This is a genomic window from Pantoea sp. GM_Pan_4 (genome assembly GCF_026541005.1).
Classification (GTDB): domain Bacteria; phylum Pseudomonadota; class Gammaproteobacteria; order Enterobacterales; family Enterobacteriaceae; genus Pantoea; species Pantoea dispersa.
This window is the reverse complement of the sequence record NZ_JALNUZ010000018.1, coordinates 1-57671: the sequence shown is the minus strand read 5'-3', so window position 1 is coordinate 57671 and position 57671 is coordinate 1. Positions and strand designations below refer to the sequence as shown.

The following is a 57671-nucleotide window of genomic DNA, read 5'->3' as shown; positions in this document are numbered from 1 at the left end:
TCGGTCAGCTGACGCTGGAAGTTATGGCGGTGGCACGCCGCCGTCACTGCGCCACTATCGGCATGGGCGTTGATCCGACATTCCATCGGCGCGGCGTGGGTAAAGCGCTGATGGCGGCGATGGTGGATCTGTGCGACAACTGGCTGCAGGTCACGCGGATTGAACTGACGGTGTTTGCGGATAACCACCAGGCCATGGGTTTGTATCAGCAGTTTGGTTTTGAGATTGAAGGTACCGCCAGAGGTTTCGCGGTCCGCGACGGCCAGATTATCGATACGCACTACATGGCGCGTCTGAAAGGGAATGCGCGATGAATCGCGCCGCTACCGGCCGGTGCACGGTGAGGTAGCGGCGCAATTTATTGCGCGACGTTAATACCCGGCACTCAAATCATCCACCGAGCGCGGGTCGGATGCGCCGTAACGCATGCCGTCCGGGCCAATCATAATGCTCTGCGTGCTGCCCATCGCCGGCAGCACTTTGACATGCTGACCTTTAGCTTCCAGCAGACGCAGCGTATCCGGGCTGAAGCCCTTCTCGACGCGCAGCTGATCCGGCAGCCACTGATGGTGGAAGCGCGGCGCATTGGTGGCTTCCGCCACGTTCATGCCGAAATCGATACTGTTCACCACCATTTGCAGCACGGTAGTGATAATCCGACTGCCGCCCGGGCTGCCGGTCACCAGCCAGGTTTTACCGTCTTTCGCCACAATGGTTGGCGACATCGATGACAGCGGACGTTTGGCCGGCTGGATCGCGTTCGCCTCACCGCCCACCAGGCCATAGACGTTTGGCGTGCCCGGCTTGGCAGAGAAATCATCCATTTCATTGTTCATCAGAATGCCGCTGTTACCGGCCACCACGCCGCTGCCAAAGTAGGTATTCAGCGTATAGGTCACCGCCACCGCGTTGCCGTCTTTATCCACCACCGAGAAGTGGGTGGTTTGATTGCTCTCGTACGGTGCCAGCTTGCCGGGCTTGATGTCGGCTGAGGGGCGCGCCTTGTTGACATCAATCTGCTGGGCCAGCGTTTTGGCGTAGGCTTTGCTGGTCAGCGCCTGCTGCGGCACTTTAACGAAGTCGGGATCGCCGAGATACTCGGAGCGGTCGGCGTAGGCATATTTTTCCGCTTCGGCCATAACCTGCATCGCGTCCGCGCTGCCGAAGCCCCATTTCGCCAGATCGAAGTTTTCCAGGATATTGAGGATCTGCACGATATGAATGCCGCCGGACGACGGTGGCGGCATGGAGAACACCTCGTAGCCACGGTAGCTGCCGCTTACCGGCTTGCGTTCCACTGCGCGGTAGGCCGCCAGATCCGCCTTGCCAATCAGTCCGCCGTGCTGCGCCATTTCGGCAGCGATCTCATCGGCAATTTTGCCTTTGTAGAACGCATCCGGCCCCTGCTGGGCAATCAGCTGCAGGCTGTGCGCGAGGTTTTTCTGCACCAGGCGATCGCCCTTCTGGTAAGGCTGACCGTCGGCTTTGTAGAAAATGGCGCGACTGTTGTCGTGGTTGATCAGGTTCTCTTTACCGTAGGTAGCGAGATCGTCAGCCAGCGCATCGTTAACGATGATGCCGTCGCGCGCCAGCTTGATCGCCGGCGCCAGCAGCGTGCTGAGCGGCAGCGTGCCATACTTTTGCGCCGCCAGGGCAAAACCGGCTACGGTTCCCGGCGTGCCGGAAGCCAGATGAGAAGTGAGTGATAACTTACTATCCGCATTACCCTGCTTATCCAGGAACATATCGCGCGAGGCACGCGCCGGCGCCATCTCGCGGAAATCGATGGCGGTGGTGCGGCCGGCAGCGGTGCGCAGCAGCATAAAGCCGCCGCCGCCCAGGTTGCCCGCCTGCGGGTGGGTGACCGCCAGCGCAAAGCCCACCGCAAACGCTGCATCTACCGCGTTACCCCCCTGTTTGAGGATATCGACGCCCACCCGGGTTGCCATGGCGTCCACTGATGCAACCATCCCGTGCTGCGCTTTCACCGGATGAAAGGTGTCGCTGTCGACGCCATATGACACCGGCGGTGCGCTGGCTGGCGCCGCCTGCGCCCCCTGCACCACGGTAAAACTCATTAACAGCGCCCAGCCGAACTGGCGCACACCGTTATGTATCCTCATCCCGCCACCATCCTTTCAGTTGTTTACATTTGTTATTGATTGCTGCAAGTGTTTGCAAATACTGTAAAAAAGATAGCAGTTAAGCCAAATTAGGTGCACTCCTGGTTTTGGGGTTTGTGATATCGCATAAACTTATGGTTGCGGCGGTTGCTGCCGGGTGGCGAGCAACCTCACACAGCAGGCCGCACTGATGGAGGAACACCATGAAAAAATGGCTGATTGTTATCGCGGCACTGATGCCGCTGAGCGGCATGGCGAACATGCTGAACAACACTAACCAACCGAATCAACCCGGCTATAACCCAAGCCAGCAGCGGATGCAGACGCGCATGCAGATCCAGCAGCAGCAACAGCAGCAGCAGTTGCGTCAGGATCAGCAGCAGCAAAATCAGGAGATGCAGCGTAAGCTGCAGGAGCGGCGCGATAGCGCCCGGCAGCGCGTGATTCAGTCGCAGCCGGGCCAGCAGAACAGCAATACACAAACGCAGTACGGCAATTAACGGAAGTCCGGGCCGATAGCATCAATGCGATCGGTACAGATGGCATCCACGCCCCAGCTCAGCAGCTCGCGCGCCCGCGCGGGCTGATTCACGGTATACACCAGAATACGCAGACCGGCGGCTTTAAGCGCGGCGGTGCGTCCGGCGTCCAGCAAGCGATGATTTAAATGGATTGAGACACAGTCGAGCGCGGCGGTCAGCGCCTGCCAGTCGTCGTGCCACTCATCCAGCAGCAGGCCGCGCGGCAGCTCCGGCGCGGCCTGCATTGCCGCTTCCAGCGCCGCGTACGAGAACGAGGACAGCAGCGGTGCCGTTTGTCCCTGCCACAGCGTTCGTGCGGCCAGCGCCACATCACGTCCGGTTTCCACCTCGGTACCGCTGCTGGGTTTGATCTCAATGTTGGCCATCATCTGATGCTGGCGGCAGCGCGCCGCCACCTCGCTCAGCAATGCCAGCGGTTCACCGTCAAATTCACGGCTAAACCAGCTGCCGGCATCCAGCTGCGCCAGCTGCTGCCACGGCAGATCGCCCGCCACGCCCCAGCCGTTGCTGGTGCGGTCCAGCGTGTCATCGTGCAGCAGGAAAATCTGCTTATCCTGTGACAGTTTGGCGTCGAATTCGATCATGGTATGACCGTAGTGCGCGCCGACATCAATCGCCGCCAGGGTGTTTTCCGGGGCCAGCTTGCCGCCGCCGCGATGCGCAACAATGTGCGGATAGGGCCAGTTTTTTACACTCATTCCAGACGCTTTCCATGGGTAGAATCGAAGAAGTGTAACGCATCTGGCGGCAGTTGTAGCCACAGGCTGCTGCCAGCCTGCGGCCGCTCGCTATGCGGCAAACGCACCACCAGCCGCGTGTTGCCAATGTGGCCATGCGCAAGATTGTCCGCGCCGAGGATCTCCAGCGTATCCACCACCAGCGGCACACCGCCGGCCTCACGACTGCTGAGCTGAATATGCTCGGGACGAATGCCGAGCGTCAGCGGACGGTTGGCCCATCGTGCTTTGCCGGCGCCGAGCGGCAGGCTGTTGAGCGCGTCGAGCGTAAAGCGCGAGCCATCGCTGTTGATCTGACCGGGTAGCAGGTTCATCGCCGGCGCGCCGATGAACGACGCAACAAACTGACTGGCCGGACGCTCATACACCTCCACCGGCGTGCCCACCTGCTCCACCACGCCTTTATTCATCACCATCACGCGCTGCGCCAGCGTCATGGCTTCAACCTGATCGTGCGTGACGTACAGGCTGGTGGTTTTCAGCCGGCGGTGCAGTTGCTGCAGCTCCAGACGCATCTGCACGCGCAGGCGCGCATCCAGGTTCGACAGCGGCTCATCAAACAGAAACACCGCCGGTTCCCGCACGATGGCGCGGCCCATGGCCACGCGCTGACGCTGGCCGCCGGAGAGCTCGCGCGGACGGCGCTGCAACAGGTGATCAAGCTCCAGACTGCGCGCCGCATCCATCACCCGCTGGGTAATCTGTTCCTTGCCCATGCCGCGGATCTTCAGGCCGTAAGCCATGTTCTCTCCCACCGTCATGTGCGGGTAGAGCGCGTAATTCTGGAATACCATGGCGATGCCGCGATCTTTCGGCTCCATGTCGGTGACGCGCCGATCATCGATGTAGATATCGCCCGAGGTGACGCGCTCCAGCCCGGCCACCATGCGCAGCAGCGTCGATTTCCCGCAGCCGGATGGGCCGACCATCACCATAAACTCACCGTCGTTGATGGTGATGTTCAGCGGCTGAATGATTTGGTTTTTGCCGTCGTACGATTTCGTCACGGTCTGAAGGGTTACAGCTGCCATTTATTTCTCACTCTCCACCAGGCCACGCACAAAAGCGCGCTGCATCACAAGCACCACCACCACCGGTGGGATCAGGGTTAATAACATCGCCGCCATCACTTCGTTCCACTGCGTCGGACCGCCGCTGGTGTTGATCATACTTTTCACCCCCGCCACGGCAGTGCTCAGGCCGGCATCGTTGATGATCAGCAGCGGCCACAGATACTGGTTCCAGCCGTAAATAAAGGTGATGACAAACAGCGCGGCGAGATTGGTTTTTGACAGCGGCAGCACGATATCCCAGAAAAAACGCATCGGACTGGCGCCGTCAATGCGCGCCGCTTCAATCAGCTCATCCGGCAGCGACATAAAAAACTGGCGGAACAGGAACGTGGCGGTCGCGGAGGCCATCAGCGGCAATGTCAGACCGCTGTAACTGTCCAGCATGTGCAGCGTGGAGATCACCTCCACCGTCGGGAAAATACGCACTTCTACCGGCAGCATCAGGGTGATAAAGATCAGCCAGAAAAACAGCGTGCGCAGCGGAAAGCGAAACCACACCAGCGCAAACGCCGACAGCATCGACACCGTGATTTTGCCCACGGTGATGCCCAGCGCCATGATCAGGCTGTTCAGCATCATCAGGCCAAACGCCGCGCTGCCGTTGACGCCATCGCGCCAGATGTGGGTGATGTTGTCGATGAGATGCGGGCCCGGCACCAGCGTCATCGGCACCTGATACACCGCGTTGTTATCCAGCGTCGCGGCGACAAACGCCACGTACAGCGGGAACAGAATGGTCAGCACCCCCAGCGCCAGCAGCGTGTGGGCGAAGATATCCAGCCCGCGTCGGTTTTCAATCATTGGTATTGCACCTTACGCTCGACAAAGCGGAATTGCAGAATGGTCAGGCCGATAACCAGCAACATCAGCACCACCGACTGCGCGGCGGACGACGAGAGATCGAGTCCGGTGAAGCCTTCGCGGTAGATTTTGTAGATCAGCGTGGTGGTGGCCTGTACCGGCCCGCCGCCGGTGGCGGCATCGATCACCGGGAAGGTGTCGAAAAAGGCGTAAACCAGATTCACCACCAGCAGGAAAAAGCTGACCGGCGTAATCAGCGGCAGCGACAGATTAAAGAAACGGCGCACCGGTCCGGCACCGTCAATCGCCGCGGCTTCCACCAGCGATTTAGGAATGGACTGCAGCGCGGCAAAGAAAAACAGGAAGTTGTAGCTCATTTGCTGCCAGATCGACGCAAGTACAATCAGGAACATCGCCTGACCGCTGTTCTGCGCATAGTTCCAGTTGTAGCCAAGCTGGTTCAGCAGATGGCTGAACAGCCCCAGCCCCGGATTGAACAGGAACATCCACAGCACCGCCGCAACCACCGGCGCTACCGCATAGGGCAGCAGCAGCAGCGTCTGATAGAGCTTTTTCAGCCGGATAACGTAATCCACCAGCGCCGCCAGCAGCAGCGAGAATGTCATGCCGCATACCGTGACCAGCGCGCTAAACACGAGGGTGGTCCAGAACGAATCAAGGTAGTAGTCGTCACTGAACAGACGGCGGAAGTTATCAAGGCCAACAAAGGTGCTGGAGATGCCAAACGGATCGATGCTTTGCAGCGAGTACCACAGCGCCTCTCCGGCGGGCCAGAGAAAAAAGATCGCGGTGATCGCCAGCTGCGGGGCCACCAGCAGATACGGCAACAAACGGGCGCGGAAAACCGGACGTGATGATGAGGACATAGCAGGCTCGTCAGAAAGAGACAGCGGGACGGACTTACCGTCCATCCCGCCATTACGGAGTTACTTCACTTGCTGTTCAAAGCGACGCAGCAGTTCGTTGCCGCGTTTCACCGCGTTGTCCAGCGCTGCCTGTGGCGACTGTTTGCCGGTCCACACGCCTTCCAGCTCTTCGTCGACGATGGTACGAATCTGCGGCATGTTGCCCAGACGCATCCCTTTGGTGAACGGCAGCGGATCTTTATTCAGCATCTGCCGCGTGGCGATGTCGGCGCCCGGGTTTTTGTCATAAAAGCCCTGCTGTTTGGTCAGCTCATAAGCCGCGGTGGTGATCGGCAGATAACCGGTTTTCTGGTGCCATTCTGCCGCAATATCCGGCTGGGCGAGGAACTTCATGAACTCCGCCGCGCCTTTGTACGTCGCTGCATCTTTGCCTTTCATCACCCACAGGCTGGCGCCACCGATAATGGCGTTCTGCGGTGCGTTCGGCACGGTGTCATCGTACGGCATCATGCCCACGCCAAAGTTGAATTTGGCGTAATGCTTAATGTCGGCCAGCGAACCGGATGAGGCGGTGGTGATACCGCAGTCGCCGTTGTAGAACTTGGACGTCGACTCATCTTTACGGCCAAAGTAGGTGAAATCACCTTTCTTATTCATCTCTTCCAGCAGCTGGATGTGGCGCACCTGCACGGGTTTGTTGAACTCCAGCACCGCGTCGGTACCGTCAAAGCCGTTGTTTTTGGTGGCAACCGGCAGGCCATGCCAGGCGCTGAAGTTTTCAATCTGAATCCAGCCCTGCCAGCCGCTGGCATAGCCGCAGCTCATGCCGGCTTTACGCAGCGCGGCGGCATCCTGCGCCAGCGCCTGCCAGGTTTTCGGTGGCTGATCCGGGTTAAGACCGGCTTTTTTGAACGCGTCTTTGTTGTAGTACAGCACCGGCGTGGAGCTGTTAAACGGCTGTGAGATCAGCTGGCCGTTGCTGTCGCTGTAGTAACCGGCAACGGCAGGGACAAACTGTTTCGGGTCCATCGGCACGCCGGCGTTTTTAAACACTTCATGCACCGGCACGATGGCTTTCGAGGCCATCATGGTGGCGGTGCCCACTTCGTAAACCTGCAGAATGGCCGGCGCCTTACCGCTGCGCACCGCAGCGATACCCGCGGCCAGGCTCTGCTCGTAGTTGCCTTTGTAGGTCGGAACGATTTTGTAATCCGGGTGAGCCTGGTTAAAACGCTGTGCCAGAGAATCGACTTCTTTGCCTAACTCGCCTTCCATTGAGTGCCAGAAAGGGATTTCGGTAGCAGCCAGCGCATTACCGCTGATCGCCAGACCGAGCAGCAGACTCATCAGGCGGGGACGAAGCGTAAAAGCGGACATAAGGGTTTCCTGTGCTTGTGGCGCGCGCGATATCACGCATTTTTTGTTCGCGAAGTAACATGACACGAGGAAATGACGGAAAAATAACAGGATTATGACGGGAGTGTGACAGGGTTAGTGCGCGCTGATGCCCTCACCCCGGCCCTCTCCCACAGGGAGAGGGAGATGAAAGGCCGTGCGTGCTGATGCCCTCACCCCGGCCCTCTCCCACAGGGAGAGGGGGATAAAAGGCGGTGCGCTGATGCCTTCTTCTGCAGGGCGAGAGAAGTCCGGGAGGATGCCAGGATAGCAACCTGGCCTGAAAAAAGCTGCCGTACGGTTCCCTCTCCCGCGTGCGGGAGAGGGTTAGGGTGAGGGCAAATTACCGCACCAACGTCATGACCAAAGCCCGGTCAGGCGCCTAAATACGCGCTTCTCACCGCTTCATTGGATAACAACGCTTCACCGCTATCCTCCAGCACCACGTGACCGTTCTCCAGCACGTAACCGCGATCGGCCAGCTTCAGCGCCTGGTTGGCGTTCTGCTCGACGAGGAAGATGGTCATGCCCTCTTTACGCAGCTGTTCGATGGTGTCGAAAATCTGCTGGATAATGATCGGCGCCAGACCCAGCGACGGCTCGTCCAGCAGCAGCAGGCGCGGCTGGCTCATGAGCGCGCGGCCAATCGCCAGCATCTGCTGCTCACCGCCGGACATGGTGCCGGCGCGCTGCACTTTGCGCTCCGCCAGCCGGGGGAACAGCTGATAAACGCGCTCAATGCGCTCCTGATACTGCTGACGCGTCGCGAAAAAGCCGCCCATCGCCAGGTTCTCTTCCACCGTCATGCGCGAAAATACGCGCCGGCCTTCCGGTACGATGGCAATCGCTTCACGCATGATTTTTGCCGTCTGCCAGTCGGTAATGGTTTTACCATCAAAGGTGATGGTGCCGCTGGTGGCGCGCGGTTCGCCACACAGCGTACCGAGCAGCGTGGTTTTACCCGCGCCGTTCGCGCCAATCAGCGTCACGATTTCGCCCTGACTGATGTGCAGATTAATGTTATGCAGTGCCTGGATCGGGCCATAGTGCGCGCTGACGCCCTGCAAAGTTAAAATCGGGTTCGCCATGTTACGCCTCACCTAAATAAGCACGGATCACATCCGGGTTGTTACGCACTTCTTCCGGCGTACCGTTGGCCAGCGGCGTTCCCTGATTCACCACATAAATGCGATCAGAAATGCCCATCACCAGCTTCATATCGTGTTCAATCAGCAGCACCGTCACCTTGTGTTCGCCGCGCAGTTCAGCGATCAGCTCATCCAGCTCGTGCGTTTCGCGCGGGTTGAGGCCGGCGGCCGGTTCGTCGAGCATCAGGATTTCCGGACGCGTCACCATGCAGCGGGCGATCTCCAGCCGGCGCTGCTGGCCGTAAGCCAGATTGCCGGCCTGGCGGTTAGCCAGCTCCAGCAGGCCAATGCGCTCCAGCCAGCTGGCCGCGCGGTCCAGCGCTTCGCTCTCGCCGCGCCGGAACGCCGGGGTTTTAAACAGCCCGGAGAACACGCCGCTTTTCAGATGCTGATGCTGCGCCACCAGCAGGTTTTCAATCACCGTCATCTCACGGAACAGGCGCACGTGCTGGAAAGTTCGCACCACGCCCATGCGCGCGATCTTCTGCCCCGGCAGGCCCTGCAATGGCTGATCGCGCAGTTTGATGGTGCCGCCCGTTGGCTTATAGAAACCGGTCAGGCAGTTGAATACCGTGGTTTTCCCCGCCCCGTTCGGGCCAATCAGCGAGACGATCTCCTGCGGATGCAGTTCCAGCGCCACGTTGTTGACGGCCAGCAGGCCGCCGAAGCGCATCATCAGGCCTTCAACGGCTAATAAAGGCTGACTCATGCCTGCTCTCCTTGTTTTGCCTGTTTCAGCTTCAGGTGCGGACGCTTCATCGGCAGCAGCCCCTGCGGACGCCAGATCATCATCAGCACCATCAACCCACCGAGCACCAGCATGCTGTACTCGTTCAAATCACGCATCAGCTCGCGCGACACCACCAGCAGAATCGCGGCCAGGATTACCGCCAGCTGCGAACCCATGCCGCCCAGCACCACAATCGCCAGCACAAACGCGGACTCGACAAAGGTGAAAGATTCCGGGCTGACAAAGCCCTGACGCGCGGCAAACAGCGTACCGGCGAAACCGGCGAACACCGCGCTGATGGTAAAGGCCGTCAGCTTGATGCGCGTCGGACTGAGACCGAGCGAACGGCAGGCGATCTCATCTTCACGCAGCGCTTCCCACGCGCGCCCCAGCGGCATGCGCAGCAGACGATTGATGACGAACAGCGTCAGCACCACCAGCAGCAGCGCCACCAGATAAAGGAAAATTACGCGATGATTGGGATCGTACGCCAGGCCCGTCAGCTCGTGGAAGGTGGTCCAGCCGCCTTCACTGACGCGCCGGCCAAATTCAATACCAAACAGGCTCGGCTTGGGGATCTGCGCGATTCCATTGGGACCGCCAGTGATTGATGTGCTGTTCAGCAGCAGAATACGCACGATCTCACCAAAGCCGAGCGTCACAATCGCCAGATAGTCACCGCGCAGCCGCAGCACCGGGAAGCCCAGCAGCAGGCCAAAGGCACCGGCGACAATACCCGCCAGCGGCAGACTCTCCCAGAAGCCAAAGCCGTAATAGTGATTCAGCAGCGCAAAGGTATAAGCACCGATGGCGTAAAAGCCGCCGTAGCCCAGCACCAGCAGGCCGGACAGGCCCACTACCACATTCAGGCCGAGGCCGAGCATCACGTAGATCAGCGTCAGGGTGGCGATATCCACGCTGCCGCGCGACACGAAGAAGGGCCAGGCGACGGCGGCAACAATCACCAGCAGCATCAGCAGTTTTTGCTTTGGTGTCGAACCGTCAAAACCCGGCAGCACCAGCCCTTTGCCACTGCGTTTGAGCTTGCCCTGCAACAGCGGACGCAGCAGCTGGAATACAAACACCACTGCGCAGCCGAGGAAGATCCAGTTCCAGCGCACGGCGCCTGCATTCGCCACCACCAGTTTGGTACCGTCGAGATCGAGGCGCATGCCCATAAAGAAGCTGGCGAGCACCAGCAGCATCACCGTGGAGACCACGGCGTTAACCAGACCGAGGCGTTTCATACTTTCTCCACCTCCGGACGGCCCAGGATACCGGTTGGCATCACCAGCAGCACCACGATCAGCAGCGCGAATGACACCACGTCTTTATATTCGGTCGACAGATAGGCTGACGTCAGCGCTTCCGCAATGCCCAGCACCAGGCCGCCAATCATTGCGCCCGGAATGCTGCCGATGCCGCCCAGTACCGCCGCGGTAAAGGCTTTCATGCCGGCCATAAAGCCGATGAACGGGTTAATGGAGCCGTAAAACTGCCCCAGCAGCACGCCAGCCACGGCCGCCATCGCCGCGCCGATCACAAAGGTCAGCGAGATGACGCGGTCGGTGTTGATGCCCAGCAGGCTGGCCATTTTCAGGTCTTCAGCGCAGGCACGGCAGGCGCGGCCCATGCGCGAATAACGAATGAACAGGGTCAGCGCCAGCATCGCGAGGAAGGTGACGACCCAGATAACCAGCTGCATGGTGGTGAGCGTGGCGGCAAAGCCGTTGCTCTCACCCAGCGTCCACTGGCCGGTGATCAGGCTGGGCAGCGCCAGATCGCGCGAGCCCTGCGTCAGGCTGACGTAGTTCTGCAGAAAGATCGACATACCAATCGCCGAGATCAGCGCGATCAGGCGTTTGGAGGAGCGCACTGGCTTATACGCCACGCGCTCAATGCTCCAGCCGTAGGCGCTGGAGATAATCACCGCCATCACGAACCCGGCGGCAATCATCAGCCACGAGGTGTCGATACCCATCATCATCAGGGCGGCAATCACGATAAAGGAGACATAACTGCCGATCATGTACACCTCGCCGTGGGCGAAGTTGATCATGCCGATGATGCCATAAACCATGGTGTAACCGATGGCGATCAGCGCGTAGGTGCTCCCGAGGGTGACCCCGTTGAACATCTGCTGAATGAAATAGAGAAACTGCTCGGACATAGTGAGGACCTGCATGTAAACGGGAAATCCCCGGTGCGTTCGGCACCGGGTTAGGGTGAGAGCACCGCGTCGCAGCGCCTCATTCAGCGCGCGTGCGCGGTGCCGCACCCTGCCCTCGCCCATCAGGAGAGGGACAATTCAGGAGCGTGCTTACTTAACTGCGGTAGAAGAACCGTCTTTGTGCCATTTGAAGACGCCAAATTCGAAGCCCTTCAGATCGCCCTTCTGGTCCCAGCTCAGGTTACCCATCACGGTGGGCACCGGCGCACCCTCTTTCAGGTTTTTAGCAATCGCATCAGGCTCATCGCTTTTGCTGCGCTCAATGCCCGCCACCAGTGACTGAATAGCCGCATAGGTGGTCCAGACGAACGGGCCGGTTGGATCTTTGCGGTTTGATGCGCTGTTGGCTTTGATCGCGTCCACAATCGCTTTGTTGTCTGGCAGCTGGTCGTAGCGCTTCGGCAGCGTCACGTACAGGCCTTCAGAGGCGTCACCCGCGATGTTAGACAGGGAAGCGTTGCCGACCCCTTCTGGTCCCATAAAGCCGGCTTTCAGACCGGCCGTTTTAGCCTGACGCAGAATCTGGCCCAGCTCCGGGTAGTAACCGCCGTAGTAAACGAAGTCGACGTTCTCTTTCTTCAGGCGCGCAATCAGCGTGGAGAAGTCTTTATCGCCAGCGGTGATCCCTTCGAACAGCACCACGTTGCCGCCTTTCGCCTTCAGGGTTTTCTGCACGGATTCCGCCAGGCCCTGACCGTACTGCTGCTTGTCATGTACCACGGCAATACGTTTTGGTTTGATCTGATCGAGGATGTAGTTGGCAGCGGTCGGGCCCTGATCGGAATCCAGACCGGTGGTACGCATCACGTCGGCATAGCCGCGCGCGGTCAGTTCAGGCGCAGTAGCCGCCGGGGTGATCATCAGAATGCCTTCATCGTTATAAATGTCTGATGCCGGCTGAGTGGAGGAGGAGCACAGGTGGCCGATAACGTATTTGATGCCGTCATTGACCACTTTGTTGGCCACCGCAACCGCCTGTTTCGGGTCACAGGCGTCGTCATATTCTACGCCGACCAGCTTGTCACCGTTTACGCCGCCTTTGGCGTTGATGTCCTTGATCGCCTGGGCCGCACCGGTGAACTGCATGTCACCGTACTGCGCCACCGGGCCGGTTGCCGCACCGACAATCGCAATTTTGATGTCTTTCGCCAGTACCGCATGGCTCATCGCCAGCGCTACGCAACCCGCCAGTAATGCGCGTCCTTTACTCATTTTCATGCGAACTTCCCCATCTGTTGTGTCGTGTCTGTTGTGATTGGTTATTTATCTGCCAGTCAAAGAGCAAAACTGATTTGAGAATAATGAGTTAGCACTCTTTTCTGGCATTTTTTGTTAAGAAGGCTTTATTTTTCAGGTTATTAAACAGGAACTTTCTTCTGTAAATCAACTGACATATTCAGTAAAAGCTGACGGGAACAGCAGATTACTCTGGTTTTTATGGCCGGTTTTTCACCACCAGGCCAGCGCGTTATGCTGGCTTTTTCAGCGATCGATGCTGGCTTACTCCACAATCCTGGCAAAGTGGCTGGCATTTGACCTCTTTTCATCGCAAAAAAGTGACAGCGCTCTGACTGTCTAAATTCGCTACACTAAGGCCTTTCTGCCAGTACAGGTAAGGGTTATGAAGCTCACTATTCAGCGCATCAGCACGCTGACGCCGCAGGATCGACTGGATTTAGCCAAAGTCTGGCCGCAGCAGGATATCGCGCAGCTGGAAGCCAGCCTCAGTGAAGCGCAGCGGCTGTATGCAGCGCGCTTTAACGATCGCCTGCTTGGGGCGCTGCGGCTGGAGATTCGCGGCACGCTGGGCAAGATTACGCAGCTGGAAGTGCGTGAAGTCACGCGGCGGCGCGGCGTAGGGCAGTATCTGCTGGAAGAGACGATAGCGCAGAACAGCGCGCTGGATCACTGGTGGGTTGCCGATGACGGCGAAGACGATCAGCGCGTACGCGCGGCGTTTATGCAGGCGTGTGGTTTCCGCGCGCAGAGCGACGGGTGGGTGCGTTAAGCGGCGATTTTACGCCGTGCAGAGCGGTGCGCATGGATGCGCGCCCTACGGGGATTGCGAACGAGCGTACAGATTGCGTGGGGTCGTGATTAACGATGCATATGCATGCGGGTCCTGTAGGGTCGCCATTCATGGCGACCGTGCTGTAATCCGCACAGGTCATACGTCATCGCCGGTTATTGCGCGCATAAAAAAAGGCGACCCGGTGGTCGCCCCCTTTATCTGTCAGCCGTTAATCAGGCTTCAATCGCCATACGCAGTTTCTTCATGGCGTTCTTTTCCAGCTGACGCACGCGCTCGGCAGACACACCGTACTGGTCGGCCAGCTCCTGCAGCGTGGTTTTGTTGTCATCATCCAGCCAGCGGGCGCGGATAATGTGCTGGCTACGCTCATCGAGGCTCAGCATTGCATCGCTCAGCTTGTCAGCGGCATGCGCATCCCAGTTATCTTCTTCAATGCCGTCGGCAAAGTCAGAGGTTTTATCCTGCAGATACAGCACCGGTGCCATCGGCTTGCCTTCGCCCGCATCGTCATCAGACGACATGTCGAAGGTCATATCCTGGGCCGCCATGCGCGACTCCATTTCCAGCACGTCTTTGCTGCTGACACCCAGCTCGCGCGCCACCATTTCGACTTCATCCTGATTGAACCAGCCGAGACGCTGCTTGGTTTTACGCAGGTTAAAGAACAGTTTGCGCTGTGCTTTGGTGGTGGCAACTTTCACGATACGCCAGTTACGCAGCACGTACTCGTGAATCTCCGCTTTGATCCAGTGCACGGCAAACGACACCAGACGCACCCCGACTTCCGGGTTGAAGCGACGCACCGCCTTCATCAGGCCGATGTTACCTTCCTGGATCAGGTCCGCCTGCGGCAGGCCGTAACCGGAATAGTTACGAGCGATATGAACAACAAAGCGCAGGTGAGACAGGATCAGCGTCTTAGCTGCATCCAGATCGCCCTGGTAATGCAGCCGCTCAGCCAGTGCTTTTTCCTCTTCTGCCGTTAATACCGGCCAGTTGTTAGCAGCCCGGACGTAAGATTCCAGGTTGCCCAGAGGAGCAATCGCTAAAGTTTGCATTTCTTTGGTCATTCAAACCCTCACAAATTCAATGGACTTGCTGCTCGTTTCCCTGCGCAGCCGTTACATTATGTCAACGACGCGTGAAAACCAAAAGCAATCTGTGCTACTTGGACGTCAAAGTTATCCACAAGTTCAATTATAGCAGTGAATATTTTACACACAGATGACGGCGGGGGAAATCGGAGAAATCCTCTGCTCCCAGGTCGTCGGCAGCAGAGGAAGAGTATATCAAAAAATCGTTGCTATGGGTTACTGCGGCGTAAAACGACGTAAATGTTGCACCGTCGCCAGCCAGGCGGCAATCCAGCCGATGATGGCCGCGATTAACAGCAGCAGCAGACCTTCATCCCACGAAAAGCCCTCCAGCGCGAAGCTGGTACCGAAGACGGAGGCGACCTGCGCCACCACCGACTGCAGGCGCAGCACCAGCACTTCCGACAGAATCAGCGACAGCACCGCACCGCTGAAACCGAGCAGCGCGCCGCCGTAGAGGAAGGGCCGCAGAATAAAGCCATCGGTCGCGCCAATCAGCTTCTGCACGTTGATGGTGTCGCGCCGGGCAAAAATGCTCAGACGCACGCTGTTGCCAATCACCAGGAACACCGCCACCACCATCAGCAGGCCGATCATTGACGCCACCTGCCCCACCAGCCCGGTGAGCGCGGCTAAACGCGCAAACCAGCTGTCATCCATGCGCACCTCATCCACGCCCTGCACTTTCGCCACGCGATCGCGCAGATTGGCCATGGTATCGGAGTTCTGGAAGTTCAGCTTCGGCGTGATGATCGCCACCGCCGGCAGTGGGTTCTGCTCCAGCATATCCATCGCACCACCAAAGCCGGACCAGTTGCGGAACTCGCTTTGCGCCTCTTCACGCGTCAGGTAGTTCACCTTGTCCACGCCATCAAGCTTTTTCAGCTCGGCGGTCACGTTCTCTGCCGCCGTGTCATCCAGCGCTTTGTCGAGGTAAACCGTCAGCTGCGGGGCCGGGTACCACTGCGCGGCGGCCTGGCTGACGTTTTTCCACACCATGTAGCACACGCTGGGCAGCGTCAGCGAAATCGCGATCACCATTACCGTCAGCAGCGTCGCCAGCGGCTGACGATACATGTCGGACAGCGTACCGCGCCACGCGTAGCGCCACTGCTCCTGCCAGCCGCCTTTCAGCGCTTTGCTCTTTGACGGCTGCTTCGCCGTTTTCGGCGCAGCCGGACGCTTGTTACGTTTATTGACCATCGTGGCCTCCGTGCAGACGTCCCTGATTAAGCGTCATCACGCGATAATTGCGGCGTGCGATCAGCCCGATGTCGTGCGTCGCCATCAGTACCGTAACGCCCACGCGGTTGAACTCTTCAAACAGGCGCAAAATATCTTCCGACAGCGCGTTATCGAGGTTACCGGTCGGTTCATCCGCCAGCAGCACCGCCGGTTTATTCACTACCGCGCGGGCAATGCCGACGCGCTGCTGTTCACCGCCAGAGAGCTGAATCGGATAACTTTTTGCTTTGTCGAGCAGGCCGACTTTGTCCAGCGCCGCCGATACGCGACGGCGAATATCCTCGCCGCTGGCGCCGGAAATAATCAGCGGGATCGCCACGTTGTCGTAGACCGAACGATCCATCAGCAGGTGGTGATCCTGGAAAATCATGCCGATCTGGCGGCGCAGGAAAGGCACTTCGCTGTGACGCAGCCGGGAAATATCGTGACCGCTGAACCAGATTTGCCCGGCGCTCGGGCGCTCAATGCCACAAATCAGCTTCAGTAAGGTACTTTTCCCCGCGCCTGAGTGGCCGGTCAGAAACGCCATCTCACCGGGACGCAAATGGAAATCCACGCCCTGCAGCGCCTGGCGTCCTCCCAGATAAGCCTTACTGACCTCTTCAAAGCGAATCATGCCAATTATTCCTCTCGGGCAAACAGTGCCTCAATAAAGTCGGCGGCCTTAAACGGCCGTAAATCTTCGATGCCTTCCCCGACACCGATATAACGAATCGGAATGCCAAACTGATCGGCCACCGAGAAGATCACGCCACCTTTTGCGGTGCCGTCGAGCTTGGTCAGGGTGATACCGGTCAGGCCGACCGCTTCGTGGAACAGCTTCGCCTGGCTGATGGCGTTCTGGCCGGTGCTGGCGTCAATCGTCAGCATCACCTCATGCGGTGCCTCTTCGTCCAGCTTCTTCATCACGCGGGTGATTTTTTTCAGCTCTTCCATCAGGTGCGCTTTGTTCTGCAGGCGGCCGGCGGTATCGGCGATCAGCACGTCAACGTGGCGCGATTTCGCCGCCTGGATGGCGTCAAAAATGACCGACGCAGAATCCGCGCCCGTATGCTGCGCGACCACCGGAATATTGTTGCGCTGGCCCCAGACCTGCAGCTGCTCTACCGCCGCCGCGCGGAAGGTGTCACCCGCCGCCAGCATGACGGACTTGCCCTGCGCCTGATACTGACGCGCCAGCTTACCGATGGTGGTGGTTTTACCCACGCCGTTAACGCCGACCATCAGGATAACGAACGGCGTTTTGCCCGCCACGTCCAGCGGGGCATCGACCTTTTCCAGAATGCCGGCCATTTCAGCCTTCAGCAGGCCATACAGCGCTTCGGCATCGCGCAGCTGCTTACGGCTGGCCTGTTGCGTCAGGCTGGTGATGATGCGGCGCGTGGTTTCCACGCCGACATCGGCAATCAGCAGCTGCTCTTCCAGCTCTTCAAACAGCTCGTCATCGATTTTTTTGCCGCGGAACAGGCTGATAAAGCCGGATCCGAGGTTTTCACGCGTTTTGACCAGGCTGCGTTTCAGGCGGGCAAAGAAGCCCTCTTTGGTGGGGCGCTCCTGCTCCTGAGCCACAATCGGTGCGGCCGCCAGCGGCAGATCGCTCACGGTGTCTGTCGCCACGCGCTCTTCTGCCGCGTCTTCGGCATAGGTTTCCGCTAACGCCAGCGCTTCCAGCTCTTCATCGCTCAGCGGTGCGTCTGCGTCCTCTGCGTCCTCTGGCTGAGGCTCCTCAGATAAAACCGGTGCTTCAATAATCAGTTCTTCAGCCTGCGGCTCCTCTTCAACCGGCATCAGCTCCGGCTGCGGATGATCTTCCGGCAGTACCTCTTCTTCAATCGCGCTGACGGCAGCGGTTTCTGCGTCATCAGCGTTAACGTCGGATTCGGCTGCGGTTTCTGCTTCCGCAACGGGATGCATTTCAGCGTCGGCGTGAACCGGCGATTCGGCCTGCTGTTCTGCCACCTGCTCAGTGACGATCACGGTTTCGGCGGCCTGCGCTTCGGCGCTTGCTAACGCGCTCTCTTCAGCGGCGGGCGCCGGTTGATCGGTCGGCTGCTGCTGCGCCTGCTCTTCCGCTGGCTGCTGCTCTTCTTTGCCAAAGCCCAGCCAGGAAAAAAAGCCGCGTTTTTTCTCTTTTGCCATTGTGTGACCACACTCCTCGATGGCTTATTCCCGGTAGCACGCTGTTCCCAGGGGATAAAAAATTCACTTTTTCGCGCGTGAGCGGCGTAAAAATCAGGCAATTACGTCCGCTTTATCAACTTAGTAGTCTAACACTTTCCTGCCAGCGCACCACAGCACCCTTTTTTAACGTTTCTTCTGCCTGCTACGCCCGTTAAACTACGCAACAAATTATGACGAGTTGTGAGCGAAATGAGTAAATCCCCCCGCAACAGCGGCGCGGCAGGCCAGATTCGCCTGATTGGCGGACAGTGGCGCGGCCGCAAATTGCCGGTGCCGGACAGCGCCGGCCTGCGCCCGACCACCGACCGCGTGCGTGAAACGCTATTTAACTGGCTGGCGCCGGATATCCAGCAGGCGCGCTGCCTCGATTGCTATGCCGGCAGCGGCGCGCTGGGCTTAGAAGCGCTGTCACGCTATGCCGCCTCCGCGACCCTGCTGGAACTGGAACGTCACGTGGCGCAGCAGCTGACGCAAAACCTGCACACGCTGCGCGCCAGTAACGCCAGCGTCGTCCAGACCAATACGCTGCAGTGGCTAAGCCAGCCCGGCGAGCCGTTTGACGTGGTGTTTGTTGATCCGCCGTTCCGCAAAGGCCTGCTGCAGGAGACACTAACGCTGCTGGAGAACAATGGCTGGCTCGCCGCCCACGCGCTGATTTATGTTGAGAGCGAAGTGGAACTCGGCCCCCCGCTGGCACCGGCTAACTGGGATCTGTATCGCGAGAAGATTGCCGGTCAGGTGGCCTATCGCCTCTATCAACGCCAACAGGAGACCGATGATGTGGCTTAATCTGGGACGTTTGCTGATGATTTGCGTCTGGGCATTTCTGCTGCTTAACCTGGTGCACCCTTTCCCGACGCCGCTGCGCTACTTTGTCCACGTTGCGCTGTTCTTTATGGTGGTGATGCACGGCCTGCAGCTGGTACTGCTGCGTGCCACGCAACCAAAGGAGGCGCCAAAGCTGAGCCGCGCCACGCAGGCGAAAATCTTCTTCTTTGGCGTATTTGAACTGCTGGCGTGGCAGAAAAAGCACTATCCGTCGTAACGTAAGACAGCGCGCGCGGCTTCAGCCCCGTGCGCTTTAGTGCCTATTGCGCCGGGGTAAAGCTGACAAAGCGCGTGCCCTGCATTTTCAGCTCACCCTTCACGCCTTTGTCCATCTGGTGATAATCGCTGGCGCTGACGTTGACCTTAAAATCACCGGCGCCGTTCAGCGGATGGAACCAGGCTTCATACTTCATCTCTTCCGCCACAATCTCTTCGCGCTGACGCGAACGGCGATTGGGGGCCGGAAACTCTCGCTTGGTTTTCACTTCCACACTCATTGAGCGCACCGGTGAAGCGTCGTTGACCGCGGCTTCGCGGCGCTGCTTGATAAACTGACGGGTTGCCAGGATGGCAATTACAGCCAGGACGATAAAAAAGATTAGCGGTGGTTTGCTCATGTTTTCTCTCGCACTTTACGTCGGGGGTTAACAGATAAAAGACGCCAAAGCATACAACCAGAGTTGCCCGATTGTCACATTTGCCGCCAGTAACTTAAACTGAGATCGCGATTTTGGGAAAATTCATCAATGTGGGCGACACGTTCACAAAAGGGAGAAAAAATGCTTTGGTCTTTCCTTGCAGTCCTTTTTTCCGGTTGGCTGTATGTCGATGCCTCCTACCGCGGCCCGCAGTGGCAGCGCTGGCTGTTCAAACCCGTTACGCTGCTGTTGCTGGTTGCCTGGGCGTGGCAGGCTCCCACGCTTAACACCACCGACTACCTGATTCTGGCTGGCCTGGTCGCCACACTGGTGGGCGATGCGTTAACCCTGCTGCCGCGTCAGCAGATGCTGTATGCGCTCGGCGCCTTTTTCCTTTCGCATCTGCTGTACACCATCAGCTTTGCCGCGCACATGACCATGAGCTTCTTCTGGCCGATTCCGCTCACCTTCCTGGTGATTGGTATCATCGTGATCGCCATTATCTGGTCAAAACTGGATACGCTGCGCTGGCCGATCTGTACGCTGATTGGCATGACGCTGGTGATGAACTGGATGGCGGCGGAAAATTACTTCTTCCGTCCGACCGATTACAGTTTCTCGCTGCTGGTGGGTGCCGTACTGCTGTTGCTGGCTAACATCGTGTGGTTTATCTCGCACTATCGCCGTCGCTTCAGCGCTGACAGCGCCATCGTTGCCGCCTGCTACTTCGCCGGTCACTTCATGATTGTGCGTTCACTGTGGCTGTACTGAAAAAAGTGACCTCACCGCTTGACTCTGGAGTCCACTCCAGAGTGTAGCATGCAGACTGCGGGCATCGGCCCGCTTCTGCAACCGGAGGTCACATGCATCAACATGCCCACTCTTGCCGCTGTGGCAAATCACACCGTCAGCCAAAACCGCTGTGCGCGGTACGCAGCGTTCAGCCTGCATCCCTGAAGATTTCCGCCGCGCAACCGGTGGCCGCGTCCAGCGATTGCGGCTGCTGCGCCAGCGATGACGACAGTCCCGGCGGCGACGACGCCGACAGCGACAGGCGCGCATCCGCGTCCTATCAGTTCCGCTGGCAGATTGCCGGCATGGACTGCCCGAGCTGCGCCCGCAAAATCGAAACCGCCGTGCAAAAGCTGCCGCAGGTCGCCAGCGCACGGGTGATATTCGCCAGTGAAAATCTGCTGGTGGAGGCGCACAGCGATATTCGTCCGGCTATTGAACAGGCCGTTAACCACGCCGGCTTTAGCCTGAAATCCACTGAGAACCCCGCACCGGCGGTGCGCCGCTGGCGCGATAATGCGGCGCTCATACTGCTCACGCTGTTGATGATTGCCAGCTGGCTGCTGAGCCAGCTCACGCCGCTGTGGGGCGATCGCCTGTTTGTGCTTACCACGCTGGTCGGTCTGGTGCCGGTAGCCCGCAGCGCGTGGCAGGCCATACGCAGCGGCTCACCGTTCAGCATTGAAACCCTGATGACCCTCGCCGCCGCGGGCGCGCTGGTGATTGGCGCCCACGCCGAAGCTGCCATGGTGCTGCTGCTGTTCCATCTGGGAGAACGGCTGGAAGCCTATGCCGCCGCGCGGGCGCGCCGTGGCGTCACCGCGCTGATGGCGCTGCGTCCGGACACCGCCACGCGCGTCAATGGCACACAGCGTGAGCAGGTGGCACTGGCGGCGCTCCAGCCCGGCGATGTGATTGAAGTGGCGGCAGGCGGTCGTCTGCCCGCCGATGCCGAGCTGCTGCACGCCAGCGCCAGCTTTGATGAAAGCGCGCTGACCGGCGAATCGCTACCGGTGGCCCATCAGCCGGGCGATGCCGTGATGGCAGGCGCCACCAGCGTGGATCGGCTGGTGACGCTGCGCGTGACCTCTCAGCCGGGCCACAGCGCTATCGACCGCATTCTGCAGCTGATAGAAGAAGCTGAAAGTCACCGCGCGCCGGTGGAGCGTTTTATCGATCGCTTCAGCCGCCTCTACACGCCGGCCATCATGCTGCTGGCACTGCTGGTGATGGTGCTGCCGCCGCTGCTCGGATTAGGCGCCTGGCTGCCGTGGATCTACAAAGGGCTGACGCTGCTGCTGATTGGCTGTCCGTGCGCGCTGGTGATCTCCACGCCTGCCGCTATCACTTCCGGCCTGGCGGCGGCGGCTCGCCAGGGCGCGCTGATTAAAGGCGGCGCGGCGCTCGAACGCCTCAGCCGGGTGCAGGCGCTGGCGTTTGATAAAACCGGCACCCTGACCGCCGGTAAACCGCAGGTTACCGACGTGCAGCCGTTTGGCGCGGATGCACAGCAACAGCTGCTCAGCCTCGCGGCCGCTATTGAGCAGGGCTCCGGCCATCCGCTGGCGCGGGCGATAGTCGCGGAAGCGCAGCGCCAGCAGCAGGTGATTCCACCGGCGCAGCATCAGCAAACACTGGCCGGCAGCGGCATTCGCGCGCAGATCAACGGCGTGATGCACCAGCTGCTGGCACCGCGCGATGTGGCGGCGCTGAGTGACGCGCAGCAGCAGCAGATTGCGCAGCTGGAGGCACAGGGCAAAACCGTGGTGGTGCTGTTGCGCGAAGCACAGCCGCTCGGGCTGCTGGCGCTGCAGGATTTGCTGCGCGAGGAGGCCCGCAGTGCGCTGGCGGCGCTGCAGGCGCTGGGAATTCGCAGCGTGATGCTGACCGGCGATAATCCGCGCGCCGCCGCCGCGATAGCCGCCGAACTCGGCATCAGCTATCGCGCCGGTCTGTTGCCTGCGGATAAGGTAGCCGCCGTGCGTGAACTGGGCGAACAGCAGCCGCTGGCGATGGTCGGCGATGGCATCAACGATGCGCCAGCCATGAAGGCCGCAACGCTGGGGATTGCCATGGGCAGCGGCACCGATGTGGCGCTGGAAGCGGCCGATGCGGCTCTGACGCAGAATAACCTGGCGATTCTGCCGCGCACCGTGCAGCTGGCACGCCGCACACGCGCCATTATCCGTCAGAATATTGCGCTGGCGCTGGGGCTGAAGGCGATTTTCCTCGTCACCACGCTGCTCGGCTTTACCGGCCTGTGGCTGGCGGTGCTGGCCGATTCCGGTGCCACCGCGCTGGTCACCGCCAACGCGCTGCGCCTGCTGCGTCAGCGCTGAGGCGGGCGGATGCCGCGATCAGGCATCCGCGCCTTTCTGGATCAGATACTGGTACGGCAGGCTCTCGGTCTGCTGTGCCAGCAGCTGATGCTCCATAAAGCGGCAGAAGCCGGGAATATCACGCGTGGTCGCCGGATCGTCGGCGATGATCAGCAACGTTTCGCCCGCCTGCATGGTACGCACGGTTTTGCGCACCATCATCACCGGCTCCGGGCAGCGCAGCCCAAGCGCATCAAGCGTATGGTCCGCAGCGGAAAAAGGATCACTCATGATTCTCTGTCTTTATTCAGGGTGGGCGCTCATTCTAACGCGCTACAGCGCGCGCGCAAGGCGAGAACGATTGCGTTAAAATTAACCATTGCATTTGTTGCGCAACACGCTAAGATGCCGTCCGATTTTTTATTAAGCAATACCAGACATCCCCAAGATCGTTGGCTTTTCTGCAAGGCGGCAAGTGCGCGTATCCCCGGGAGCTTACTGAAGTAAGTGACCGGGGTACGCAAGCGCGGCCAACGCAGCAAAAATGCCAACGATGAAGGGGATTGGGTTCCCTCACCCCATTTTTAAAAAAAGGCCTTTATGATCAACTTCTCTGCTCGTCAGCGCATGCATGCGCTATTCTGGCTATCGCTGTTTCACCTGCTGGTGATTACCTCCAGTAACTATCTGGTGCAACTGCCGGTCGCGATTTTCGGCTTCCACACCACCTGGGGTGCGTTTAGCTTCCCGTTTATTTTTCTCGCCACCGATCTCACCGTGCGTATTTTTGGCGCACCGCTGGCACGGCGCATTATCCTTGCGGTGATGATTCCGGCGCTGTTTATCTCCTACATCGTGTCGTGCGTGTTTTATCAGGGCGCGTGGCAGGGCTGGGCCTCGCTGCAGGAGGTCAATCTGTTCGTGGCGCGTATCGCCTGCGCCAGCTTTATGGCCTATGCGCTGGGGCAGATCCTTGATGTGCACGTGTTTAACCGCCTGCGTAAACTGCCGCAGTGGTGGATTGCGCCTGCCTGTGCCATGTTCCTCGGCAATATCAGCGATACGCTGGCCTTCTTCTTTATCGCCTTTTATAAGAGTCCGGACCCGTTCATGGCCAGCCACTGGGTGGAGATCGCACTGGTGGATTACAGCTTCAAAGTGCTGATCTGCATGGTTTTCTTCCTGCCTGCTTACGGTGTTCTGCTCAATGCGGCACTTAAGCGTCTGGCGGAACGTTCGGCTCAGCGCCAGATGAATTTCGGCTAATTGAACGTAGACGAAACGCCACGGCACGCTAAGATTTCCTGACAAAGCGCTGATTGCTTTTAAGCACCGATTCCGTTTTGATAACGGCTGATGGAAACCTTACGAAGGGATAAGAATGCGTAACTTAGTGAAATATGCGGGCATCGGCCTGCTGGTGTTAGGCCTGGCGGCGTGTGATCAGAAGAAAGACGACACGGCGGCAAACAGCAACGGCGCCAGCGCCAGTCAGTCAGCACAGACGGTAAACCTGATGGACGGTAAGCTGAGTTTCAGCCTGCCAGCAGGCATGTCGGATAAGAGCGGCAAGCTGGGTTCGGAATCCACCAATATGCACGTGTATGCTGATGAAACCGGCCAGCGCGCGATTATCGTGATTGCGGGCGATCCGACCAGTGAAGGACTGGATGCGCTGGCTCAGCGTCTGGAGCAGCAGCAGCGCAACCGCGATCCGCAGCTGCAGGTGGTGTCGAACAAAGCGGTGACGCTGAAAGACCAGCCGGCACAGCAGCTGGATACGGTGATTTCCGCCAATAACCAGACCTCCTGGTCCTCGGTTATTCTGGCGAAGGTGGACGGTAAACTGCTGACGCTGCAGATCACCCTGCCCGCCGACAATCAGCAGCAGGCGCAGAGCGATGCCGATGCGATTGTGAAGAGTATTACCCTGAAGTAAGTTTGCACCAACGGTAGCGGCGCGATTTATCGCGCGTTGTTAAAAACCGCGCAATGAATTGCGCCGCTACAGAATGTGCCTCGTTTATAACCTCACCGGCGAAATATGCCAGATCTCATCCGCGTACTCCTGAATGGTACGGTCGGCGGAGAAATAGCCCATATTGGCGATGTTCAGCGCCGCACGCCGCTGCCACTCTTCCGGCTGACGATAAAGCTTATCCACCTTATCCTGGGTATCCACATAACTGCGGTAATCCGCCAGCAGCTGATAGTGATCGCCAAAGTTGACCAGCGCGTCGAACAGGTTACGGTAGCGCCCCGGCTCCTGCGGGCTGAAGACGCCGCTGGCGATTTGCGTCAGCGCCTGGTGCAGTTCCGCATCCTCTTCATAGTATTTGCGCGGGTTATAGCCCTCAGTGCGCAGCTTCTCCACCTGCGGCGTGGTGTTGCCGAAGATAAAGAAATTCTCTGCGCCGACGTGCTCGCGCATCTCCACGTTGGCCCCGTCCAGCGTACCGATGGTCAGCGCGCCGTTTAGCGCAAATTTCATGTTACTGGTGCCGGAAGCTTCGGTGCCGGCGGTAGAGATCTGCTCGGAGAGATCCGCCGCCGGAATGATGATCTGCGCCAGGCTGACGCCGTAGTTAGGGATAAACACCACCTTCAGCTTGTTCTTCACCTGCGGATCGTTGTTGATCACGTTGGCAACATCGTTGATCAGGTGAATGATGTGCTTGGCGACGTAATAGGCCGACGCCGCTTTCCCGGCGAAGATATTGACGCGCGGCACCCACTCTGCGGTCGGATCGGCTTTGATACGGTTGTAACGCGTGATGACATGCAGCACGTTCAGCAGCTGACGTTTGTATTCGTGAATACGCTTGATCTGCACGTCGAACAGCGCCTGCGGATCCAGCACGATATCCATATTCTTCGCCACCCACTCCGCGAGGCGCTTCTTGTTGGCGAACTTGGCATCGGCGATCTGTTCAATAAACGCCGGATAGTCAATGTGCGGCACCAGCTCGCTCAGCTGAGCCAGATCAGTACGCCAGGTGCGGCCAATGGCGTCATCCAGCACTTCTGACAAGGCCGGGTTGGCCAGCGCCAGCCAGCGGCGCGGCGTCACGCCGTTGGTTTTATTGCAGAAGCGCCCCGGGAACAGACGGGCAAAATCGGCGAACAGCGACTGCACCATCAGATTAGAGTGCAGCTCCGACACGCCGTTAACTTTGTGGCTAACCACCACCGCCAGCCACGCCATGCGGATGCGGCGACCATCGTTTTCGTCGATGATCGAGATGCGCGCCATCAGATCCCAGTCGTCCGGATAGTAGTCCTGAATGGTCTTCAGGAAGTAGTCATTGATTTCGAAGATGATGCTGAGGTGACGCGGCAGGATCTTGCCGATCATGTCCACCGGCCAGGTCTCCAGCGCTTCGCTCATCAGCGTATGGTTGGTGTACGAGAACACCTGGCAGGTGACTTCAAAGGCGTCGTCCCAGGTAAACTTGTGCTCATCAATCAGCAGACGCATCAGCTCAGGAATCGCCAGCACCGGATGGGTATCGTTGAGGTGGATGGCAATTTTGTCGGCCAGGTTGTCCCAGGTTTCATGCATCTGCCAGTGGCGATTGAGGATATCCTGCACCGTGGCAGAGACGAGAAAATACTCCTGGCGCAGACGCAGCTCGCGCCCGGAGTAGGTCGAGTCGTCGGGATAGAGCACGCGCGACACGTTCTCCGAGTGGTTTTTATCTTCCACCGCCGCGAAGTAGTCGCCCTGATTGAACTTGCCGAGGTTAATTTCGTTACTGGCCTGCGCGCCCCACAGCCGCAGCGTGTTGGTGGCATCGGTGTCGAAGCCAGGGATGATTTGATCGTAGGCCATCGCCACGATCTCTTCGGTCTCAACCCAGCGCACCCGGCTGCCTTCATGCTGCAACCGCCCGCCAAAACGCACTTTGTAACGGGTGTTAAAGCGCTGGAACTCCCACGGATTGCCGTACTCCAGCCAGTAATCCGGCGATTCACGCTGCTGGCCGTCAACAATGTTCTGTTTGAACATGCCGTAATCGTAGCGAATACCGTAGCCGCGTCCGGGCAGGCCCAGCGTGGCCAGCGAGTCGAGGAAGCAGGCCGCCAGCCGGCCAAGACCGCCGTTGCCGAGCCCGGGATCGTTCTCTTCTTCCATCAGCTCGCTGAGGTCGAGTCCCATCTCATCCAGCGCCTGATTGAGATCGTCATAGATGCCCATCGCCAGCAAGGCATTGCCCAGCGTGCGCCCCATCAGAAACTCCATCGACAGGTAATAAACCTGGCGCACATCCTGCGACAGCTGCGCACGGCTGGAGCGCAGCCAGCGCTCCACCATGCGATCGCGTACCGCCAGCAGCGCGGCGTTCAGCCACTCATGCTTGTTGGCGATCGACGGATCTTTACCAATGGTAAACATCAGCTTATAGGCGATTGAGTGCTTGAGGGCGTCAACCGTCAGCGTGGGTGAGGCATAGGTGAAAGGTGCGTTCATATGCGGTATCCCAATCTCTCATTACAGCAAGCGTTGATAAAGATCGCGGTAGGCTTGTGCTGCCACCTGCCAACTAAAATCCATCCCCATCGCCTGGCGCTGAACATAACGCCAGAGTGAAGGACGGGACCATAAAACAAAAGCACGACGAATCGCGCGCAGCAGTGACCAGGCATTGCTGTCTTCGAAGCTGAAGCCGCTGGCCACGCCGTCGGCGAGGTTTTCCAGCGAGCTGTCCTGTACGGTATCCGCCAGTCCACCGGTGCGCCTGACCAGCGGCAGCGTGCCATATTTCAGGCCGTACAACTGCGTCAGACCGCACGGTTCGAAACGGCTGGGCACCATAATGACGTCCGCACCACCGACAATGCGGTGCGAAAACGCTTCGTGATAACCAATTTGCACGCCGACGCTGCCCGGATGTTCAGCGGCTGCGGCGAGGAAGCCCTGCTGCAGTTCCGCATCGCCCTGGCCCAGCAGCACCAGTTGCCCGCCCTGCGCCAGCAGTCCCGGCAGTGCTTCCAGCACCAGATCCAGCCCTTTCTGTTTGGTTAAACGGCTGATAACGCAGAACACCGGCACTTTGTCATCAACCTTCAGCCCCATGGCAATCTGCAGCTGACGTTTATTCTCCGCTTTGCTCTCCAGCGTGTCGCGGTCGTAGCGGGCGCTCAGCAGCAGGTCGTGTGCCGGATCCCAGATGCCGGGATCGACGCCGTTGAGAATCCCGCTCAGCCGTCCTTCGCGCAGCCGCTGCTCCAGCAGCGCTTCCATGCCGTAGCCGAACTCCGGCCGGGTGATCTCCAGCGCATAGGTCGGGCTGACGGCAGTTATATGATCGGCATAAAACAGGCCGGCCTTTAGGTAAGAGATCTGGCCGTAGAATTCCAGCCCGTGCATTTCAAAATAGGCGCGCGGGATCTGGATTTCGTCCAGATGCCGCGCGGAAAACAACCCCTGATACGCCAGGTTATGTACGGTAAACACCGTTTTCACCGGACGTCCGCGTGCGGCGATATAGGCCGGTGCCAGACCGGCGTGCCAGTCGTGCGCGTGCACGATGTCCGGCTGCCAGTATGTATCCAGCCCGCTGGCCAGCTCGGCCGCCATCCAGCCGAGCAGCGCAAAGCGCAGGTAGTTATCGACATAGGCAAACTGCGACGTATCGTGGTACGGGCTGCCGGGACGATCGTACAGTCCCGGCGCATCAATCAAATATATCCCCACGCCGTTGAAGGGCCCAAACAGCAAGCGGACCGGCCCGGCAAAGGTTTGCAGCTCCGCCACCACTTCGGTATCAGGAATCCCTTTACGCAGATCCGGAAACGCCGGAATCAGCACCCGCGTGTCCATACCTTCGGCAATTTGTGCCTGAGGCAATGCGCCGACGACATCAGCCAGTCCGCCGGTTTTTAACAGCGGGAAAAGCTCTGAACAGACATGTAAAACCTGCATCCTGAACCCCTATTGTGTTATCGCCCGCGTTCCACGCGGCAATGTTCTTTGCCTTTCGTCACTTACTGACCCGCAGCGGCCAATTTGGCCAGCATGGCGCGCGTCACCAGTACGATGCCCTCTTCTGAACGGTAAAAACGGCGACTATCCTCATCCGGATTTTCGCCAATCACCATGCCTTCCGGAATGACGCAGGCACGGTCTATGACGCAGCGACGCAAACGGCACGATCGCCCGATAACCACATCGGGCAGCAGCACCGCCGAATCAATATTGCAAAACGAGTTAACGCGCACGCGCGGGAACAGCACCGAATTCACCACCACCGAGCCGGAAATAATGCAGCCGCCGGAGACCAGCGAGTTCATGGTCATGCCGTGACTGCCGGATCGATCCTGGACAAATTTGGCCGGCGGCAGCGGCTCCATGTGGGTACGAATCGGCCATTCGTGGTCATACATATCGAGTTCGGGCGTCACCGAGGCCAGATCGAGGTTGGCGCGCCAGTAAGCTTCCAGCGTACCGACATCGCGCCAGTAAGGTTCCGCGTTTTCGTCGTTCTGTACGCACGACAGCGTGAAGGAGTGCGCGTAGGCTTCGCCGCTGGCGACGATCTTCGGCAGCAGATCTTTACCGAAATCGTGGCTCGAGTCGGCGATCTGCAAATCCTCCTCCAGCAGCTCATAGAGGTAATCGGCGTTGAACACGTAGATGCCCATGCTGGCCAGCGCTTTGCTTTCGTCGCCCGGCATGGACGGCGGCTGCGCCGGTTTCTCAACGAAATCGATTACATTGTTGTCCGCATCGACTGCCATCACGCCAAATGCGGTGGCCTCATGCAGCGGTACGGGCAGACAGGCGATGGTGCACTTAGCGCCACGATCGGCGTGGTCGAGCAGCATGCGCGAGTAATCCATTTTGTAGATGTGATCCCCGGCGAGAATCACGATGTACTGCGCGTTATAGCGGCGAATGATGTCGAGATTCTGCGTGACCGCATCGGCGGTACCGCGATACCAGTGTTCGGTCGAGGCGCGCTGCTGCGCCGGCAGCAGATCGACAAACTCATTCATCTCTTCGTTGAACAAGGACCAGCCGCGCTGAATGTGCTGCGTCAGCGTATGTGACTGATATTGGGTGATGACGCCGATGCGCCGAATCCCGGAGTTGATACAGTTGGAGAGCGCAAAGTCGATGATGCGGAACTTGCCGCCGAAGTGCACGGCAGGCTTGGCGCGTTTGGCGGTAAGATCTTTCAGGCGCGTACCGCGCCCGCCAGCAAGGATCAGGGCAACCGTCTGTGTAGGGAGCTGGCGCGCCAGCATCAGGGGGTCGTTTCTATCTAATTTCACCATGTCTGACTCCTTATGATTGCTTTAGGAACACACACACGCCGTGTGCGGGCCCGTGCCAGACAGTTGTCAGGATGGGGTTATCTTCCCCGGCGAAAGGAGGAATGGCTCGCCATTCTCCGTCTGGTAAGGCAAGGTCACTCACCGAATCCGTGGCGTTTATCGTTAGTAACCAGCGGCCGGAGAGCAGGATCTGCAGTCTGTGCATCCCCTGTTCCCACTCATCCCTTTCCAGTGGTTTGCCGCTGGCATTCAACCACTGCACGTTGCCATCGCCCTCCTGCCACCAGCTGTCCTGCGTCAGCGCGGGAATATGCTGACGCAGCCGGATTAACGCGGCAGTGAAGTCGACCAGTCCAAAATCATCCTGTTGCCAGTTCAGCCAGGTGAGCGGATTATCCTGACAGTACGCATTATTGTTGCCGTGCTGGCTGTGACCGCGTTCGTCACCGGCCAGCAGCATCGGCGTGCCCTGCGCCAGCAGCAGCGTGGTCAGCAATGCATGCACGCTGCGCCGCCGCCGCTCGACCACATCGAAGTTGCCCTGCAGCCCTTCAAAACCATGGTTATGGCTGAAATTACTGCTGCTGCCGTCGCGATTATCCTCGCCGTTGGCCTGATTATGCTTCTGGTTATAACTCACCACGTCACGCAGCGTGAAGCCGTCGTGCGCGGTGATCAGATTAATGCTGGCGTGCGGCAGACGCGCCGCGCGCTGAAATACATCGCTGGAGCCGGCAAAGCGGCGGGCAAAATCACCGTTACTCAACTCACCGTGCAGCCAGTAGCGGCGCGCCGTATCGCGAAAATGGTCGTTCCATTCGGCGAAGCCGGGCGGAAAGTTGCCCACCTGATAGCCGCCGGGGCCGATATCCCAGGGTTCAGCGATCAGCTTCACCTGCGACAGCACCGGGCAGGCCTGCATGGCCACAAACAGCGGCGCATCCTGGCGATAATCCGGCGTGCGCCCGAGCACGCTGGCCAAATCGAAACGAAAGCCGTCAACGTGGCAGGTTTGCACCCAGTAACGCAGCGCGCCCAGCGCCCAGTCAAGCACCTGCGGATCGCTGAGGTTCAGCGTATTACCGCAGCCGGTCCAGTTGTGATATTCACCGTTATCGCCCAGCCAGTAATAGCTGGCGTTGTCGACGCCGCGCAGCGACAGTGTCGGGCCAATCTCTTCCAGCTCGGCGCTGTGGTTGAACACCACGTCCAGAATCACTTCAATGCCCGCCGCGTGCAGCGCTTTTACCGCCTGCTGAAACTCCTGCAGCGGCGTCTGGCCCGCTTCACCCGCCGCGTAATGCGGATGCAGCGCCCACAGCGCAAACGGGTTGTAACCCCAGTAGTTGCTCAGGCCGAGCCGTTGCAGGCGCGGCTCGCTGGCAAACGCGGCTATCGGCAGCAGCTCCAGCGCGGTGATGCCCAGCCGGCGCAGATAGCTCACCATAGCAGGATGCCCCAACGCCGCATATGTCCCGCGTAGCCTTTCCGGAATTTCCGGATGCTGCTGCGTCAGGCCGCGAACGTGCGCCTCGTAAATCACCGTCCTGCCCCACGGCGTGCGGGGCGCACAATCGTCCTGCCAGTCAAAATCGTCGGCGATCACCAGCGATTTGGGCGCAACGCCAGCGCTATCGGCATCATCCTGCTGCCACTCTCCACCCAGCAGGCGCGCGTCGTCTGGCACCGCGCCGCATACCGCTTTGGCACAGGGATCGACCAGCAGTTTGGCCGGATTGAAACGATGACCGCGCTCTGGCTGCCACGGCCCATGCACGCGGTAGCCATAGCGCTGGCCCGGCTTTAGCGCCGGAACATAACCATGCCAGATGTCACCGCTGCGCGCCGGCAGAGGAAAACGCTGCTCACTCCCCTGTTCATCAAACAGGCACAGCTCCACCCGCTCCGCGTGGCGCGAGAACAGCGTAAAGTTGACGCCGCGCCCGTCATAATGGGCACCCGGCGGTACCGGCTGGCCCGGCTGGAGCATCAATCGCCCTCCCGCACCAGCCACAGCGTGGCGAGCGGCGGCAGCGTCAGGCTTAGCGACTGCGCGCGCCCGTGGCTGGCGATGTCATCGGAATGGACGATACCGTGATTGCGCAGATCGCTGCCGTGATAATCATGCTGGTCGGTGTTCAGCACTTCGCGCCAGCCGCCGCGCTGATTCACGCCGAAGCGATAGTTGTGGCGCGGCACCGGCGTGAAGTTACTGGCGACGATCAGTTCGTTGCCCTCGCGGTCGCGGCGCACAAACACAAAGACCGAGTTTTCGTGATCGTCGACCACCAGCCACTCGAAGCCGCTGGCATCGAAATCGAGCTGATAGAGCGGCGAAAAGTGGCGATAGCTGTGGTTCAGGTCACGTACCAGTCGCTGCACGCCGTGGTGCCAGTTATCCAGCCCCTCCAGCAGATGCCAGTCGAGGCTGGTGTCGTGGTTCCATTCCCGCCCCTGAGCGAATTCGTTGCCCATAAACTGCAGTTTTTTGCCGGGAAAGCCCCACATCCAGCCGTAATAGGCGCGCAGGTTGGCAAACTTCTGCCAGGTATCACCCGGCATACGGTCGAGGATCGACTTTTTGCCGTGTACCACTTCGTCGTGCGACAGCGGCAGCACGAAGTTTTCCGTGTAGTTGTACAGCATGCCGAAGGTCATCAGCTGATGATGGTAGCGGCGATGCACCGGATCGAGCTTCATATAGTCGAGGGTGTCATGCATCCAGCCGAGGTTCCATTTGAACCAGAAGCCCAGGCCGCCATCTTCGGATGGCCGCGTCACGCCGGGATAATCGGTAGACTCTTCCGCCACGCTGATGCTGCCGGGTGCGGCGCGGCCCAGCGTGCGGTTGGTATGGCGCAGGAAGGCGATGGCTTCGAGGTTTTCACGGCCGCCAAATTGGTTAGGCACCCACTCACCCTCTTTGCGGCTGTAGTCGCGATAGATCATCGACGCCACCGCATCGACGCGCAGGCCATCAATGCCGAAGCGCTCCATCCAGTACAGCGCATTGCCGGAGAGATAGTTGCTGACCTCGCGTCGGCCAAAGTTGTAGATCAGCGTATTCCAGTCCTGATGGTAGCCTTCGCGCGGATCGCTGTGCTCGTACAGCTCGGTACCGTCGAATTTGGCGAGGCCAAAATCGTCGCTGGGGAAATGGCCCGGCACCCAGTCGAGCAGCACGTTGAGACCTGCCTCGTGGGCAGCGGCGATAAAGTGACGAAACTCATCGCGCGTGCCGAAGCGGCGCGTCGGCGCGTACATGCCGAGTGGCTGATAGCCCCAGCTGCCGTCAAACGGATGCTCATTGATCGGTAACAGTTCGATATGGGTAAACCCCATCTCTTTGACATAGGGCACCAGCTGTTCGGCCAGCTCTTTGTAACTCAGCCAGAAATTGTTGTCGGTGTGGCGACGCCACGAACCGAGATGCACCTCGTAAATGGAGATCGGCTGGTCAAAGCCGTTGGCAATTTTGCGCTGTGGCTGCATCTCCAGCTTCGGCGGCAGGCCGCAGATCATCGAGGCGGTCTGCGGGCGCATTTGCGCCTCGAAGGCGAACGGATCGGCTTTGATGCGCATCTGACCGTGCGCATCAATGATCTCGAATTTGTACAGCTGGCCGTTAACCGCGCCGGGGACAAACAACTCCCAGATGCCGAGTTCGCGGCGGAAACGCATCGGATGGCGGCGGCCATCCCAGAAGTTAAATTCGCCCACCACCGAAACGCGCTGCGCGTTCGGGGCCCAGACGGCGAAGCGCGTGCCGGCAACGCCATCAATGGTGGTGCCGTGCGCGCCGAGCGTTTCATACGGCCGCAGGTGCGTGCCTTCGGCCAGCAGCCAGGCATCCATTTCCGCCAGCAGCGGGCCAAAGCGGTAGGCATCGTCGATCAGGTTTTGCTGGCCGTGCCAGTTGACTGCCAGCTGGTAGCGAAACAGGTTTTTACGGCGCGGGATCACGCCGCTGAAGAAGCCGCGCGAATCAAGACATTTAAGCTGGGCGCATTTGCGGCCGGTGTTGGTTTCAATCACCCAGACTTCGGATGCATCCGGTAACAGCGCACGCACTTCAAGACCTTGTGTGGTCTGGTGCATCCCCAGTACTGAGAAGGGGTCGGCATAATTCCCGGCGAAAAGGGCATTGATCGCATGGCGATCGGGAAGCTCTGACATGACTTTCTTCCTATGATTTTTTGCGCAGGCGACCGGAGAGACAGGATTGTCGCTATAGGTGCGCTGCTTTTCATGAGCCATACATACAGCAGCAAGGAAGGACACCCTCCGTGGGAAAGATCCTGGCCGTGTACAACAACTATTCCATTCGCAAAGTAAAAACAGTTAACAACCGGCACATCACTGTTAAATCATAGCTTGGGGTTGGCAGAAGCCAGGGTGGAACGCAAAAAATTGTTATCGGGCGAGCAAAAAGGGGAAGCTGATCACTTGTCGGGCGCAATTTGGGTTAAGTTTTGCACTCCCGTGGAAAGAAAAAAGGCCGGGAAACCCCGGCCTGTCTGGATTCGCGCTGCGCTTAGTCGATTAGCAAACGCAGCATGCGACGCAGCGGTTCGGCAGCGCCCCACAGTAACTGATCGCCGACGGTGAAGGCCGACAGATACTCCGGCCCCATGTTCAGCTTACGCAGACGGCCCACCGGCGTGGTCAGCGTACCGGTCACCGCAGCAGGCGTCAGTTCACGCATGGTGATGTCGCGATCGTTCGGCACCACTTTCACCCACTCGTTGTGCGCGGCCAGCAGCTGTTCGATTTCGTTCAGCGGCACATCTTTCTTCAGCTTCAACGTGAACGCCTGACTGTGGCAGCGCAACGCGCCGACGCGCACGCACAGGCCATCGACCGGAATGGTGTGACGGGTCGAAAGAATTTTGTTGGTTTCCGCCTGGCCTTTCCACTCTTCGCGGCTCTGGCCGTTGTCCAGCTGCTTGTCGATCCACGGGATCAGGCTGCCGGCCAGCGGTACGCCGAAGTTGTCGGTCGGCAGCGTGCCGGAACGGGTAAAGTCAGTCACGCTGCGCTCAATGTCGAGAATGGCGGAGGCCGGATTTTGCAGCGAAGTCGCAACGTGGTCGTGCAGCATGCCCATCTGGGTCAGCAGTTCGCGCATATGGCGCGCGCCGCCGCCGGAGGCCGCCTGATACGTCGCGACGGAGGCCCACTCGACCAGGTCGTTAGCGAACAGTCCGCCCAGCGACATCAGCATCAGGCTGACGGTGCAGTTACCGCCGACAAAGGTTTTGATGCCGCTGTCGAGGCCCTGACGAATCACCTGATGGTTGACCGGATCAAGAATAATGATGGCGTCATCTTTCATACGCAGCGTGGAGGCCGCATCAATCCAGTAGCCCTGCCAGCCGCTCTCGCGCAGCTTCGGGTAGACTTCACTGGTATAATCGCCGCCCTGGCAGGTGATGATGATATCCAGCGCCTTCAGCGCCTCAATATCAAACGCATCCTGCAGCGCACCGGTCGACTTACCGCCAAACGTCGGCGCAGCCTGACCCAGTTGCGAAGTGGAGAAGAAGACCGGATTGATCACATCGAAATCGCGTTCTTCGCTCATACGTGACATCAGCACAGAGCCGACCATGCCACGCCAACCAACAAAACCTACATTCTTCATTTTCTGTCCGTCTCAGGAACTCGGGCCGGGGCCTGGGTGGTGCAAAAAAAGACCAGCGCCAGCAATGCGCCAGTCTGCGTAATAATCAGGTTTACCTATGACCCACAACTCTACAAAATGCAGCACTTCTGGCAAGTGAATTAATTCGATTGCGCTAACTTTTTCAGCAGTACAACTTATAACGGCTGTGGCCGACCTGAAGGGATGGTTTACCTCTGATGACTGAAATGATATCCGCGACCATACTATTGCTGTTGATTATGGACCCGCTGGGCAACCTGCCGATTTTCATGTCGGTGCTGAAGCACCTGGAGCCGAAGCGCCGCCGCGTAGTGCTGATGCGCGAGATGCTGATCGCCTTGATTCTGATGCTGCTGTTCCTGTTCGCCGGTGAACGCATCCTGGCGTTTCTTAATCTGCGCACCGAAACGGTGTCGATTTCCGGCGGCATCATTCTGTTTTTGATCGCCATTCGCATGATTTTTCCGTCCGGCGAGACCAGCACCAGCGGCCTGCCCGCCGGCGAAGAGCCGTTCCTGGTGCCGCTGGCGATCCCGCTGGTCGCCGGGCCCTCGCTGCTCGCCACCCTGATGCTGCTGTCACACCAGTATCCCAATCAGATGACGCACCTGGTCGGCGCCCTGCTGATTGCCTGGGGCGTCACGGTGGTGATTCTGCTGATGTCCGGCCTGTTCCTGCGCCTGCTGGGGGATAAAGGCGTTAACGCGCTGGAGCGATTAATGGGTTTGATCCTGATTATGCTGGCGACGCAGATGTTCCTGGACGGAATTCGGGTTTACCTGAAACTGTAATGTTTCGCATGCTGGCGGCTCTAATTAATAATACCAGGAATGGCATGATTCAACACATGTTATTGTCTGGTATTCAATAGACAACATTCAGGTTCACAACACGCGTGATCCGGTTTATCGTAAAATCGCTATTTTACGTGTTTTTCGACGGTGAACAGCTTGCTGTCTCTCATCATTTTTGTGGTGGTTAGAATAAAATGGCGCTGACCCTCTTACTAACATCCATAAAGAATGGATTGATTAAGACGTTTGATTATAGTGGCAAAGATAGCCGCTTATGCTATATCATTTTTATGATGTTCCAGATTATCTGGTTTTGTTGTTATCTCAGTGTGTTCGCTTCATCCACGAATGAAATAGCATGGATTCCTTTACTGCTTTTCGTTCTGCCATCGCTGGCTTGTGGCAGCAGAAGAATAAACGATGCGGGATATTCACGGGGAGTGTTTATTCTTTTGATCGTTGCGCCTTATTTACTATTTCCCTTTCTGGCTTTTCCTGCATCAGTAAAAAAAGAATAAATCGGGCTGGCCCGTGTAGGGGTTCCTGGTGCTTGCATATTTATATGAGGTGAGGTTTAGTGCGCCAGTGGAATATTGTTGAATGACGATTTATGACGCCACGCTGCCCGTTGAGTGTTTGCGGTCGCCATAAATGGCGCCCCTACAAGATTATTGCACGTTTTGCTGAGGGTGCATTTATGGCGCCCTCTGCAAGATCATTGCGTGTTTTTGTAGGGTGCGCATTTATGCGCACCGGCATCAACAGGTCGATGGTGCGTAACCGATCGTCATTGATGACCACCGGTACGCATGCCCCGTTATTTCTGCTTCTTCTCAATCGTTTTACCCGACCAGTAACCCGCCAGCAGGGAACCGGACAGGTTGTGCCACACCGAGAACAGTGCGCCGGGCAGTGCGGCCAGCGGTGAGAAGTACAGTTTGCCCAGCGTGGCCGCCAGTCCGGAATTCTGCATACCGACTTCCAGCGCCAGCGTGCGGCAGGTGGATTCGTCAAAGCCAAACAGCTTGCCACCCCAGTAGCCGCCGAGCAGCCCAATGGCGTTGTGCAGGATCACCGCCGCGATCACCATCAGCCCTACTGAGCCGATGAAACCCTGGCTACCCGCAACCACCGCGCTAATGATCAGCAGAATACACACCATCGAAAACGCCGGCAGATACGGCTCAACGCGGCGCACCACGCTGTTCATGGAGTGGTGAATAATCAGGCCAAGCCCAATCGGGATCACCACGATTTTGACGATGCTGAGCAGCATGCCCACCACATCGACCTGAATGTGGGTATCTACGTAGAAGCGCGTCAGCAGCGGCGTCGCGAACACGCCTACCAGTGCCGAAACCGACGAGATGGTCACCGACAGCGCCACGTCGCCCTTCGCCAGATAAATCATCACGTTCGAGGCTGTCCCGCTGGCCACGCTGCCAACCAGAATCATCCCGGCGGCCAGATCCGGCGGCATCTGGAACAGTTTCGCCAGCGCCCAGGCCGCCAGCGGCATTACCAGATAGTGCAGGAACGTGCCGGCAATCACCGGCGCCGGACGCACCAGCACGCGTTTGAAATCGTCAATGTTGAGCGTCACGCCCATGCCGAACATGATCAGCATCAGCAGGTAGGTTACCCACGGCCCGATGCCGAGGAAGGTGGACGGCGAATAATAGGCTGCAACGGACAGCAGTACGGCCCAGAGCGGAAACAGGCGGGTGAGTTTGGCGAGCATGAAGAAATGTCCTTAGCGTTTTACTTAATTGGTTTTTTGCCACAGATGAAAAGACGCGCGGGGAACGACCGCAGCGACCTGCGCCGGATCATAACATTTCATTATCATAAGCGTGGCCGACGACAGAAAATGCCTATCGGCTGCTAAAGATCGCCAGGCAGACACGGGCATTCCGCTGGCATTTGTCCGAAATAGCGTCAGGCTGAACGGCAGAGATAAAAAAAGCCGGACATTGTCCGGCTTCAGGTGACTTACGCGCCAATTAAGATTCGAACAGATTCTTATGCAGCGCGCGCACCACCTCTTCCGCGTCCGGCGTTGGCACCAGGAAGCACAGGTTGTAGCTGCTTGCGCCGTAGCAAATCATGCGCAGGTTAAACGGCTCCAGCGCGCCGAATACCTCTTTGCCGACGCCGCAGGCTTTCGACAGGTTGTTGCCGATGATCGCCACCAGCGCCAGATTCTCTTCCACTTCCACCCGGCACAGGGATGAGAGCTCGGTCAGCAGCGCCTGGGTCAGCAGACTGTCGGCGGTGCTGGTCGAACCGGTGGTATCCAGCGTCAGCGCCACGCTCACTTCCGAGGTGGTAACCAGATCAACCGAAATACTGTGGCGTGCCAGGATAGCAAACACTTCCGCCAGGAAGCCGTGCGCGTGCAGCATGTTCAGGCTGTGCAGCGTCAGCAGCGTCTGTTTGCGCCGCAGTGCCAGCGCACGGAACAGCGGCGGATTTTTAGTCTCGTTGCAGACGCGCGTGCCGCCCGCCGCCGGATCTTTACTGGAGCCGACAAACACCGGAATATCACTGCGCACCGCCGGCAGCAGCGTCGCCGGATGCAGCACTTTCGCGCCGAAGATTGCCATCTCCGCCGCTTCTTCAAAGGTGATCTCTTCGATGCGTTTCGCCTGCGGCACCACACGCGGGTCGGTGGTGTAGATGCCCGCCACGTCGGTCCAGATATCCACACGCGTCGCCTGCAGCGCTTCGCCGAGCAGCGCAGCGGTGTAATCGCTGCCGCCACGGCCCAGCGTGGTGGTGCGGCCTTTGCCTTCGCTGCCGATGAAGCCCTGCGTGATCACCAGCGCTTCTGCGGTGCGCGGCTGCAGCTGAGCCGCTGCCAGCGTTTTCAGCTCGGCCACATCCGGCTCGGCGCGGCCAAAACGGTCGCTGGTGCGCATCACTTTGCGTACGTCAAACCACTCGGCATTCACCTGGCGCTCGCGCAGAATCTCCACAAACAGCAGGCTCGACATCAGTTCGCCGTGGCTAACCAGCTCATCGGTCAGCGCGGTCGAACGGGCTAATGCCGCCGCTTCCGCCAGCATGATGATGTTCTCCAGCATGCGATCAATCTCCTGACGGATGACGTCCGGCGACTGCAGGCGATCGATGATGGCATATTGAATAGTGCGGATTTGATCCAGCAGATAAGCGCGCTGCTCGAGTTCCTGGCCTTCAGCCAGCGAAACCAGCAGGTTAGTCACGCCCGCCGAGGCAGAGAGCACCACCAGACGGGTATTGGCATCAGACAGCACGACGTCCGCGCTGCGGTTCATGGCATCGAAATCGGCAACGCTGGTGCCGCCAAATTTTGCCACGATCAACGATTGAGACATGTAACAAAACCTCGTGTCAGGTTATCTCCTCCCATTCGCGGAAGAGAAGATCGGGTAACAGCCTTGGCACAAGAGAAGAGCAGAATTGGACAGACAAGATCAGGAGATGAGTCACCAAAAGCACTTCACCTTGCGAAACGTCCGACTGCGGACGCTTCTGGTGACAACCCAGAGGATTCAGCCCCTGCAGCCGACAGCACAACACTCCGCGTGTTGCACCACCTCGGCGTCGCACCCCCTGATGTGTTCTCGCTGGATACGGATCCTCAAACACACTGCCTGGGCGACGCGCCTCTTCTGGCTTGCACCCGGAGGTGCAAGTCGCGCGCACAAAATACTGATTAATTGTTCCGCTGTCCAGCCTTGCGGCGCCGGGAAAATTCATTTTTACACTTATGCAGCGCATTGCTAAACAAACCCTGAAGCCGCCAGCCGCCTAAAGTAGTCAGCGGTGCGAAAAAACCGGGGTTTTGCTGATGCCGCGCAGAGTAATGCGCGGCGAACCGGCCGACAATCGCCGCCGGATTTACCTGAAACGCTGCGGCTGGCGTCACAAATTTTTTCCTTTCAGTTGCAACTGTGGTCATACTGAAACGCGTGCAAGCCGTAACAAATGCTCAGCATGCCGGGCCAGACAGGATGCGCCCGGATGGAATGACGGTTCTTATATCAACAAGAGTGTTGCCATGAAAAATATCAATCCGACACAAACCGCAGCCTGGAAAGCGCTGCAGCAGCATTTTGATCAGATGAAATCGGTAGAGATTGCCGACCTGTTTGCGCAGGATGCCGATCGTTTTGCGAAATTCTCTGCCACCTTTGATGATCAGATGCTGGTGGATTTCTCAAAAAACCGCATCACCCAGGAAACCCTCGACAAACTCCAGGCGCTGGCGAAAGAGACCGATCTGGCGGGCGCCATCAAATCCATGTTCTCCGGTGAGAAGATTAACCGCACCGAAGATCGCGCCGTGCTGCACGTGGCCCTGCGCAACCGCAGCAACACACCAATCCTCGTGGATGGCAAAGATGTAATGCCGGAAGTGAACGCGGTGCTGGCGAAGATGAAAGCCTTCTCAGAGCGCATCATCAGCGGCGAGTGGAAAGGCTACACCGGCAAGCCGATTACTGACGTGGTGAACATCGGTATCGGCGGTTCAGACCTCGGCCCGTTCATGGTGACCGAAGCGCTGCGTCCGTATAAAAACCACCTCAACATGCACTTTGTTTCCAACGTTGATGGCACGCACATTGCCGAAACGCTGAAACCGCTTAGCCCGGAAACCACGCTGTTCCTCGTGGCGTCGAAAACCTTTACCACGCAGGAAACCATGACCAACGCCCACAGCGCGCGCGACTGGTTCCTGAACACCGCCGGCGATCAGCAGCACGTGGCGAAGCACTTTGCCGCGCTCTCAACCAACGCGAAAGCGGTCGGCGAATTTGGTATTGATACCGCCAACATGTTCGAGTTCTGGGACTGGGTCGGTGGCCGCTACTCACTGTGGTCCGCGATCGGTCTGTCGATCATCCTGTCCATTGGCTTCGAAAACTTCGAACAGCTGCTGAGCGGCGCGCATGCCATGGACCAGCACTTCGCGAACACGCCGGCGGAGCAAAACCTGCCGGTGCTGCTGGCGCTGATCGGTATCTGGTACAACAACTTCTTCGGTGCCGAAACCGAAGCGATTCTGCCGTACGACCAGTACATGCACCGTTTTGCCGCTTACTTCCAGCAGGGCAACATGGAGTCCAACGGTAAGTACGTCGACCGCGACGGCAACCCGGTGGATTACCAGACTGGCCCAATTATCTGGGGTGAACCCGGCACCAACGGGCAGCACGCGTTTTATCAGCTGATCCATCAGGGTACCAAGCTGATTCCATGCGACTTCATTGCGCCGGCGCAGACCCACAACGCGCTGGCCGATCACCACCAGAAGCTGCTTTCCAACTTCTTTGCTCAGACCGAAGCGCTGGCGTTTGGTAAAGCCCGCGAGGTGGTAGAGAAAGAGTTTACCGATGCCGGTAAATCGGCGGAGTCCGTCGCGCATATCGTGCCGTTCAAGGTGTTTGAAGGTAACCGCCCGACCAACTCGATTCTGCTGCGTGAAATTACTCCGTTCAGCCTCGGCGCGCTGATTGCGCTGTACGAGCATAAGATCTTCACTCAGGGCGCGATTCTCAACATCTTCACCTTCGATCAGTGGGGCGTTGAGCTGGGCAAACAGCTGGCTAACCGCATCCTGCCGGAGCTGGAAAACGATGCGCAGATTAACAGCCATGATAGCTCCACCAATGGCTTAATTAATCGCTACAAATCCTGGCGTTAATTTCACCCCCAGGCTCATCAGGCGGCAGCACATGCCGCCTTTTTTTGCTCCGATGAACTGCCCCGCCGTAAATAAGCGGATTTTGCTGCCACGCTGCGGTTAGATAATTCTTAAAATGCCCTAAGGAAAATCGGAAGATGCCATCATGCGTGGCGGGCTTATCTGATAAAAAATGGATCTGATTTGTCCGCCTCACTCACCTAAGCAACTGATTAAATTTACCTTTCTATTTTAACCCTTTCAGGAAAATCTGATTATTCCTATTCCGTGCCATTTTTTAATGCAAAAGTGAAAAATGCTGCTGTGCCATAACGTCCTGCGCAAATATTCCAGCCAGCGAAAAAAGCGCAATTAAAAAAAGCAGCTAACGCCAATTCGCCTTATTTATCACCAGAAATGTCCCGCTTAATCCCCCTCTTTTTCTGGCGCTGAACTCTGGTAATTTGTTGCCCTATACTGAACGCGCCTTCAAGGCTGCCCTGAATACTTCCCCGCTGTCGCCCGGCGGCCCGGGAAACATTATTGCGCGCTGACCACGGTTAGCCAGCTGCATGCGGCCCAGCGGCCATCGGACGGCAGCGTACGGTATGACGGGTAATATCCTTCATTCACGTTTTATCAAGATGCAGGAAACGTTGTTATGAAAAAACTGATGGTTGCCGGTGCAGCCTTACTTTACGTTGCCGTTTCTTCCGCTGCGATTGCCGCACCGGAAGAAGCCGGTGCTGCAGCAGGCGCGCAGGCGGGAGCAATCTCGACCGGTGCGACCACCGCTGTGGGTATCGGCGCACTCGGTGCGTTAGTGGGTCTCGGCGTTGCCGCTGCTGGCGGTGGCGACGGTGCAAATACCGGTACAACAACCACTACCACAACGAGCACCACTCGTTGATGTAGCACCTTTAAACATAACCACACAGTCGTGTGGTTATTTTTTGTTTTTTTGCCTCTATTGAGACAGGGATACACAGTGCGCCGACTCACTTTGCTGCTTCTTTGCCTGTTGCTGCAGGCTTGCACACAAACGCAAAAAGGCCTCGAACAGACCGTAATGCTCGCCATCAGCGGTCCGGACGATGTCACCGTCAGCGATGAACAAATCGCTACTCTGCCCTATGCCAGCCTGTATGCGCGCGTCGACAACGGTCCGCGCATCTTTGTGGTGCTGGGCTACCTGGAAAACGGCCAGCAGAAATGGGTAACCCAGGATAAAGCCATGCTGGTGATGCAGCACGGCCGCCTGGTGAAAACCCTCGGCCTGCGCGACAACCTGCAGGCCGTCAGTAACCTGGCGCAGGATCCGCTGGCCGATGCGCTGCGGCTGCAAAATGGCGCGCAGTGGACGCGCGTCGTGCAGTGGCGCGAGCAGGACAACGTGCGCGCCGCCACCGCCCACTCCACCTTTCAGCGCGGCGACGATGAAGTGCTGAACCTCGCCGGCGAGCGGGTGCCCTGCCGCGTCTGGCACGAAACGGTAGAGATGGAGAGCCCCGGCGTCAGCTGGCAGAACACCTTCTGGATCGATAACCGCGACGGTACGGTGCTGCAGGCGCAGCAGATGCTGGCGGCTGACCAGTACCCGATTGCAACCACCCTTCTGAAGCCGGCGAAATCATGAAAAAAATCAATTCCCTGCTGGCGGCACTCGCCCTCACGGCGGCCAGCCACGCGCTGGCGGATAGCCAGGTGACGGTACACCCTGCGCACGACCAGCGCAGTTTCCAGATCGATCATGCCAGCACCCTGAGCGAACTGGTAACGAACCCGGCGCTGCACAGCTGGTGGCCGGGCACGGTGATTGCCGAACGCGGTGCGACCGCCGTGGCGCAGCAGCAGCACGCTCAGCTGCTGGCGGATCTGCGCGCCTGGCAGGCCGACAGCGGTACTTCACTGGCCGCAACCATCGGCAGCGTAATCCAGCAGCTCAGCGCCCTGCAGGTTACCGGGCGCCAGTTTACTTCGCTCGATCCCGACTGGGTGCGGCTGCGTCCGGAAGCCAACCGTAAACTGCAGGGCAGCTACGACCTGTACATCGTGGCAGCGCCGACGCAGGTACGGGTGATGGGTGCACTCAGCCATCCCGGCAGTGAGAGCTGGCAGCCAGGACGCACGGTGCGTGACTACCTCGCGCCGCATGCACGTTTATCGGGTGCCGAACGCAGCGTGGCCACGGTGATTGCGCCGTCAGGTGAGACGCAACAGGTGCCGATCGCTTACTGGAATCAGCGGCATGTTGAAGTCGAGCCTGGCAGCACTATCTGGCTGGGCTTTTCCACATGGAGCCTGCCCTGGGGCCAGCCTGATTTGAATGCGCGCATGCTTTCCGTTCTGACTCACCGGATGCCAGACTGATGAAAAAACAATTACTCCTCAGCCTGTTGGCTGCTTCTGTCGCCGCCGCATGCCAGGTGCAGGCGGAAACCTGGCCGGAACCGGTCGGTCCTTCACAATCTGATTTTGGCGGCGTGGGCCTGATGCAAACGCCGACCGCGCGCATGGCAAAAGAGGGCGAATTTAGCCTGAACTTCCGCGATAACGATCAATATCGCTACTATTCTGCGTCATTGCAGCTGTTCCCATGGCTGGAAACCACGGTGCGCTATACCGACGTACGCACCCGCCGCTACAGTGCGGTGGAAGGCTTCAGCGGTAACCAGAGCTATAAAGACAAAGCCTTCGACCTGAAACTGCGCCTGTGGCAGGAGAGCTTCTGGCTGCCGGAAGTGGCGGTCGGCTCGCGCGATTTGGGCGGTACCGGCCTGTTCGACAGTGAATATCTGGTGGCGAGTAAAGCCTGGGGGCCGTTTGATTTCAGCCTCGGCCTGGGCTGGGGCTATCTCGGCAACAGCGGCACCATCAAAAACCCGTTCTGCTCCTACAGCGATAGCTTCTGCAGCCGCACCGGCGGCGGTTCGGCGGGTTCCATTAACGGCTCGCAGATGTTCCACGGTCCGGCGGCACTGTTTGGTGGCATCGAATACCAGACGCCGTGGCAGCCGCTGCGTCTCAAGCTGGAGTATGAAGGCAACGATTATCAGGACGATTTTGCCGGCAGGCTGGAGCAGCGCAGTAAGGTCAACGTTGGCGCAATCTATCGCCTTACCGACTGGGCGGATATCAACGCCAGCTACGAGCGCGGCAATACCTTTATGTTTGGCGTGACCGTGCGCACCAACTTTAATTCGTTACACCAGTCGCACCTTGATAGCGCAAAACCGGCTTATCAGCCACAGCCGCAGGGCGATCTGCTGCAGCCGACGGTGGTCGCTAATCAGCTTACCGATCTGAAATACAATGCCGGACTGGATGGTCCGCGCATCCAGACTAAAGGCCGCACGCTGTACGTTTCCGGTGAGCAGACCAAATATCGCGACACGCGCGAAGGCGTTGACCGCGCTAACCGCATCATCATGAACAATCTGCCGGCTGGCATTGATACGATTGAAGTCACCGAGTCGCGCTTTAACATGCCGCAGGTCACCACGCGCACCGATGTGGCCAGCCTGAATAACGAACTGCGCGGCTATCCGCTCGGTCACGAGCAGCCGCTGCAGCAGACGCGTGAAGAACCGATCGATCCGGGCACCACCGAACAGGGCTATTTCATCCGTAAGGATCGCCTTAACTACAGCCTGTCGCCGGTGCTGAACCAGTCGGTCGGCGGTCCGGAAAGCTTCTACATGTACCAGCTCGGCGTAATGGGCAATGTCGATTACTGGCTGACCGATCACTGGCTGATTGGCGGCAGCCTGTTTGGCAACATCGCCAACAACTATGACAAGTTCAACTACAACGGCGCGCCAGCCGACTCGACGCTGCCGCGCGTGCGCACCCACATTCGCGACTACGTGGAGAACAACGTTTACGTGAATGATCTGCAGGCCAACTACATGCGCTATCTCGGCAATGGCTTCTACGGCCAGGTGTATGGTGGCTACCTGGAAACCATGTATGGCGGCGTGGGCGGCGAGCTGTTGTATCGCCCGGTGGACAGCAACTGGGCTTTCGGTCTCGATGCGAACTACGTGAAGCAGCGTGACTGGGACAACATGATGCAGTTCACCGACTACAAGGCGCCGACCGGGCACCTTACCGCTTACTGGCGTCCGTGGTTCATGCAGGATGTGCTGGTGAAAGCCAGCGTCGGTGAATATCTGGCGAAGGACAAAGGGGTCACGCTGGATGTGTCGAAGCGCTTTGACAGCGGCGTGATGGTCGGCTTCTACGCCACCAAAACCAACGTGTCAGCCGAAGCGTATGGCGAAGGGGATTTCACCAAAGGTTTCTATATTTCGATTCCGATGGATCTGTTTACCGTCACGCCAACCCGTGGCCGTGCGCAGGTGAACTGGGTGCCGCTGACGCGTGACGGTGGTCAGATGCTGGGCCGCAAATACCAGCTGTACGATCTGACCGCCGATCGCGATGCGCGTTTTAATTAAATCGTAGCGCGGGGTTCAACCCGCGCCATTTAACGGTGCGCATTAATGCGCACCCTACGTGAACCATGTAGGGTCGCCATTGATGGCGACCGCCTGCCAGCATTTCATTGCGCGCGCTCTGCGCCGGCAATTCATCAATCCGCGTCGTAGCCTAAATTCGGTGCCAGCCAGCGTTCCACGTCGCTGACGCTCATGCCTTTACGCGCCGCGTAATCTTCCACCTGGTCGCGCTGAATCTGCGCCACGGCGAAATATTTACTCTCCGGATGACTAAAATACCAGCCGGACACCGCGGCACCGGGCCACATGGCAAAAGATTCGGTCAGTTTCATGCCGGTGTGATGCTCCACATCCAGCAGCTGCCAGATTTGTGCCTTCTCGGTGTGTTCCGGACAGGCCGGATAGCCCGGCGCCGGACGAATGCCCTGGTAATTTTCGCGAATCAGCTCGTCGTTGCTGAGATTTTCATGGGCGGCATAGCCCCAGATCACCTTACGCACGCGCTCATGCAGGTATTCGGCAAACGCCTCCGCCAGGCGATCCGCCACCGCTTTCACCATGATTTTGTTGTAATCATCGTGCTGCTGGTCGAACGCCGCCGCCAGCGCATCCTCCTCCAGCCCGCCGGTGACGGCAAACGCGCCGAGATAATCCGCTTTACCACTGGATTTCGGCGCCACGAAGTCCGCCAGACAGTAGTTGGCGAAGTCGGTTTTTTCCGTTTGCTGACGTAAATGATGGCTGACGCACAGCACCTCGCGCCGGGTCTCGTTACGGTAGATTTCAATGCCGTCGCCAACCCGGTTAGCCGGGAAAATACCAACCACGCCGCGCGGCCTGAGCGTGCCCTGCGCGCTGAGGTTATCCAGCATCGCATTGGCATCGGCAAACAGCCGCGTGGCTTCTTCGCCCACCACCTCATCTTCCAGGATACGCGGATATTTGCCGGCCAGCGACCAGGTCATAAAAAACGGCGTCCAGTCAATGTAGTTGCGCAGCGTATCGATACTGGCCTCCACTGCGCTGACGCCGGTACGATGCGCCACCGGTGGCGTGTAGCGTTGCCAGTCAATGACGTAATGATTATCGCGCGCGGCCTGCAGCGTGACCGGCGGCGTGCGCGGCTTTTTACGCGCGTGCTGAATCCGCACGGTCTCGTACTCCTTACGCGTGCGCGCCACAAACGCCTCTTTCAGCGTGGGCGACAGCAGCGAAGAGACCACGCCGACGGTGCGCGAGGCGTTCTGCACATAGACCGTCGGGCCGCTGTAATTCTGCTCAATCTTCACCGCCGTGTGCGCTTTCGAGGTGGTGGCCCCGCCAATCAGCAGCGGCAGCGTAAAGCCCTGGCGCTCCATCTCTTTTGCCACGTTCACCATCTCGTCGAGCGACGGGGTAATCAGGCCGGAAAGTCCGATGATGTCGGCGTTTTCCTCACGCGCGGTTTTCAGGATTTTGTCGCCCGGCACCATCACGCCCAGGTCGATGATTTCGTAGTTGTTACACTGCAGCACCACGCCAACAATATTTTTGCCGATGTCGTGCACGTCGCCTTTTACCGTCGCCAGCACGATTTTACCGTTGCTGCGGCCGGCCTCTTTGCTCGCCTGGATAAAGGGTTCGAGGTAAGCCACCGCCTGCTTCATCACACGCGCCGATTTCACCACCTGCGGCAGGAACATTTTGCCTTCGCCAAACAGATCGCCGACCACATTCATGCCGGACATCAGCGGCCCTTCAATGACTTCAATCGGCCGTGCCGCGGCCTGGCGCGCCTCTTCGGTGTCCTGCTCGATAAACTCGGTGATGCCTTTCACCAGCGAATATTCCAGCCGCTTCACCACGTCCCAGCTGCGCCATTCGGCCTGCTGCTTGTCCTGCTCACCCTCGCCTTTGTTGCCGCGATACTTCTCCGCCAGCGCCAGCAGTCGCTCGGTGCCATCGTCGCGCCGGTTGAGGATCACGTCCTCAACCGCATCGCGCAGCTCCGCCGGCAAATCGTCATAAATCGCCAGCTGACCGGCGTTGACGATGCCCATGTCCATGCCGTTGCGGATGGCGTAGTAGAGGAACACCGCGTGAATCGCCTCGCGCACCGGTTCGTTACCGCGGAACGAGAACGACACGTTGGAGACGCCGCCGGAGATCATCGCATGCGGCAGTTCGCGTTTGATGTCTTCACAGGCACCGATGAAATCCATCGCGTAGTTGTTGTGCTCTTCGATGCCGGTGGCGACGGCAAAGATATTGGGGTCGAAAATGATGTCTTCCGGCGGGAAACCGACTTCTTCGGTGAGGATGTGGTAGGCGCGGCGGCAGATCTCAATTTTGCGCGCGCGGGTATCCGCCTGGCCCACTTCGTCGAACGCCATCACCACCACCGCCGCGCCGTAGCGCCGCACTTTGCGCGCGTGCGCAATAAACGGCTCGATGCCCTCTTTCATCGAGATGGAGTTGACGATGCCTTTGCCCTGAATGCACTGCAGGCCTTTCTCAATCACCTCCCATTTCGAGGAGTCGATCATGATCGGCACACGCGCAATATCGGGCTCACCGGCAATCAGATTGAGAAAGCGCACCATGGCCGCTTCCGCGTCCAGCATGCCTTCATCCATGTTGATATCGATAATCTGCGCACCGTTTTCCACCTGCTGGCGCGCCACGTCCAGCGCTTCGTTGTACTTCTCTTCTTTAATCAGGCGCTTAAATTTGGCCGAGCCGGTCACGTTAGTGCGCTCACCCACGTTGACGAACAGTGAATCGGCCTGAATATTGAGCGGTTCGAGGCCAGACAAACGGCAGGCGACGGCTATTTCCGGTAGCGGCCGCGGTGGCACGCCCTCGACCGCTGCCGCCATCGCCGCAATGTGCTGCGGCGTGGTGCCACAGCAGCCACCAATAATGTTGAGGAAACCGGCGCGCGCCCACTCGCCAATCTGCGCCGCCATCGTCGTCGCATCAAGGTCATATTCGCCGAAGGCATTCGGCAGACCGGCGTTAGGGTGGGCGCTGACATAGCCTTCGGCAATACGCGACAGCTCCTGCACATACTGGCGCAGTTCGTCCGGACCAAGCGCGCAGTTGAGGCCGAACGACAGCGGCTTCGCGTGGCGCAGTGAGTTGTAGAATCCTTCCGTGGTCTGGCCGGAGAGCGTGCGGCCTGACGCATCGGTAATGGTGCCGGAGATCATCAGCGGCAGCGTCACGCCCATCGCTTCCATCTCGCTCTGTACCGCATAGATCGCCGCTTTGGCATTCAGGGTATCGAACACCGTTTCGATCATGATGATGTCAGCACCGCCGCTAATCAGCGCATGGGTCGATTCGCGGTAGGCGTCCACCAGCTGATTGAAGGTGATGTTACGAAACGCGGGATCGTTGACGTCAGGCGAGATCGAGCAGGTGCGGTTGGTCGGGCCGAGCACGCCAGCAACGTAGCGCGGGCGATCGGGCGTTTTTGCCGTCCACGCGTCGGCGCAGGCGCGCGCCAGTTTCGCCGCTTCGAAGTTGATCTCCGCCGACAGCGCGGCCATTTCATAGTCGGCCATGGCAATCGGGGTGGCGTTGAAGGTGTTGGTTTCGAGAATATCCGCGCCAGCCGCCAGGTAAGCATCGTGGATTTCGCGAATGACGTCCGGCTTACTCAGCACCAGCAGGTCATTATTGCCTTTCACATCGCACGGCCAGTCAGCGAAGCGGCTGCCGCGGAAATCCTGCTCATCCAGTTTGTAACTCTGGATCATGGTGCCCATGCCACCGTCCAGAATCATGATGCGTTGTGCCAGCTGCTGCTGTAGCGTTGCGGTTTTATTGCTCACTCTTGCCCCATCCACGTCATTACGCTGGCTAAATGCCAGCCAGTCATACTGGCACAACTTTCAAATGAGCAAAAGTCACCCGTTTGCGGCCACCGGCGGCAAAATGACCAGCAGATCCGACCAGTCAGCCAGCGTTTGCATTCGTACCATTAAAAACGAAAATGGTTTCCATACCTGCAATGACTGTGGAGATGTTATGGCAACCCCTGCGCCCGCGAAACGCGGCAAAAAACCCCGTACGGCTCCGGCGGCCAGTGCCCCTGCCGGCGGCCAGGTACAATCTCTGACGCGCGGGCTGCGTTTGCTGGAGCTGATTGCCGAATCACACGGTAGCGTGGCGCTGACCGAGCTGGCGCAACAGGCCGGGCTTCCCAACTCCACCACTCATCGCCTGCTGACTACCATGCAGCAGCAGGGATTTGTGCATCAGGTGGGCGACCTCGGTTTATGGACCATTGGCGCTCATGCCTTTGTGGTCGGCAGCAGTTTTCTGCAGAGCCGCAATCTGCTGGCGATCGTGCACCCGATTCTGCGCCGACTGATGGAAGAGGCCGGCGAAACCGTGAATCTGGCGGTGCTGGATCTCAGTGATTATCAGGCGGTGATTATTGACCAGGTACAGTGCACCCAGCTGATGCGCATGTCAGCGCCGATTGGCGGCAAGTTGCCGATGCATGCGTCCGGTGCCGGCAAAGCGTTTCTCGCTCACCTCAGCGATGATCAGGTCACCGCCCTGCTGCATCAGAAGGGATTGCATCACTACACGCCGAAAACCCTGATGTCGCCGCATAGCCTGAAGGAGAATCTGGCGCTGATCCGTAAGATGGGTTTTTCGCACGACGACGAGGAGCACGCGCTCGGCCTGCGCTGTGTGGCGGCACCGATTTATGATGAACACGGCGAACCGTTTGCCGCCATCTCCATCTCCGGCCCGCTGGCGCGTATGACCGACAACCGCATTACCGAACTCGGGGCGCTGGTGATCCGCGCGGCGAAGCAGGTAACGCTGAGCTATGCCGGCCGCTAGGCGGCCACTGACGCGTAGCGCGCGCTGAAACGCTGCCCGGCGCGCCACGCTATCACCTCTTCAATATGCCCGGCACGGATCCGCGCCTGCAGTGCGCGCCACCAGCCGGGATCGAACAACTGCGGATGCAGCGCCTGCAGCAATTTTCCGGTCGCCGGTTCGCTGCACAGCGCGTAGCGGAAGGTTTCCGGAAACACATCATCCGGCCCGACGCTGTACCACGGCTCGGCCTGCAGCTCATCCTCTTCGTAACGCGCCGCCGGAACATCGCGGAACACCAGCTCGGTCATCGGGCGGATTTCATCATAGTCGTAAAACACCACGCGGCCATGGCGCGTCATGCCGAAGTTTTTAAACAGCATATCACCGGGGAAGATATTGGCCGCCGCCAGCTGACAAATCGCATCACCGTACTCCTCAATGGCGTGCTGGCGCTGTTCCGGCGTCGCCTGCATCAGCCACAGGTTAAGCGGCTGCATGCGACGCTCCAGCCATAAGTGGCGGATGATCACGACGTCATCGCGCAGCTCGATTTTTTCCGGAATCTCGCGCTCAAATTCCGCCATCAGCGCCGCCGGAATGCGCGCGCGCGGGATGGCGAAATGCTCAAACTCCTGGGTGTCAGCCATGCGCCCGACGCGGTCATGCTCTTTGACCAGCCGGTAACAGGCGCGCACCTGCGCATCCGTCACCTCTTTTTGCGGCGCGAAGCGATCTTTAATCACCTTAAATACCCGATCAAAACCGGGCAGCGTAAATACCAGCATCACCATACCGCGCACGCCGGGCGCGATGGTGAACGCTTCCTGACTGTGCGCCAGGTAATCTAAATATTCGCGATAGCATTCGGTTTTACCGTGTTTCTGGCAGCCAATCGCCATATAGCGCTCGGCGAGGGTTTTGCCCGGCAAAATCGGCTGCAGCCAGGCCACCAGCGCGGCCGGCACCGGCGCATACACCATGAAATAGGCACGGGCAAAGCCAAACACGATGCTGGCGTCATTGCTGTCGGTGAGACAGGTATCAATCCACAACCGGCCGGCGTCATCGCGCTGGATCGGCAGCAGACACGGCACAATCTCACCCGCGCTTAGCTGCAGCCGCGCCACAATCCAGGCGGTTTTGTTGCGATAAAACAGCTCGCTGGCGACGTCCAGCGTGGCATTGGCCAGCTGTGCCGCGCTGAACTGCTCGTGCAGATGACGCACAATCCAGCCGATGTCGCGTGTCTGATCCTGCCACGTCAGCCGCAACGGAATGTCATTCAATACCTGACGCAGCGTCTCATGCCAGCTGTGCTGCGGCCGGTACAGGCGCGACAGCGGTCGCTGCGCCGGCGGCGCGGGCGCGTACGGCTGCGACGGCAGGATAAACAGCCGTTCAGGCAATAAGTGGCTGTGCCCCAGCAAGCGACAATACACAGAATTAAAAAAGCTTTCGGCGATTTCATGACGCGGATAGCCCGGCAGCAGCGTGGCATAGTGGCTTTTTACCCGCAGCCAGAAGGCATCATCCCAGTCGGCCATCTCGTTGAGGATGCGCAGCTGATTGGCAACCAGCCCGACGTGATGATCATACAAATGGATACGCGCTTTCATCGCCTGCTGCACCGCCTGCCAGTCCGCCTGTTCAAAGCGCTGCTGCGCGCCTGCGGTAATGTCGAGAAAGCGACCGTACTGCGCATCAAAACCCTGCAGAATCGTGTGGGCGATAAGGGATTCTCTCGGTGACATCGGCAATCTCCGGCAAGCGTGAGCCAGTGAAACGGTGCGCCATGCTGCGCACCGCGAGTACGCTGATCAGAACTGTGCGGCTTCGGTGGAGCCGGTCAGCGCGGTGACCGACGAGCTGCCGCCCTGAATCACCGTGGTGATGCGATCGAAATAACCGGTGCCCACTTCCTGCTGATGCGCAGAGAAGGTGTAGCCGCGTTCGCGTGCGGCAAATTCCGGCTGCTGCACCTTTTCCACGTAGTGGCGCATGCCTTCGCCCTGCGCATAAGCGTGTGCGAGGTCGAACATGTTGAACCACATGCTGTGGATACCCGCCAGGGTGATGAACTGAAAGCGGTAGCCCATCTCGCTCAGCGCCTGCTGGAAGCGGGCAATGGTGCGATCGTCGAGATTCTTCTTCCAGTTAAACGAAGGCGAGCAGTTGTAAGCCAGCAGCTTGCCGGGATACTGCGCGTGAATCGCCTCGGCGAAGCGCTGCGCCAGCGCCAGATCCGGCGTGGAAGTTTCGCACCACAGCACATCGGCATATGGCGCATACGCCAGGCCACGGGCTATCGCCTGTTCGATACCGGCATGGGTGCGGAAGAAGCCTTCAGCGGTCCGTTCCCCGGTGATAAACGGCGCATCACGCTCGTCGCAATCGGAGGTAATCAGATCGGCAGCGTCGGCATCGGTGCGCGCAATCAGCACCGTGGGCACATCCATCACATCGGCCGCCAGCCGCGCCGCCACCAGTTTCTGAATCGCTTCCTGCGTCGGCACCAGAACTTTGCCGCCCATGTGTCCGCACTTCTTCACCGCCGCCAGCTGATCTTCAAAGTGCACCGCGCCGGCACCGGCCTGAATCATCGCTTTCATCAGCTCAAAAGCATTGAGCACCCCGCCAAATCCGGCTTCCGCATCGGCGACAATCGGCAGGTAGTAATCGATAAAGCCGTCATCGTCCGGCGACAGTCCGCTCGCCCACTGGATTTGATCGGCGCGCTGAAAACTTTGGTTGATACGTTCCACCACGTTCGGCACCGAATTGACCGGATACAGCGACTGGTCCGGATACATCTGCCCGGCCAGGTTTGCATCGGCCGCCACCTGCCAGCCGGAGAGATAAATCGCCTCAATGCCGGCTTTCGCCTGCTGCACCGCCTGCCCGCCGGTCAGGGCACCGAGGCTGTTGATATAGCCTTTGCTCGCCTCGCCATTCAGGAGTGCCCACAGCTTTCTCGCGCCGCGATCCGCCAGCGTGCAGGCGGGATTAACGGAGCCGCGCAGGTTAATGACCTCTTCGGCACTGTAAGGACGGGTAATGCCCTGCCAGCGTGATGCCAGCCAGCTGTTTTCCAGTTGAGTGATCTGTTGGGTACGATTTGACATAGCAGTATCTCCAGAGTCAGGGCAGCAGGCGGTAGCCCGGCAGGGTGAGGAAAGGAACCAGTTGTTCGTCGGTGGTGATTTGCGCCATCAGCGCAGCCGCATCTTCATAGCGACCGGCGTCAAAGCGCGTGTCACCCAGGCTGTGGCGCAGGGCCGCCAGCTCTTCATCAAGAAACTGTTCGAACAGCGCGGCGGTCACCAGCTGACCATCGCTGAGGATTTGCTTGTGGTGAATCCACTGCCAGATAGAGGTGCGGGCAATCTCCGCGGTAGCGGCATCCTCCATCAGCCCATCAATAGGCACGCAGCCATTGCCGCTGATCCACGCTTCCAGATACTGCAGCGCAACGCGGATGTTGGCGCGCATCCCGGCTTCGGTGCGCTGACCACGGCACGGGCGCAGCAGGCGCTCGGCGGTGATCGGCGTATCCTGTTCACGACTGACGTGCAGCTGATTGGGGCGATCGTCCAGCTGACGGTCAAACTCCGCCATGGCGATGTCTGCCAGGCCAGGATGGGCGACCCAGGTACCGTCGTGTCCGTTGCCCGCTTCACGCGCTTTGTCCTCCTGCACTTTCTGCATCACCCAGGCGTTGCGTTCAGCGTCTTTGGCCGGGATCAGCGCCGACATGCCGCCCATCGCCAGCGCACCGCGCCGGTGGCAGGTTTTGATCAGCAGGCGCGAATAAGCCTCGAGGAACGGCTGGTCCATGCTGATCTGCTGACGATCCGGCAGAATGCGGTCACCATGCTGGCCCAGCGTTTTGATATAGCTGAAGATGTAATCCCAGCGACCACAGTTGAGGCCAACCACGTGATCGCGCAGTTCCCACAGGATCTCATCCATCTGGAATACCGCGGGCAGCGTCTCGATCAGTACCGTGGCTTTGATGGTGCCGCGCGGCAGATCGAAACGATCTTCACTGAAGCGGAAGATTTCCCGCCACCATGCCACTTCCGCCGCATGCTCGGTTTTCGGCAGATAGAACCACGGACCGTGGCCCTTCTCCAGCAGCGCGGTGACGTTGTGAAACAAATAGAGCGCAAAGTCGAATAACCCGCCGGGAATGGCCCGATCGCGCCACTCAACATGCTTCTCATCCAGATGTAAGCCGCGAACCCGGCACATCAGCAGCGCCGGATCGGATCGTAACTGGTAGATCTTGCCGTTTTCGCTGGTGAAGCTCAGCGTGCCGTTAACCGCATCGCGCAGCGCCAGCTGGCCATCAAGCAGTTTTTGCCAGGTCGGTGCCAGCGAATCCTCAAAATCGGCCATGAACACTTTGACGTTAGCGTTCAGCGCGTTGATCACTATTTTGCGATCTGGCGGACCGGTGATTTCGACGCGGCGATCGCGCAGTAGCTGAGGAATGGGCCTCACCTGCCAGTCACTTTGCCGAATGGAAGCGGTTTCCGAATCGAAGTCTGGCAACGCCCCCTGATCGTAGCGCTGCTGGCGCTGCTGACGCGCTTTCAGCAGACGCTCGCGCTCGGGTGCAAAGCGCACCACCAGCGAGTGCAGGAAATCAATGGCTTCGGGCGTGAGCAGTTGCTTCTCCGCGTGGGTAAAGGGCTGGCTAAAGGTCAGTGTCGGGCTGATAACCGTGTCTGTCATGCGGGCTGCCTCCTGGTTTGATCCTTTTTCTAACAACAGGATCGGGCTGTAGGGTGTTTTTTAACCGGCAAGATCAGAGCATAATCATTTTTATTTTAATTTCAAAAACTATTTCCATTTTATTGCTTTATTGATTTTATTTATCTGATTTAACTGTAATTTAATCCCACGAAATAAAGGCAATACGTTCCATCATAGAAAAAAGGCAAAAAAAAGCCGCGACAACACGCGGCTGTCACGGCAGGTTTAAACGCGCTTTTAGCAGGCGTTTTACTCGAGCGTTGGGTTCATATGGCGCAGATCGAATGGCGTAATCTGGTAGACGTAGTAGTTGAGCCAGTTGGAGAACAGCAGGTTGCCGTGGCTACGCCAGGTGGCGCGTGGCGGCAATTCCGGGTTGTCCTGCGGGAAGTAGTTGAACGGCACCTCAGGGTGCAGGCCGGCCTCGTAGTCCCGATGGTACTCACCCGACAGCGTGAGAGCGTCATATTCCGGATGGCCAGTGACAAACGCCAGGCGTTTGTCTTTACTCGCCATCAGATAGGCACCGGTGCTTTCTGATTCGGCAAACAGCTCGAGATCGGTGTAGTCGCGGATCAGCTGGCTGGGGAAATCAGCATAACGTGAATGCGGCGCCAGGAAGTTGTCATCAAAACCGCGCGTCAGCAGCGCGTGCGGATGAAGGATCTGATGCTCATAGACGCCAGAAAGCTTGTTCTGTCGCGTCTGTTTAGGAATGCCATACAGGATGTTAAGCGCCGCCTGCACCGCCCAGCAAACAAACAGGGTAGAAGTGACGTGCTCTTTCGCCCAGTGCAGCACGCGCTGAATCTGTGGCCAGTAGGCAACATCATTGAAATCAACCAGCCCCAGCGGCGCGCCGGTGACAATCAGGCCGTCAAAGTTATCGTTAGCGATATCGTCGAAGTTGCAGTAGAAGTTGTTCAGATGCTCGCTTGGTGTGTTGCGCGACTCGCGGCTGTCGATGCGTAACAGCTGAACATCGATCTGCAGTGGCGAGTTAGAGAGCAGGCGCAGAAACTGGTTTTCGGTCTCAATTTTTTTGGGCATCAGGTTAAGGATCAACACTTTAAGCGGACGAATCTCCTGAACACTGGCGCGCGATGAGGTCATGACAAAGACATTCTCATTACGCAAAAAATTTACTGCCGGTAATTCGTCGGGGATCCTGATTGGCATAACCTGCTGACCTCTTGCTGATAACCATATAAACGTTTAGACATCCAGATGCCCGAGATTAGCCTGGCTGCCGCTGGATGTCGAGTCTTCATGCGGTTTATGAAAATGTTTCAGCATTGAGCGGCAATAGCCGCTAGCGCCGCGTGGTGAGCAGCAGCAATAAGGTCGGAATAAAAGCGCGTTAGAATTTTTTTAGGATTAAATAAGTCGTTATGGAGGGGGTTTTTGGCGGCAAATTTGCT

The 57671-nt window shown here is 58.6% G+C and carries 48 protein-coding genes and 1 riboswitch (1 of these 49 running past the window's edge); of the genes, 17 read left to right on the top strand and 31 right to left on the bottom strand.

The genetic code is table 11. The annotated features are described in order from the left end of the window. Window positions 1–314: the 3' portion of a GNAT family N-acetyltransferase gene (locus OXR61_RS22570; protein WP_021507997.1), read on the top strand. It extends 190 nt beyond the left edge of the window; 314 of the gene's 504 nt are visible here — the last part of the coding sequence; the start codon falls outside the window, past its left edge; its stop codon occupies window positions 312–314. A gap of 57 nt (window positions 315–371) precedes the next feature. On the opposite strand, the gene ggt is transcribed toward OXR61_RS22570, so the two are convergent. After that, window positions 372–2123 (bottom strand): gamma-glutamyltransferase, encoded by a 1752-nt coding sequence (gene ggt, locus OXR61_RS22565; RefSeq protein ID WP_267412559.1) that lies wholly within the window; start codon window positions 2121–2123, stop codon window positions 372–374. A gap of 203 nt (window positions 2124–2326) precedes the next feature. Between ggt and OXR61_RS22560 the strand changes: the two genes are divergently transcribed. Next, window positions 2327–2623 (top strand): DUF2756 domain-containing protein, encoded by a 297-nt coding sequence (locus tag OXR61_RS22560; RefSeq protein ID WP_021507999.1) that lies wholly within the window; start codon window positions 2327–2329, stop codon window positions 2621–2623. On the opposite strand, the gene ugpQ is transcribed toward OXR61_RS22560, so the two are convergent. From ugpQ to OXR61_RS22510, 10 genes are all read right to left on the bottom strand, one after another. Beyond that, window positions 2620–3363, bottom strand: a complete 744-nt coding sequence (gene ugpQ / locus OXR61_RS22555) for a glycerophosphodiester phosphodiesterase (RefSeq protein WP_021508000.1) — start codon at window positions 3361–3363, stop codon at window positions 2620–2622. The two genes, OXR61_RS22560 and ugpQ, sit on opposite strands and share 4 nt — an antisense overlap. Further along, window positions 3360–4433 carry a sn-glycerol-3-phosphate import ATP-binding protein UgpC gene (locus OXR61_RS22550; protein ID WP_021508001.1) on the bottom strand — a complete coding sequence of 358 codons (1074 nt, stop codon included), beginning with the start codon at window positions 4431–4433 and terminating at the stop codon, window positions 3360–3362. Before OXR61_RS22550 ends, ugpQ begins: the two co-directional genes overlap by 4 nt. Then, window positions 4434–5276, bottom strand: a complete 843-nt coding sequence (gene ugpE / locus OXR61_RS22545; RefSeq protein WP_021508002.1) for a sn-glycerol-3-phosphate ABC transporter permease UgpE — start codon at window positions 5274–5276, stop codon at window positions 4434–4436. Then, window positions 5273–6163, bottom strand: a complete 891-nt coding sequence (gene ugpA, locus OXR61_RS22540; RefSeq protein WP_031279792.1) for a sn-glycerol-3-phosphate ABC transporter permease UgpA — start codon at window positions 6161–6163, stop codon at window positions 5273–5275. The genes ugpE and ugpA overlap by 4 nt, the downstream gene beginning before the upstream one ends. Window positions 6164–6223: 60 nt before the next feature. Continuing rightward, window positions 6224–7540, bottom strand: coding sequence for a sn-glycerol-3-phosphate ABC transporter substrate-binding protein UgpB (gene ugpB / locus OXR61_RS22535; protein ID WP_021508004.1), 1317 nt, complete (start codon window positions 7538–7540; stop codon window positions 6224–6226). A 392-nt stretch (window positions 7541–7932) separates the two neighbouring features. Beyond that, a complete protein-coding gene (livF, locus tag OXR61_RS22530) occupies window positions 7933–8646 on the bottom strand; it encodes a high-affinity branched-chain amino acid ABC transporter ATP-binding protein LivF (protein ID WP_010615896.1) in 714 nt (237 codons plus the stop codon). 1 nt (window position 8647) lies between these two features. Next, window positions 8648–9415 carry a high-affinity branched-chain amino acid ABC transporter ATP-binding protein LivG gene (livG, locus tag OXR61_RS22525; protein WP_021508005.1) on the bottom strand — a complete coding sequence of 256 codons (768 nt, stop codon included), beginning with the start codon at window positions 9413–9415 and terminating at the stop codon, window positions 8648–8650. After that, window positions 9412–10683, bottom strand: a complete 1272-nt coding sequence (locus OXR61_RS22520) for a high-affinity branched-chain amino acid ABC transporter permease LivM (protein ID WP_021508006.1) — start codon at window positions 10681–10683, stop codon at window positions 9412–9414. Before OXR61_RS22520 ends, livG begins: the two co-directional genes overlap by 4 nt. Next, window positions 10680–11606, bottom strand: coding sequence for a high-affinity branched-chain amino acid ABC transporter permease LivH (gene livH, locus OXR61_RS22515; RefSeq protein ID WP_010615899.1), 927 nt, complete (start codon window positions 11604–11606; stop codon window positions 10680–10682). The genes OXR61_RS22520 and livH overlap by 4 nt, the downstream gene beginning before the upstream one ends. Before the next feature lie 150 nt (window positions 11607–11756). After that, window positions 11757–12884 carry a branched-chain amino acid ABC transporter substrate-binding protein gene (locus OXR61_RS22510; protein ID WP_021508007.1) on the bottom strand — a complete coding sequence of 376 codons (1128 nt, stop codon included), beginning with the start codon at window positions 12882–12884 and terminating at the stop codon, window positions 11757–11759. A 403-nt stretch (window positions 12885–13287) separates the two neighbouring features. Between OXR61_RS22510 and panM the strand changes: the two genes are divergently transcribed. Then, window positions 13288–13674 carry an aspartate 1-decarboxylase autocleavage activator PanM gene (gene panM, locus OXR61_RS22505; RefSeq protein WP_021508008.1) on the top strand — a complete coding sequence of 129 codons (387 nt, stop codon included), beginning with the start codon at window positions 13288–13290 and terminating at the stop codon, window positions 13672–13674. 236 nt (window positions 13675–13910) lie between these two features. Here the strand turns inward: panM and rpoH are convergent, their stop codons facing one another. The 4 genes from rpoH to ftsY all read right to left on the bottom strand — a co-directional run bounded on the left by rpoH (window position 13911) and on the right by ftsY (window position 18176). Then, a complete protein-coding gene (gene rpoH, locus OXR61_RS22500) occupies window positions 13911–14768 on the bottom strand; it encodes an RNA polymerase sigma factor RpoH (RefSeq protein ID WP_021508009.1) in 858 nt (285 codons plus the stop codon). A 240-nt stretch (window positions 14769–15008) separates the two neighbouring features. Further along, complete coding sequence (gene ftsX, locus OXR61_RS22495; protein ID WP_021508010.1) at window positions 15009–15995, bottom strand: permease-like cell division protein FtsX; 987 nt, start codon at window positions 15993–15995, stop codon at window positions 15009–15011. Next, complete coding sequence (gene ftsE / locus OXR61_RS22490) at window positions 15985–16653, bottom strand: cell division ATP-binding protein FtsE (protein ID WP_021508011.1); 669 nt, start codon at window positions 16651–16653, stop codon at window positions 15985–15987. Before ftsE ends, ftsX begins: the two co-directional genes overlap by 11 nt. A 5-nt stretch (window positions 16654–16658) precedes the next feature. After that, complete coding sequence (gene ftsY / locus OXR61_RS22485; protein ID WP_021508012.1) at window positions 16659–18176, bottom strand: signal recognition particle-docking protein FtsY; 1518 nt, start codon at window positions 18174–18176, stop codon at window positions 16659–16661. A 231-nt stretch (window positions 18177–18407) separates the two neighbouring features. Here ftsY and rsmD point away from each other — a divergent pair, with 231 nt between their 5' ends. Both rsmD and OXR61_RS22475 read left to right on the top strand, forming a co-directional pair. Next, window positions 18408–19007, top strand: a complete 600-nt coding sequence (gene rsmD / locus OXR61_RS22480) for a 16S rRNA (guanine(966)-N(2))-methyltransferase (protein ID WP_267412558.1) — start codon at window positions 18408–18410, stop codon at window positions 19005–19007. Beyond that, the gene (locus OXR61_RS22475) at window positions 18997–19263 is read left to right on the top strand and encodes a DUF1145 family protein (protein WP_021313674.1); all 267 of its coding nucleotides are present in this window, start codon (window positions 18997–18999) and stop codon (window positions 19261–19263) included. Before rsmD ends, OXR61_RS22475 begins: the two co-directional genes overlap by 11 nt. Window positions 19264–19306: 43 nt before the next feature. On the opposite strand, the gene OXR61_RS22470 is transcribed toward OXR61_RS22475, so the two are convergent. Then, window positions 19307–19663, bottom strand: a complete 357-nt coding sequence (locus OXR61_RS22470; protein WP_021508014.1) for a DUF2500 domain-containing protein — start codon at window positions 19661–19663, stop codon at window positions 19307–19309. 162 nt (window positions 19664–19825) lie between these two features. Here OXR61_RS22470 and OXR61_RS22465 point away from each other — a divergent pair, with 162 nt between their 5' ends. After that, window positions 19826–20455 (top strand): lysoplasmalogenase, encoded by a 630-nt coding sequence (locus OXR61_RS22465; protein ID WP_021508015.1) that lies wholly within the window; start codon window positions 19826–19828, stop codon window positions 20453–20455. Window positions 20456–20547: 92 nt separating this feature from the next. After that, complete coding sequence (locus tag OXR61_RS22460; protein WP_021508016.1) at window positions 20548–22815, top strand: zinc/cadmium/mercury/lead-transporting ATPase; 2268 nt, start codon at window positions 20548–20550, stop codon at window positions 22813–22815. 18 nt (window positions 22816–22833) lie between these two features. Here the strand turns inward: OXR61_RS22460 and tusA are convergent, their stop codons facing one another. Beyond that, the gene (tusA, locus tag OXR61_RS22455; protein WP_021508017.1) at window positions 22834–23085 is read right to left on the bottom strand and encodes a sulfurtransferase TusA; all 252 of its coding nucleotides are present in this window, start codon (window positions 23083–23085) and stop codon (window positions 22834–22836) included. 309 nt (window positions 23086–23394) lie between these two features. Between tusA and OXR61_RS22450 the strand changes: the two genes are divergently transcribed. Together OXR61_RS22450 and OXR61_RS22445 are read left to right on the top strand one after the other, a co-directional pair. Next, on the top strand, window positions 23395–24060 hold the full coding sequence (locus OXR61_RS22450) for a 7-cyano-7-deazaguanine/7-aminomethyl-7-deazaguanine transporter (RefSeq protein ID WP_021508018.1): 666 nt from the start codon (window positions 23395–23397) through the stop codon (window positions 24058–24060). A 115-nt stretch (window positions 24061–24175) separates the two neighbouring features. Next, the gene (locus OXR61_RS22445; protein WP_021508019.1) at window positions 24176–24733 is read left to right on the top strand and encodes a DcrB family lipoprotein; all 558 of its coding nucleotides are present in this window, start codon (window positions 24176–24178) and stop codon (window positions 24731–24733) included. Window positions 24734–24817: 84 nt separating this feature from the next. On the opposite strand, the gene glgP is transcribed toward OXR61_RS22445, so the two are convergent. From glgP to asd, 6 genes are all read right to left on the bottom strand, one after another. Continuing rightward, on the bottom strand, window positions 24818–27265 hold the full coding sequence (glgP, locus tag OXR61_RS22440) for a glycogen phosphorylase (RefSeq protein WP_021508020.1): 2448 nt from the start codon (window positions 27263–27265) through the stop codon (window positions 24818–24820). 21 nt (window positions 27266–27286) lie between these two features. After that, window positions 27287–28720, bottom strand: coding sequence for a glycogen synthase GlgA (gene glgA / locus OXR61_RS22435; RefSeq protein ID WP_267412557.1), 1434 nt, complete (start codon window positions 28718–28720; stop codon window positions 27287–27289). Between the two features lie 62 nt (window positions 28721–28782). Further along, window positions 28783–30075, bottom strand: coding sequence for a glucose-1-phosphate adenylyltransferase (gene glgC / locus OXR61_RS22430; protein WP_021508022.1), 1293 nt, complete (start codon window positions 30073–30075; stop codon window positions 28783–28785). 10 nt (window positions 30076–30085) lie between these two features. Next, window positions 30086–32065 (bottom strand): glycogen debranching protein GlgX, encoded by a 1980-nt coding sequence (gene glgX, locus OXR61_RS22425; RefSeq protein ID WP_021508023.1) that lies wholly within the window; start codon window positions 32063–32065, stop codon window positions 30086–30088. Then, on the bottom strand, window positions 32065–34251 hold the full coding sequence (gene glgB, locus OXR61_RS22420) for a 1,4-alpha-glucan branching enzyme (protein WP_031279793.1): 2187 nt from the start codon (window positions 34249–34251) through the stop codon (window positions 32065–32067). Before glgB ends, glgX begins: the two co-directional genes overlap by 1 nt. A 358-nt stretch (window positions 34252–34609) precedes the next feature. Continuing rightward, on the bottom strand, window positions 34610–35719 hold the full coding sequence (asd, locus tag OXR61_RS22415; RefSeq protein WP_031279794.1) for an aspartate-semialdehyde dehydrogenase: 1110 nt from the start codon (window positions 35717–35719) through the stop codon (window positions 34610–34612). Between the two features lie 218 nt (window positions 35720–35937). On the opposite strand from asd, the gene OXR61_RS22410 reads away from it, so the two are divergent. Next, the gene (locus tag OXR61_RS22410; RefSeq protein WP_031279795.1) at window positions 35938–36531 is read left to right on the top strand and encodes a YhgN family NAAT transporter; all 594 of its coding nucleotides are present in this window, start codon (window positions 35938–35940) and stop codon (window positions 36529–36531) included. 197 nt (window positions 36532–36728) lie between these two features. Beyond that, complete coding sequence (locus OXR61_RS22405; RefSeq protein WP_071813607.1) at window positions 36729–37052, top strand: DUF805 domain-containing protein; 324 nt, start codon at window positions 36729–36731, stop codon at window positions 37050–37052. Window positions 37053–37351: 299 nt separating this feature from the next. Here OXR61_RS22405 and panS read toward each other — a convergent pair whose 3' ends face one another. From panS to OXR61_RS22390, 3 genes are all read right to left on the bottom strand, one after another. Continuing rightward, on the bottom strand, window positions 37352–38275 hold the full coding sequence (gene panS, locus OXR61_RS22400; protein WP_021508027.1) for a ketopantoate/pantoate/pantothenate transporter PanS: 924 nt from the start codon (window positions 38273–38275) through the stop codon (window positions 37352–37354). A 262-nt stretch (window positions 38276–38537) separates the two neighbouring features. Continuing rightward, window positions 38538–39893 carry a lysine-sensitive aspartokinase 3 gene (gene lysC, locus OXR61_RS22395; protein ID WP_021508028.1) on the bottom strand — a complete coding sequence of 452 codons (1356 nt, stop codon included), beginning with the start codon at window positions 39891–39893 and terminating at the stop codon, window positions 38538–38540. Window positions 39894–40003: 110 nt separating this feature from the next. Continuing rightward, a riboswitch (Lysine riboswitch) is annotated at window positions 40004–40198 on the bottom strand. A 36-nt stretch (window positions 40199–40234) separates the two neighbouring features. Continuing rightward, entirely contained in the window at window positions 40235–40480 is a 246-nt protein-coding gene (locus OXR61_RS22390) for a hypothetical protein (RefSeq protein WP_155519917.1), read from the bottom strand. 99 nt (window positions 40481–40579) lie between these two features. On the opposite strand from OXR61_RS22390, the gene pgi reads away from it, so the two are divergent. The 5 genes from pgi (at window position 40580) to OXR61_RS22365 (ending at window position 46665) form a co-directional block, all read left to right on the top strand. Further along, complete coding sequence (gene pgi, locus OXR61_RS22385; RefSeq protein ID WP_021508030.1) at window positions 40580–42226, top strand: glucose-6-phosphate isomerase; 1647 nt, start codon at window positions 40580–40582, stop codon at window positions 42224–42226. Window positions 42227–42866: 640 nt separating this feature from the next. Then, a complete protein-coding gene (yjbE, locus tag OXR61_RS22380) occupies window positions 42867–43115 on the top strand; it encodes an exopolysaccharide production protein YjbE (RefSeq protein ID WP_021508031.1) in 249 nt (82 codons plus the stop codon). Between the two features lie 78 nt (window positions 43116–43193). Next, the gene (locus tag OXR61_RS22375) at window positions 43194–43841 is read left to right on the top strand and encodes a YjbF family lipoprotein (RefSeq protein ID WP_031279796.1); all 648 of its coding nucleotides are present in this window, start codon (window positions 43194–43196) and stop codon (window positions 43839–43841) included. Further along, window positions 43838–44575: a capsule biosynthesis GfcC family protein gene (locus OXR61_RS22370; protein ID WP_021508033.1), complete on the top strand. Its 738-nt coding sequence runs from the start codon at window positions 43838–43840 to the stop codon at window positions 44573–44575. Before OXR61_RS22375 ends, OXR61_RS22370 begins: the two co-directional genes overlap by 4 nt. Next, window positions 44575–46665 carry a YjbH domain-containing protein gene (locus OXR61_RS22365; RefSeq protein ID WP_021508034.1) on the top strand — a complete coding sequence of 697 codons (2091 nt, stop codon included), beginning with the start codon at window positions 44575–44577 and terminating at the stop codon, window positions 46663–46665. Before OXR61_RS22370 ends, OXR61_RS22365 begins: the two co-directional genes overlap by 1 nt. Before the next feature lie 134 nt (window positions 46666–46799). Here OXR61_RS22365 and metH read toward each other — a convergent pair whose 3' ends face one another. Then, the gene (gene metH, locus OXR61_RS22360) at window positions 46800–50483 is read right to left on the bottom strand and encodes a methionine synthase (protein ID WP_021508035.1); all 3684 of its coding nucleotides are present in this window, start codon (window positions 50481–50483) and stop codon (window positions 46800–46802) included. A 196-nt stretch (window positions 50484–50679) separates the two neighbouring features. Between metH and iclR the strand changes: the two genes are divergently transcribed. Further along, window positions 50680–51510 (top strand): glyoxylate bypass operon transcriptional repressor IclR, encoded by an 831-nt coding sequence (iclR, locus tag OXR61_RS22355; RefSeq protein WP_031279797.1) that lies wholly within the window; start codon window positions 50680–50682, stop codon window positions 51508–51510. Here iclR and aceK read toward each other — a convergent pair. The 4 genes from aceK to metA all read right to left on the bottom strand — a co-directional run bounded on the left by aceK (window position 51507) and on the right by metA (window position 57429). Beyond that, entirely contained in the window at window positions 51507–53243 is a 1737-nt protein-coding gene (gene aceK, locus OXR61_RS22350; protein WP_021508037.1) for a bifunctional isocitrate dehydrogenase kinase/phosphatase, read from the bottom strand. The genes iclR and aceK overlap by 4 nt on opposite strands. Window positions 53244–53309: 66 nt before the next feature. After that, on the bottom strand, window positions 53310–54614 hold the full coding sequence (gene aceA / locus OXR61_RS22345; RefSeq protein ID WP_241798066.1) for an isocitrate lyase: 1305 nt from the start codon (window positions 54612–54614) through the stop codon (window positions 53310–53312). A gap of 16 nt (window positions 54615–54630) precedes the next feature. Then, window positions 54631–56229, bottom strand: a complete 1599-nt coding sequence (gene aceB / locus OXR61_RS22340; RefSeq protein WP_241798067.1) for a malate synthase A — start codon at window positions 56227–56229, stop codon at window positions 54631–54633. A gap of 270 nt (window positions 56230–56499) precedes the next feature. Further along, the gene (gene metA, locus OXR61_RS22335) at window positions 56500–57429 is read right to left on the bottom strand and encodes a homoserine O-succinyltransferase (protein ID WP_031279798.1); all 930 of its coding nucleotides are present in this window, start codon (window positions 57427–57429) and stop codon (window positions 56500–56502) included. Window positions 57430–57671 lie beyond the last annotated feature (242 nt).

Excerpts from the sequence above, each read along its gene's own strand:
- OXR61_RS22450 (WP_021508018.1), top strand. The coding sequence starts at position 23,395 with ATGATCAACTTCTCTGCTCGTCAGCGCATGCATGCGCTATTCTGGCTA.
- panM (WP_021508008.1), top strand. The coding sequence starts at position 13,288 with ATGAAGCTCACTATTCAGCGCATCAGCACGCTGACGCCGCAGGATCGA.
- lysC (WP_021508028.1), bottom strand. The coding sequence starts at position 39,893 with ATGTCTCAATCGTTGATCGTGGCAAAATTTGGCGGCACCAGCGTTGCC.
- tusA (WP_021508017.1), bottom strand. The coding sequence starts at position 23,085 with ATGAGTGATCCTTTTTCCGCTGCGGACCATACGCTTGATGCGCTTGGG.
- OXR61_RS22465 (WP_021508015.1), top strand. The coding sequence starts at position 19,826 with ATGCTTTGGTCTTTCCTTGCAGTCCTTTTTTCCGGTTGGCTGTATGTC.
- glgA (WP_267412557.1), bottom strand. The coding sequence starts at position 28,720 with ATGCAGGTTTTACATGTCTGTTCAGAGCTTTTCCCGCTGTTAAAAACC.
- metA (WP_031279798.1), bottom strand. The coding sequence starts at position 57,429 with ATGCCAATCAGGATCCCCGACGAATTACCGGCAGTAAATTTTTTGCGT.
- glgB (WP_031279793.1), bottom strand. The coding sequence starts at position 34,251 with ATGTCAGAGCTTCCCGATCGCCATGCGATCAATGCCCTTTTCGCCGGG.
- OXR61_RS22475 (WP_021313674.1), top strand. The coding sequence starts at position 18,997 with ATGTGGCTTAATCTGGGACGTTTGCTGATGATTTGCGTCTGGGCATTT.
- pgi (WP_021508030.1), top strand. The coding sequence starts at position 40,580 with ATGAAAAATATCAATCCGACACAAACCGCAGCCTGGAAAGCGCTGCAG.
- ugpQ (WP_021508000.1), bottom strand. The coding sequence starts at position 3,363 with ATGAGTGTAAAAAACTGGCCCTATCCGCACATTGTTGCGCATCGCGGC.
- iclR (WP_031279797.1), top strand. The coding sequence starts at position 50,680 with ATGGCAACCCCTGCGCCCGCGAAACGCGGCAAAAAACCCCGTACGGCT.
- rpoH (WP_021508009.1), bottom strand. The coding sequence starts at position 14,768 with ATGACCAAAGAAATGCAAACTTTAGCGATTGCTCCTCTGGGCAACCTG.
- aceB (WP_241798067.1), bottom strand. The coding sequence starts at position 56,229 with ATGACAGACACGGTTATCAGCCCGACACTGACCTTTAGCCAGCCCTTT.
- OXR61_RS22510 (WP_021508007.1), bottom strand. The coding sequence starts at position 12,884 with ATGAAAATGAGTAAAGGACGCGCATTACTGGCGGGTTGCGTAGCGCTG.
- OXR61_RS22370 (WP_021508033.1), top strand. The coding sequence starts at position 43,838 with ATGAAAAAAATCAATTCCCTGCTGGCGGCACTCGCCCTCACGGCGGCC.
- OXR61_RS22365 (WP_021508034.1), top strand. The coding sequence starts at position 44,575 with ATGAAAAAACAATTACTCCTCAGCCTGTTGGCTGCTTCTGTCGCCGCC.
- ugpE (WP_021508002.1), bottom strand. The coding sequence starts at position 5,276 with ATGATTGAAAACCGACGCGGGCTGGATATCTTCGCCCACACGCTGCTG.
- OXR61_RS22405 (WP_071813607.1), top strand. The coding sequence starts at position 36,729 with ATGGCGCTGACCCTCTTACTAACATCCATAAAGAATGGATTGATTAAG.
- ftsY (WP_021508012.1), bottom strand. The coding sequence starts at position 18,176 with ATGGCAAAAGAGAAAAAACGCGGCTTTTTTTCCTGGCTGGGCTTTGGC.
- livF (WP_010615896.1), bottom strand. The coding sequence starts at position 8,646 with ATGGCGAACCCGATTTTAACTTTGCAGGGCGTCAGCGCGCACTATGGC.
- glgC (WP_021508022.1), bottom strand. The coding sequence starts at position 30,075 with ATGGTGAAATTAGATAGAAACGACCCCCTGATGCTGGCGCGCCAGCTC.
- OXR61_RS22560 (WP_021507999.1), top strand. The coding sequence starts at position 2,327 with ATGAAAAAATGGCTGATTGTTATCGCGGCACTGATGCCGCTGAGCGGC.
- aceK (WP_021508037.1), bottom strand. The coding sequence starts at position 53,243 with ATGTCACCGAGAGAATCCCTTATCGCCCACACGATTCTGCAGGGTTTT.
- OXR61_RS22410 (WP_031279795.1), top strand. The coding sequence starts at position 35,938 with ATGACTGAAATGATATCCGCGACCATACTATTGCTGTTGATTATGGAC.
- OXR61_RS22445 (WP_021508019.1), top strand. The coding sequence starts at position 24,176 with ATGCGTAACTTAGTGAAATATGCGGGCATCGGCCTGCTGGTGTTAGGC.
- OXR61_RS22460 (WP_021508016.1), top strand. The coding sequence starts at position 20,548 with ATGCATCAACATGCCCACTCTTGCCGCTGTGGCAAATCACACCGTCAG.
- glgP (WP_021508020.1), bottom strand. The coding sequence starts at position 27,265 with ATGAACGCACCTTTCACCTATGCCTCACCCACGCTGACGGTTGACGCC.
- OXR61_RS22470 (WP_021508014.1), bottom strand. The coding sequence starts at position 19,663 with ATGAGCAAACCACCGCTAATCTTTTTTATCGTCCTGGCTGTAATTGCC.
- glgX (WP_021508023.1), bottom strand. The coding sequence starts at position 32,065 with ATGCTCCAGCCGGGCCAGCCGGTACCGCCGGGTGCCCATTATGACGGG.
- OXR61_RS22550 (WP_021508001.1), bottom strand. The coding sequence starts at position 4,433 with ATGGCAGCTGTAACCCTTCAGACCGTGACGAAATCGTACGACGGCAAA.
- rsmD (WP_267412558.1), top strand. The coding sequence starts at position 18,408 with ATGAGTAAATCCCCCCGCAACAGCGGCGCGGCAGGCCAGATTCGCCTG.
- ftsX (WP_021508010.1), bottom strand. The coding sequence starts at position 15,995 with ATGGTCAATAAACGTAACAAGCGTCCGGCTGCGCCGAAAACGGCGAAG.
- ggt (WP_267412559.1), bottom strand. The coding sequence starts at position 2,123 with ATGAGGATACATAACGGTGTGCGCCAGTTCGGCTGGGCGCTGTTAATG.
- ugpB (WP_021508004.1), bottom strand. The coding sequence starts at position 7,540 with ATGTCCGCTTTTACGCTTCGTCCCCGCCTGATGAGTCTGCTGCTCGGT.
- ugpA (WP_031279792.1), bottom strand. The coding sequence starts at position 6,163 with ATGTCCTCATCATCACGTCCGGTTTTCCGCGCCCGTTTGTTGCCGTAT.
- ftsE (WP_021508011.1), bottom strand. The coding sequence starts at position 16,653 with ATGATTCGCTTTGAAGAGGTCAGTAAGGCTTATCTGGGAGGACGCCAG.
- panS (WP_021508027.1), bottom strand. The coding sequence starts at position 38,275 with ATGCTCGCCAAACTCACCCGCCTGTTTCCGCTCTGGGCCGTACTGCTG.
- OXR61_RS22390 (WP_155519917.1), bottom strand. The coding sequence starts at position 40,480 with ATGACCACAGTTGCAACTGAAAGGAAAAAATTTGTGACGCCAGCCGCA.
- aceA (WP_241798066.1), bottom strand. The coding sequence starts at position 54,614 with ATGTCAAATCGTACCCAACAGATCACTCAACTGGAAAACAGCTGGCTG.
- livH (WP_010615899.1), bottom strand. The coding sequence starts at position 11,606 with ATGTCCGAGCAGTTTCTCTATTTCATTCAGCAGATGTTCAACGGGGTC.
- asd (WP_031279794.1), bottom strand. The coding sequence starts at position 35,719 with ATGAAGAATGTAGGTTTTGTTGGTTGGCGTGGCATGGTCGGCTCTGTG.
- yjbE (WP_021508031.1), top strand. The coding sequence starts at position 42,867 with ATGAAAAAACTGATGGTTGCCGGTGCAGCCTTACTTTACGTTGCCGTT.
- OXR61_RS22520 (WP_021508006.1), bottom strand. The coding sequence starts at position 10,683 with ATGAAACGCCTCGGTCTGGTTAACGCCGTGGTCTCCACGGTGATGCTG.
- livG (WP_021508005.1), bottom strand. The coding sequence starts at position 9,415 with ATGAGTCAGCCTTTATTAGCCGTTGAAGGCCTGATGATGCGCTTCGGC.